Raw genomic sequence first — 57671 nt, 5'->3', positions numbered from 1 at the left:
AGTGCAGTCTGCGGTTAACCGCTTAGAGACGCGCGGCTTTTCTCAAACCTTTACCGCCGTTGACCCCATTTTTATCCTCAGTGGTGAGAAACTAGACTAAATCCAAAATACTTCTATGCCTTGGTCTCGGATTGTTAGTGGAATTGTTGCGATCGCTCTTGCTCTCTCTGTTACCCTTTTGGGTGGTTGGTATTTTACCATCATGTTTGCGATCGTCATCTTTTTGGGTCAACAGGAATATTTTAATTTGGTGCGATCCAGAGGCATCGCTCCCGCCGCTAAAACCACTATGGTTGTCAGCCTAGTTTTGCTAGTGATTTGTACCATTGATGGCAGTTTAGCTGACGCTGTGATGCCCTTGGCTGGCACATTTATTTGTTTTTACCTGTTATTTCAGCCAAAATTTGCCACGATCGCTGATGTTTCCGCTTCTATAATGGGGCTGTTTTACGTAGGTTATTTGCCAAGTTACTGGGTGCGATTACGAGCAATTGATAGTGCCGTTTTTAGCAATCTTCCTTTAGGAGGTTACTGGCCTACAACCTGGACAGATTTCTGGGAAAAAGCAAATTCTGCTTCCTTACCGCAAGGTTTTACAGCAACAATACTGACTTTTTTGTGTATCTGGGCAGCCGATATTGGCGCTTACACCATTGGCAAATTCTTTGGGAAAACCCGTCTGTCTGACATTAGCCCGAAAAAAACTGTAGAAGGTGCTGTATTTGGCATTACTTCAAGTGTTGCTGTAGCTATAGCAGGGGCCTATTTTCTCCACTTACCCAGATCCCTCTTCACTGGTTTAGCATTGGGTTTGCTCATTGGCATTGCGAGTCTTTTGGGGGATCTTACCGAGTCTATGCTGAAGCGGGATGCTGGGGTTAAAGATTCTGGACAATTAATCCCTGGTCATGGTGGTATTTTAGACCGTACTGATAGTTATATTTTCACAGCACCTTTGGTTTATTATTTTGTAACACTACTGTTGCCGCTACTCTAACGGTTTTCAGTAATACATCCCGCCTTGGAATAGAATTCCAAGGCGCGATCGCAACGAAGCGCAGGATTGTCCGCCTGCTCTCTCAGAGGGTGTTTGAAAAGTCTAATTTATTACTCAGGCGACTAGAAGTCGCGGCTACACAGTCAAAACCCACCTCCGTGGGTTAAAATCATTGATTTTCTCTTAGTCCACAGAGGTGGACTTCGTTTGTGTAGTAGCAAATTCTATTCACCTTAAACTTTTCAAATAACCTCTGATCAGCTGAGAGCCGTTATATGATTTAAAATTATTAGCATTTTTTAATTTCTAATCATCAAGGATTAACGTTAATCCGCCCCTGACACACCAGCTTACCTGGGATCAACGTTAGTTCTTGGATATCGACATCTGAGCCAAGATCCAGATTGTACTGGCGATCGCCTTCTAATATATCTCTTTGTTCGGGTTTGATTTTTATATCTGATACTTGTAACTCATGCCCACTGAGTAGCTGTAAGCTGAGACAAATCTCTAGAGGTGATATTTCACTATTGGTTAGTTTCGTACCTCGCAGTATAATTTGGTTGTTATCAAGAATAATTTCTTGCCAATTAATTTGTTGTGACTTTGAGAAATGTGTTGGTAAAACTTTAACCAGCAAATCGCTCAAAGCAGTTGATAATAAGTCAGATGAGAGAGAAGCATTCAGATCCTTCTCATCTACGATCAACTCGCCAACCACAGGTACTGTTTCTAGCAATTTTAGCGGCTTACCCCTAAGTACAGAACCAATATTTATCTGAATATTTTCTGCCGTTAATTGAAGTTGTGTAATTAGGAGACCTTGATAAACTGCATGAGTAGCAAAAATAGATACCAAGGGGATACGTCCAGAGAGAAGTTGGCGATCGCTTGTTTTAATCTCCACTTCTAATTCTGATATTTGGCTCACTTGCGCTCTTAACCAGAGCTTAAGGGCCTTTGTAAGTACCTGCGTAATTATGCGGATTTTATTGGCATTTGTTGTTTGGGAATTTTGCTCTGGCATCTAAACAATCTGTTTATGGGTATTTGTTCAACAACCGGACAGAAATTAAACAAGTCTTAAATGTAACATTTATGCCTACTCGCTACAAAATGCAAATATCATTTAATTGTTAACAGTAAATCAACAAGTCGAAATGGAGGAAAGGGTACAAAAAATTCTCGCTCAATGGGGTATCGCCTCACGTCGTGAAGCTGAAGAAATGATTAAGCACTCACGGGTGCAAATTAATGGAGTATTGGCACATTTAGGTCAAAAAGTTGATCCCCAAAAAGATGCGATCGCAATTGATGGTAAAACTGTATCTGAAAAGCAGCGTCCGGCTTTAATATATCTATTGCTGCACAAACCAGCAGGAGTGGTTTCGACTTGCGACGATCCTCACGGAAGAACAACAGTCCTGGATCTACTACCGAAAGAATTACGGGAGGGTTCAGGGATTCACCCAGTTGGGCGTTTAGATGCAGATTCTACAGGAGCATTAATCCTGACAAATGACGGAAATCTGACATTTGGACTAACCCATCCCCGCCACAGCATTTCCAAGACATATCATGTTTTGGTCAAAGGACATCCACCAGAATCGGTACTGCAAATGTGGCGCGAGGGTGTGGTGTTGGAGGGGAGGAAAACCAGAGCCGCGAAGGTACGTTTAATGGAACATCGTGCCGATCAAAGCTTTTTAGAAATTGTCTTGCAGGAGGGAAGAAATCGCCAAATTCGCCGGATAGCTCAACAGTTAGGATATCCAGTAATTAAGCTGCATCGAACTGCTATCGGCCCAATTCAATTACAAACTCCAAAACAACCCTTATTGTCAGAGGGTAAATATCGTTCCCTCAATGCTCGTGAAATTCGCTTTTTGCAAGATCAGATAACGCAACCTAATTATTGATTCAGTGGAGTTAAGGAGTGTCAGTAGGCATGAAATGGCTAAGAAAAAAGAATAATCACCAGCCATCACTTTCATTAGAGCAACAACGAACCGAAAAGTTGGCAGAATTGGGCGCTCAACTTTGGGCGTTGCGTCAAGAACAGGGTCTATCTCTAGAGCAAGTGGTTGTATTAACCAGAATTCCTCAACGATTATTGCAGGCGATCGAAGAAGGTAATTTAAACGATCTGCCAGAACCAGTTTATATTCAGGGTTTAATTAGGCAATTTGCTGATGCACTAGGCTTGAATGGAATAGAATTTTCTGGCACTTTTCCGATTAGTTCTGCACAAGTGAACCCCCAAGGAATGGGGAATACTTCACCCATTAATCAACTACGTCCGATTCATCTTTACTTTCTTTACATATTGCTAATTGTATGCTCTGTAAATGGCTTATCTCAGTTATTAAATAACGCGGTACTACAAGCAAGTAATAGCCAAAACCAACTATACCCAAAGCAAAAGTCTATTGTTAAACCAGAACCAATCCAACCAAAAAATTCGCTAAAAGTTCAACCTGTCAACCATACCCTTAGCGGCATCCAAGAGGGAAAAGTTGTACAGATTGGTGTTACTTTGAAAGCGTCATCCTGGATTCGCGTAGTAGCCGATGGCAAAACCGAGTTTGAAGGTATTCTTCCAGAAGGAACTCACCGGATTTGGAAAGCTCAAGAGCAACTGACAGTGAAAACTGATAATGCAGGCGGTGTATTGATGAGCGTCAATCAAGAGAAAGCCAAGGAAATGGGAGAGCCAGGGAAAGCAGAAGAAGTTAGGATTGCTGCCAAGCCTAAGTTTTGAAATATGGGAATTGGGAATTGGGAATTGGGAATTGGCTCAATATAATCGGTAGTTCCTCCCCTGCTCCCTGCTCCCTGCCCCCTGCTCCCTGCCCCCTGCTCCCCTCTCCCCTAATCCTTACTGGGCTTGTGGGGCGCGTCCATTAAGTCTGGTAAGAACTTTCAAGCGATCGCCTAATTCTTCTCTTAACGCTCCTGCTTGATAGCGCCACTCCCAGTTACCCTCAGCAATACTAGGAAAATTCATGCGTGCTTCGTTCCCTAATCCCAAAACATCTTGTAAGGGAATAATCGCTTGATTAGCGATGGAACTCAAAGCTAATCGAATTAAATCCCAGTGAATGCCTTCAGGACTAATACAACCTAAATAAAGCGACAGATTTTGCTTTTCGTAGTCGCTGGCTGAATTAAACCAGCCTACAGTTGTATCATTATCGTGAGTGCCAGTATAAACTACAGCATTTCGCGGGTAATTGAATGGTAAGAATGGATTACCGGGATCAGAACCAAAGGCAAACTGTAAAACCTTCATCCCCGGAAATTCATACTTATCTCGCAGCGCTTCAACTTGTGGCGTAATTACTCCCAAATCTTCCGCCAAAACAGGTAGCTTACCTAATTTTTGTCTAATCGCTTCAAAAAAAGCGTCTCCAGGCGCTTCCACCCATTTCCCATTCATGGCAGTTTCTTCGCCTTGGGATACTGACCAATATGCCTCGAAGCCCCGGAAGTGGTCAATGCGAATTATATCTACATAATCCAGCATTGCTTCAAAGCGCTGTACCCACCATTTAAAGTCTTGTTTTTGCAATTCTTCCCAGTTATAAACCGGGTTGCCCCACAATTGACCGGTGGCGCTAAAGTAGTCTGGTGGGACTCCTGCCATTTGAGCAGCAACTCCAGTCTCTTCATCTAAACAAAAGATGTCGGGATGCGCCCATACGTCAGCACTATCGTGAGATACGTAAATCGGGATATCGCCAATAATGTCAATACCGCGCATATTGGCGTAGTTTTTCAGCTCTGACCACTGCCGGAAAAACTCAAATTGGACAAACTTGTAATAGAAAATATCTTCGTTGAGGCGATCTTCTACTTCAGCTAATGCTTCGGGTTTGCGCTTGACAAATTCTGGCTCCCATGTATGCCAGCTTGCACCATCATGGGCATCTTTCAACGCCATAAATAAAGCGTAATTATTTAGCCAGTAGCCTTTACTATCACAAAAACCTGCAAACTCATTTTTTTGGATGTGTGTAGCATTGGTTTTGAAGTTTTCACAGGCTTTTTTCAGCAGCCCAATTTTAATCGGCACAACCTGGTCAAAGTCTACCTTTTCTACCGGAAATCCAGGTAAATTAGCAAAGTCTTCTTCTGTTAGTAAACCCTCATCGCGCAGTTTTTCTGGGCTGATTAGTAGAGGATTTCCCGCCATTGCCGAGTAGCACATATACGGGGAATTACCGTATCCAGTGGGGCCCAGAGGTAAAACTTGCCAATATTGTTGATGGGTATCTTTAAGAAAATCGATGAAGCGATAGGCTTCTAAGCCTAAATCTCCAACGCCAAATCGACTGGGAAAGGAAGTAGGATGCAGCAAAATACCACTGGATCTAGGAAAAGGCATAAGTAACCTGAATTATAAGAGGGAGCAATTGTCTGATGCACACGCTACGCGATTGCCCAAGGGGCAGTGGCAAAGCCAACGCATCGAATTTATCACGGAACAGTATTTGCACGGTAAATCAAGTAAACTCATTTTGATTGTCATTTGTCCTTTGTCATTTGTCCTTTGTGAATAACTAATGACTTATGACCAATGACCAATGACCAATGACCAATGACTCATAAATATGACTTACCGAAATCCTGCACCAACAGTTGATATCATCATTGAACTAGTAGATCGACCTCATCGGCCAATAGTGTTAATTGAAAGACATAATCTACCTTTAGGTTGGGCTATTCCTGGTGGGTTTGTAGATTATGGGGAAGCCGTGGAAGTGGCGGCGCGGCGGGAAGCTGAGGAAGAAACTGGTTTGCAGGTGGAGTTGGTTGAACAATTACTGGTATATTCTGATCCCAATCGCGATCCCCGTCAGCATACGATTAGCATTGTGTTTTTAGCAACAGCTACGGGAGAACCAAAAGCTGGGGATGATGCCAAAAGTGTAGGTATTTTTGAGTATTGGTGTGTGCCTGGTAATTTATGTTTTGACCACGATCGCATTTTGCGCGATTATTGGCGATATCGGCATTATGGGATACGTCCGAGGTTGGGGTAATACCAATTCGCAATTCGCAATTCGCAATTCGCAATTAAGAAACTTAGATGCAACAAAGCTTTTAGGGGTTGCACCTGTATCAGATTTTTTCTGAAATGGTATAAGAGGGACGAACCGCGAAGGCGCAAAGGACGCGAAGGAAGAAAAGAGAAGAATACCTGTGACACAAAGTTTTTGTGATTATACTGTGTCAGTGGTATTTAAAGGTGAATTATGGATGCTGAGACACTGTTAGAGAAATACGCCGAAGGACAAAGGCAATTTCACAACGAGAATCTTAGAGGAGTAGACCTGAAATATGCAAATCTAAGTGGAATAGACCTAAAAGGTGCAGATTTGACGGGTGTAGATTTAAATGATGCAAATCTGAGTAAAGCATTACTTCAAAATGCAAACTTCACTAGAGCTTCTCTAACAGGTGCAAATTTGAGTGAGTTGGGCGAAAGTTCTAGTTTAAATTTGAGTTGGGCAGACCTAAGTAGTGCTGACTTGAGTGGAGCAAAACTAAGTAGCGCTAACTTTAGTAGCGCTAATTTAGATAATGCCAACTTGAGTAAAGCAACCTTGAGTAGCGCTAACTTTAGTAATGCCAATCTAGATAACGCCAACTTGAGTGATGCGATACTCAATTCTGCAAACTTAACTGACGCATCCTTAAATGAAGCAAAAGTCGTTAGAGCTAACCTTACTAGTGCTGATTTAAGTAGAGCTAACTTGTTTGCAGCTGATTTGAGCCAAGCAAACTTAGCCCAAGTGATACTCAAAGGTGCTAATTTGCAGGGAGCTAAAATTCGGGGTGTTAATTTATCTCAAAAGGATTTGTCAGGTATGAATCTGACTCAGGCTGATCTAGGTGCAGCAAATCTCATAGGTGTAAATTTCAGAAAAGCCTGCCTTGAGGGGACAAATTTAGAGAAAGCAGAACTACAAAAAGTAGATTTGATCAACGCGAATCTGAAAGAGGCAAAGCTGAAGAAGGTAGATTTAACTGGAGCAAATATCTATGGGGCAACCTTTAAAGATGCTGACCTAACTGGTGCGATAATGCCAGATGGAGAAGTCTACAAACCGATCGCTTCTCAGCTAGAAATCGGTAAACAGGAAACATCGTTAGAGAAAGTAATATCTATGACTCGTAAAGTAATTAATACTGATAACGCACCCGCACCAGTCGGCCCTTATAATCAAGCGATCGCAGCTTCAGGTCAATTTCTATTCATCGCTGGACAAATTGCCATCGATCCCCGCCTTGGTGATGTCGTCTACACTGATGATGTCAAAAAACAAACTGAGCAGGTATTAGCTAACCTTGAAGCCATTCTCACAGCAGCCGGGGCGACTTTTCAAGATGTGGTGAAAACCACTGTATTTTTAGCTGATATGAATGATTTTGCGGCGGTGAATGCCATTTATGCTAAATATTTCCCGGAAGATACAGCCCCAGCACGAGCTTGCGTGCAGGTATCGCGCTTACCTAAAGATGTGTTGGTAGAAATTGATGCGATCGCAGTAATTAGCGGTTAGTCTCAACATACATCCTCAGATTGACAGCTTGAGGGGAAGGTTAATCTGAAAGGTGGAACCTTGACCTAATATACTATTTACAGTAATTTGCCCTCCATATCTTTGGACAATTTGTTGAGCGATCGCAAGTCCGAGTCCAAAGCCGCCTGTTTTCCGAGATCGGACAGTATCTACACGATAAAAACGATCAAATATGTGTGGCAAATCACTGGATGGAATCCCAATCCCGTTGTCTTTAATCTGAATTACCGCCCAGTGAGACTGGGTAAAAAGATGTAACTGTACCTTACCATTGGCTGGTGTGTACTTGAAGGCATTAGTCAGTAGATTAATTACAGCTTGTTTGAGCAGATTAGCATCGGCTTTTAAGATAATGGGATGCTCTGGAAGGTGAGCATTGAAAGTGAGACTTTGGGCGGGGGCAAGGGCTGCGAACTCCTGAGCAAGCGATCGCAATATCTCACACAAATCCACTGATTTTAATACAGTTTCTGCAAGCGAACCATCATGACGCGACAAAAAAAGTAAATCGTTGATTAGCGTACTCATGGACTTAGCAGTTTGAGCGATATTTTGCAACCGTAATCTTTGCTCAAGGGGATCTTCGGGGGGCATCAGGGCAACTTGGGCATTGCTCAATACTGTAGCAACAGGTGTACGTAGTTCATGAGAAGCATCGGCTGTAAATCGCTGCAATTGCTGATAAGCACGCAGGCTTGGTCGCATTGCCAATTCTCCCAAGAACCAACCTGTAATACCAATTACACCAAAGGTCACGGGAACCCCGAAAGTTAAAAACAAGCGAGCTTGGTTCAAGTTAACGTGTAGAGAGTTCATCGGCACTGCTGCTTGGAAGTAGCCAATGAGCCGTTTATCTTCAACAATAGGAATTGTGACTTGGCGAACCCAGGTTGTGATCAAATATTCAGTACCTGGTGGTAGTTGTAGCGTTTGAAATCCTGGTTCTGCTGTCAACTGGTTGTTACCCGATGAACCGATATATTGCAAAAGTTGTTTATCAGAGTTGTACCATCGCGCGTACATTAGCCCGCCGTTCAGCGATACACCGCTTTCTACAGGAGTCTGACCGCGCTGATTTTGCCATCGACTTTGATAAAGTGAGTATTGGGTTTTGGCCGCAAAAGCTTTACTTTGTGAAAAGAGTTCGTCGTCAAAAACCCGCAATTGTTCCTCTACACTCAGACAATAGCCCACCCCTGCAAAAGCAAACAAAATTCCACCCATCGACAGGGCGAACCAGTGAGCGAGATTACGACGGCTACGATCAAACATTAGTCATTGTCATTAGTCATTAGTCATTAGTCATTAGTCATTAGTCGGAAATTATTATTCTCCCCCTGCTCCCTGCTCCCTGCTCCCTGCTCCCTGCCCCCCGCCCCCTGCCCCCGATTACAAACTTGGTGGATTGATTCGATACCCCATACGATGCACAGTTTCAATCCAATCTTTGATACCAATGATCTGTAGGCGTTGGCGCAAGCGGCGAACCAAGGTAGTAACTGCATTACTTTCTGGTTCCTCTCCGCAACTCCAAAGGGCTTGCTCAATCTGGTTATGAGATAAAATCTGGCGGGGATGACGCATCAAATACTCCATCAATTGAAACTCACGGCTAGAAAGTTGAGTTGTCAAGGAACCAAGTTCGAGCGTCAAATTGGATAAATGAAGTTGCAAATCACCCAAACTCAGTATATCTCCTTGCCACATAGGCGATCGCCGTCCTAGTGCCCGGACTCGTGCCAAGAACTCTAGAACATCCACAGGCTTTACTAAGTAATCATCGGCTCCAGCATCTAAACCCATTACTTTATCTAAAACCGTATCTTTCGCTGTGAGTATCAATACAGGAGTCAGCTTACCGGCCCGTCGATATACTTGACACAATTCTACGCCGCTCACTTTAGGCAACATCCAATCTAGAATCAGCAAGTCATAATCTTTGCGAAAGGCAAACCACTGTGCTGTTTCCCCATCAGCGATCGCATCGACTGTATGCCCAACTTTTAATAAGGCTGCCCGCAGTGGCTCTAACTGCGATTGGTCATCTTCGACTAGTAAGATTAACATCCCATTTGCTCAGGTTGCCGTCATTTTTCTTTTTAATTTTAAGATTAAGATAAAAGGATGACGCAAAAGTGACAGTAAACACTTAACCCCATGCAGCAACTTCAACTTTTTCAAGTGTTGCGATCGTTAGGCTTTGTGTTTTGGTTCTCCTTGCCGTTGATTGGGTTAGTTTTTTGGCTGGGGAGCGGGTTTGTAGGAGATCGGATTTTAAGTCGCTCTAACACCACTAAAAAATATCTGCTAGCAGATACCCAATCGGCACGACAGATTATGAAAAGGATAGTCGCGATCAAAGTGGAAATTCTCCCCCAAAAAGGAATTTCACGGGTGAACGTTAGAACAAACAACTCAGTTATCACAACGATCCTATTTGAATTTCCAATAACAGATATAAGCAAACTTGAAACTGCTCTTAGTCAGGAGTTAGGCTTACCACGCGATCGGGTTAAAGAACTAATAATTGAAGAAGAATTCAGAAGTCAGAATTCAGGGGTCAGAATCAATCAATCGGGGATTCAGACCGACGCAGGATTGAAGACCACCAAATTTTCAATTTAGTGGGGGTCTTAAACCCAATTAATTCATCCGCCAGTCATGCAGAAAACATTGCTGAATTCTGACTCCTGACTTCTGAATTCTGTTCGATAAATAGGTCAAATTATTTAGTGCGAAATTAGAGGGACTTCCAGTTAGAGTGTTCCACAAAATAAATGATCCAAAACCCGTCATTGCGAGCGAAGCGAAGCAATCGCAAGGGCTGGGATTGCTTCGCTTCGCTCGCAATGACAATTGAGCATTTTTTTACTTGGAGTACTCTTAAAAAACATTCCATTGTTAGTTAGCACAGCTGTGCTAACCGACAAATGTACAAATAATTTTGGATAATTTATTTTTGTCAGTCCCAGAAGTAAAGTTTTTTATAAAAAAGGCTCAAGCATTTCTGCCTGAGCCTTTTTTATATTCAACTAAATAACTTTCGCCTATTTAGCTTAGTAGCGGCCGCCGCCGCCACCACCACGGTTGTAGCCGCCGCCACCGCCACCGCGATTACCACCACCAAAGGAACCACCTCTGTCTTCTCTGGGCTTGGCCTTATTTACTTTAAGGTCACGACCCAGCCATTCAGCACCATCAAGGGCTTCAATGGCTTTGGTTTCTTCGTCTTCTGAACTCATTTCCACAAAAGCAAAGCCGCGTAAACGGCCTGTTTCACGGTCAGTAGGTAGCTGGACACGCTTTACAGAACCATATTCTGCAAAAACAGTACTCAGCGCATCTTGTGTAACATCATAGGAGAGGTTACCAACGTAAATTGACATCAAATGTCTCCAAAATCATAAGTTTGTAGAGATTTAGATTTCGGAGAGAAGTCTGTAATACCAAAAGGGAAAAGCCTGTCAATACTAAAATCAAACACTGTCGCCGAATTAATTCTCATTTCACTCCCAATTGTTACATGGCAATTTACTTTCTGGGGGAAAGTTGGAAAAACTGTTATAAAAAGTTATATTGCCACTTGATAGCTAAATGCTGGGTAGTTCCAAAACGGGTAAGGCTATAGCCGCCAGCTACACCCACCCGATAAGCTAATCTATTCTATTTTCTAAATATTGACCAATCATCAACTGCTCACCAGCACGAGAGATAATAGTCTGCCTGGTGCGGTATTGACTGCCAATTAGCTTTAACTCTTCTTCAAACACCGAACCGTTGTATTCGGTTCGCAAACACAGTGTTTTGGGGTTGGAGAAATAATACTGGGCGGTGACTGGTTTGGATATAGCAAAACCGCGATCGCGGTACAAGGTACTTCCCTTCACTCCAAATATTGTTGAACCTTGCGATTCTTTCTTTGTCTTCAATACATCCGTACTTTCCCAAACAACTACTGCACCACAGATTAAGCTGCCTGCATCAGACAAATCGTGCATCTGAGCTAGTTTTTGCAGTTCATCACAGCCCTGCTCTAGAAAATTAATTGTAACTATACTTTCTATCTCCTTAGTTTCTCCCTTCGGTAGGGTGTAGTACCGTCGTTGCGATCGCCACTTACCGACTGATTCTTGGAAAAACTCCGAAATCTCGGATTCATCAGTAGTTTGTGCAATTTTGAACAAAGATGTCACGTCTTACCTTCCTCACCTAATGCAAGTATATTTTTGGTAAAAAAGTTCATTCTTACCTGTTGTCGCTATGGTACTTATCGCCCTGTTTCTTGCCATATTACGCAAGGGGGGTAAGAAGAAATAGTGTTTTCCACTACATTATAGACACAATAAAGTAATAAATCTTTAATATTCTTAATGAACCAGGATACACCAGCAAATACTCGCATTTATGCTAGGATGCATAAATATGTAAAAAAAATAAAAATATTGTAATTCCGCTAAAATAGTGATAAGGAGAAAAAATCATATCTTTAGAAAAAGCCAGATTTCTCCTATGGGTAGATTCTAGAAAACTGACAAAATATTTATACTAAGTTTATAATTTGTTAACTGCAAGAAGATTAATCTACCTCTGCGTCAGAAGTAGAGCGGTGAGAAGTGTTCGATTTTTGTGGGAAAACAGTAGTTTTTGATACCAAAAATTACTGTCAGACAGCTTATTCATTCTCACCGTTTTTTGTTAATTATATCTATCAAAATTGCTTGGTAAAACACGGCTTTTTAACCCCAAAAGCTCCCAAATAGGAGATAAATGAATGATTTTGGATAAAAATAAGCCGCACAAACAGGTGGAAATGGAAGATCCCGTAGTCGCTAATCAACTAATTGATATCCAGTTAGATTCAGTTGTGAAGACTGAGGTAGCGATGCCTGCGGCGGGTTGCGCCTACGCAGATTTAAAGAGTAGACTTCTTGCAAACAGTACTTGTACAACTGATGGAAGGAAAGGCGGAAATTACTTTTTTTCCTCCACTTACTTTTTTTCCTCCACTTATGTAAGAAGTTTATTAATTCCCTGTTTGGTCGGTATCGGATTGCTGATGGCAAGTTGCGGCTCCTCGCCTAAAGAATCAGCCGAGGCACAATCTCAGAGTCCTGGTAGTCGGGAAGGTAGTCGGGAAACACCTGTAGATGTGGCGATCGCTCGAACTGAGACGCTGCAAAAACAACTAGAGTACACAGGTAATACAACACCTTTTCGGATTGTATCACTGCGATCGCAAGTAGAAGGCCGCTTGTTAACCTTGAACCTTGATGTGGGCGATACAGTAAAGCAAGGGCAAAACGTTGGGCAGTTGGATGATGCTATACTTTCGACCGAATTAAAGCAAGCTGAGGCAGAACTAGCAGCCCTGAAATCAGAAGTAGCTAGGGCAACCAATCAGGTAAGCAATGCTCGCGCAGACGTTGAACGAGCGCGATTAGAGGTTGTGCAAGCTCAGGCAGATTCAGAACGGCAACAGAGGTTGTTCCAAGCCGGAGCGATCGCAGAACAAACTGCCCAACAAGCACGTACCCAGGCGCAAACAGCAGCCCAAGCATTGCGGGCAGCCCAAGAGCAAGTCCGTACAGAACAGCAAGCCGTTGCCGCCGCCCAAGGTAGAGTCTTGGCCCAGCAGGCATTGGTTGCCCAAGTCAAAGAACGTAGGTCTTACGCCCGCTTGACATCTCCCATAACTGGCATAGTTACAGAAAAGGTGACAGAACCGGGCAATCTGCTGCAAGCAGGTAATGAAGTCATCAAAATTGGCGATTTTAATCGTATAAAAGTTGTTGTGCAAGTTTCCGAATTAGAACTAGCGCAAATTCAGGTTGGACAGTCTGTACAAGTGCGCTTAGATGCCTTCCCCAACGAAACATTAATTGGGAGAGTTACGCGCATTTCTCCAGCCGCCGATGCTACTGCTCGCTTAATACCTGTAGAAGTCGTGATTCCCAACGCTCAAGGCAAAATTGGCAGTGGACTCCTGGCGCGAGTCAACTTTGAAAACCAGACTCAACAGCGCGTAGTAGTGCCACAAACAGCTATCCAGAAACAAGCACGCAGTAATAACTCCAAGACTACAGATAAGAACCAACAGTCGTCTCCTTTGCCCAACGCAGCTAATACCGCCGGGGCAGAAAACCCTGCTGGGACGTTATTTGTGGTCAAAGGCACAGAAGGCAATGCGAAAGTCTCAGCGCGTGCTGTCACATTAGGAAAAAGAGCCGATGGCAAAGTAGAAATTTTATCTGGCTTGCAATCGGGAGAACGCTATGTTGTTCGCAGTGGTCAACCATTAAAAGATGGAGACGCTGTACGTTTATCGATTCTTTCTGAAAAAGCAGAGGCAGTCCCTAAAGGAAATTGAAGAAAAAGTCAGAATTAAGATTCTCTCTACGAGACGCTGCGCTATCCGCCCAGTCACAGACAATTAAGTTCTTAATTCTGACTCCTGAATTCTGACTCCTGAATTCTGACTCCTGAATTCTGACTCCTGAATTCTGTTTGTTAAAAATTCAAAATTTTGAGAATTTTTCATTTTGCCTTTTTAATTGAAGTGAAGGGACGGTAATGCAAGAAGTAAACAAAAGTGGCGGATTTAGTATCAGTGCCACATCAATCCGCCAACACATCGGGACACTGATGCTGACGCTAGCAGTCATAGTGATGGGTGTCTTTTTTGTCGCCAAGTTACCAGTTGATTTACTACCATCAATTACTTACCCTCGGATTGGTGTGCGAATACAAGCGCCTGGAATCTCCCCGGAGGTAGCAGTTGATGAAGTCACAAGACCTCTGGAAGAAGCCTTTAGTGCTACCGAGGGCGTGATCCAGATTTTTTCTCAAACTCGTGAGGGACGGATAAATTTGGATCTGTACTTTCAACCAGGCGGCAATATTGACCAAGCTTTAAATGATGCTACGGCTGCTTTTAACAGGGCTAGAAGCACATTACCAGAAACCATCGAAGAACCGCGCTTATTTAAAGTTGATCCTTCCCAGTTACCCGTTTACGAATTGGCATTAACTTCACCTTCCCTCGAAGGCGTGGATTTGCGCGTTTTTGCCGAAGAAGAACTAGCCCGCGAACTAAGTGTTGTATCTGGAGTTGCAGGCGTAGACATATCGGGAGGAGTTCTAGAAGAAGTTAGGGTCAATATTGATTTGAATCGGTTACAAGCTTTGGGTGTAGGCTTAACCGATGTGCTAGATGAACTTAGAGATCGCAACATAGATATTTCTGGCGGTCGGATTTTAGGGCAGAATGCTGAACCGTTAACCCGTACCGTCGGGCGGTTCCAAGATGCCAATGAAATCAGCAATCTTTCTTTTGAAGTTTCTTCCCCAACTTCCTCATCTACGTCATCTACCCCTACATCCACTTCCACTACTCCCAACCGTCGCGTTTATTTGCGCGACTTCGCCGAAGTCATTGATGGCTCAGAACAGCAACGAGTGTACGTCTTACTCAACGGGAAAGAAGCTGTAAAAGTCAGCATTCAAAAGCAGCCGGATGCAAACACCATCAACGTTGTCGAGGGTGTAAAAAAACGTTTGGAAGAACTGCGAAAATCCGGTCTAATTCCTGAAGGAACAATTCTTACGCCTACCTTAGATGAGTCACGATTTATTCGTAACTCTATCTCGAATGTTACCAGTTCTGGGTTGATCGGTACTGCACTAGCAGCGATCGCAGTTCTGTTATTTCTTGGTTCTCTCCGACAAACTTTTATCATTGTCCTCGCCATCCCCTTAGCAACCCTCGCTGCTATCATCTTTATGGGATTATTTGGCTTATCTATCAACGTTTTTAGTTTGGGTGGTTTGGCGCTGGGTGTGGGTATTGTGGTAGACAACTCCATCGTCATGTTGGAGAACATCGCCGAGGGTGCTGGGATGACTCCCGGTAAGGATAATAAAAGCCGCTTAAATTCGCAACAATTAATTTCTCAAGCAGAAAAGAGTAGCCAAGAAGTAGAATCAGCTTTAATTGCTTCTACTAGTACGAACTTGGTAGCAGTATTACCATTTCTGCTGATTGGTGGTTTTATCGCACTACTATTCAATGAGTTAATTCTCACCATCACCTTTTCCGTAGCGGCTTCAATTTTAATTGCTGTTACCGTTGTACCGATGCTTGCGTCCCGCTTATTGTCATGGAAGTTTTCTAGCGGTTTAAGCAGATTTTGGCTATTACGGCAGTTTAATAACCGTTTTGATGATTCCACCAGGGCATATAGCAGTTTTCTAAGTGGGATATTACGCTGGCGGTTGGTTACAGTAGCGATCGCTATTATCTTTTTCGGTGGCGGTAGTTTGTGGATGGCTCCGCAAATTCCCCAAGAAATTCTCCCCCGCATCAACACCGGACAAGCCAATTTAAATGCCCAGTTTCCTCCCGGTACACCTTTAGAAACCAACCAAAAAGTAATGGTTGCAGTGGATGAGATTATCCGCAAGCAGCCAGAAACAGAATATGTTTTCTCTACAATTGGTGGCTCTCTCTTTGGCAACACTACCAATGCTAATGCCTTACGAGCTTCCAGCAACATTACCCTGAAAACAGGTACTAATGTGCAAGCTTATGCAGAACGAGTTACTCAAGAGTTGAACAAGTTAAATTTAGCAGGAATTCGTCTGCGCCTTAATCCTGGTCAAGTGCGGGGTTTGATTCTCAACAACTCTCCCGTCCGTGGTGCTGATGTTGACGTGATCATTCAGGGAAGTAACGTAGATAATTTAGAAGAAGCTGGCCGTCGGGTACTAACAGCCTTAGAAGAACAAGCTACCTTAGCGAGATTTCGTCCTGATGCAGACGATCGCCAGCCAGAAATTCAGATTCTTCCAGACTGGGAAAGGGTTTCAGCTTTAGGGCTAACTGCTACACAAATAGGAGAAACAATTCAAACTGCGATCGAAGGCAGTATCCCAACTCAGTTGCAACGCGGCAACCGTTTAGTCGATGTCCGAGTAAAGTTGAATGAAGCATCAGTACAAGCACCTTCTCAATTAGAAAGGTTGCCTTTATTCGTAGATAACAATCGCCAAATCCGCTTGAGCGATGTTGCTAAAATTGCCGAAGCTCAAGCGCCGGGAGAAATTCAGCGAATTAACCAGCGTCAGGTTTTATTAATTGCTGGCAACTTAACTGAGGGAGCTAGCCTTAGTGAGGCTCTAGAACAGGTGAATACGGTACTAAATAGTATAGATTTACCTGAAGGGATTACCATCTTACCCAGTGCAGCAGCTGAATCTAATCAGCAGCTGCAAAGTTCACTGCAAGTTTTAGGTGGATTAGCCGCCTTTCTAGTGTTTGTGGTGATGGCGGTGCAATACAATTCCCTCATTGATCCGCTAGTAATTATGTTTACAATTCCTTTGGCATTAGCTGGGGGAATTTTCGGGCTTTACATTACCAAAACTGCCATTGGCGCGACAGTGATTGTCGGTGCAGTTTTGCTGGTGGGTATTGTGGTCAATAACGCCATCATCATGGTGGAATTGGCGAATCAAATTCGGGAACGGGAAAAAGTTGACCGGAAAACTGCCATTTTGAAAGCTGCACCTCAACGCCTACGACCAGTGTTAATGACGACTATTACCACTGTTTTAGGTATGTTTCCCCTAGCTTTAGGAATTGGAGAAGGCTCAGAATTTCTGCAACCATTAGGCGTAGTAGTATTTTCGGGTTTGTCTTTGGCAACAGTGCTGACGCTGTTTATCATCCCCTGTTTTTACACTCTGTTACATGATTTGTTGGATGGAAATTGGGCGAAGCCAGCGTTAAGCCGTTTGCACGGATTTACCAAAAAACTTATAAGCTAATGAGCATTTAAGTTACATAAAACCAGGTATTTTAAGAGGGGCGTACAGGTGTACGCCCTTACCGTTAATTTAACCTGAGTTCGATGGGTCATTTAGTAATCACTTAAATTGTTTGTATTTAAGCTCACATAGTGTCTAATCTGTCAATTAATAAGTTCTAATTTAGATTTTTTATAAAGATTGCGTGAAATTACTCGTTATTGTGATGAAGCATTACAAGAATTGCTTTATAAATCAACATACGAGTATATGTAAACTCACTGAGTAATCACATATTAACTGCTATTTATCTAGCAAATACATAGTAGTTTAAAAGTGAGGTTTTGCTGTTTGATTTAACCGACGTGATATGACATTCTCTCAATCAATATGAATGAGGACAGAAATATGACAATAGTAACCAAAATAGCCTTATCTCTTTTAGGAGCAGCAGGAATTAGTTTTTTGTCTTTGACACCAGCGACAGCCGTTATCTTGGTAGAAACCACTGTGACGACTCAAGATGAAGACATACTCGACACGAGAGACCCAAGAATTCTTACAGATTTTCGACCAGGGCAAGTAATAGAATATGGTGTTCCAGATGTAGCTAATAACTTTCTAAATAACACTGGGTACGATATCGAAAGCTTAGTCTTTGATTTAAAAACGCTGTCATATAATAATGAGCCTGTGGAGTGGGGAGATGTTAATGGAGATGGAAGGATTGGTTACTCCAACGACCCTGATCTAAAGGATATTTTTACAGACATTACCATCAGTGGTAGCACTATTACTTTTAGTGGTGGCGTAATTCCAAACGGAAGCCTGTTTTATAATCCCTTTGCTACACTACCAAATCTAGCCCCAGGTGGTGGAATCGTTCCACCAATACCACCAGGGCAAACAGATAGAGATGGGCCTATTAGAGTGGCATCTTATTACACAGCCATTCCTGAGTCAACTAATGTTTTGGGTGTAGTGGCCCTTGGTGCTTTAGGTGTAGCTTTAAAATTAAAGCGATCGCTACACTGTTAACGCAGTTTATCATCCTCTGTAACTGGGGACTGGGGACTGGGGAGGGAGCAGGGGGCAGGGGGCAGAGGGATAAGGGGATAAGGGGACAAGGGGACAAGGGGACAAGGGGACAAGGGGACAAAAGTTTAGAACTTACAACAAGTCTTTCGCCTTGTCCCCAATTCCCAATTCCCTTCAATTACGATACACCGCCAATGTTTCCTGATGAACGCGGGCAACATTCAACCACTGGAGGTTTTGATTTGCCCGATTTTTCCACTCATGCAGCATATCAGCGTTACTCAGTAATTGCACTAAAACCCCAGCCAAAGCATTACTATCTTTTGCTGGTACTAAAATACCTGCTTGCCCATTGTCCAAAGCTTCAGGAATTCCATCTACTTCAGTACCAACGATCGCAATTCCGGCTTCCCTAGCTTCTGAAAGTACCAGAGGGCAAGGATCTCGGTGGGAAGCCAACACAAATATGTCACAAGATATCAGGTAGCGTTGAGGTTCTGCCTGGAAGCCTTCAAAATGAATCCGTTCTTTTACGGAAGTTGCTTGTGCTTGTGCCTCAAATAGCTGTTTATCAGGGCCATTCCCTACCAAATAAAGGTGCGCTTGGGGGAAATCTGGGGCAATTTTTTCAAAAGCAGCGATTAACTCAGCGATACCTTTGCGTTGATACATTCCGGCTACAGTAGCGATCGCTGGACGCTGTAACCCTAATGGTTGATAATCTTGTATTTTTCGGGTGCGGGGACTGCCTAAAGTTCCATTGCATACTACTCGCAGCTTGTTTTCTGGGATACCCCGCTTCGCCATAGAATCTCGCACCGCCTTGCTAACGGCAATCACCTTATCAGCTAAACCCATCAGCAAACTAGAACGCTGAAATTCATTGTGAACTGTGGAAACTAAAGTATATTTATTGCCTTTAAAGATGCGTGCTAAAATTACCCCCGTCATCATGTGAGCATGAACGATATCCGGCTGAAATTCAGCTGCAATCGCCCGGTAACGCACAGCCGCTTTAATAATACTTATCGGTTTTCTAGTTTGGTCTAATTGGTAGTGTTTAACACCATATATATTTAGTAATTTCTCATATTCACCACCAGCAGAAATAACCGCTACTTCATAGCCAGATTTTGCCTGTAAACAAGCCAGATCCACAGCCACATTCACAATCCCGTTACCTATTTCTTGAACGTGGTTCAAAATATGTATAATTCGCATAAATTTTGAGATATGTATAAAAAATAAAGATAAGTAACTGAGTATAAATCAACATAATTATTGAGGTCTGCAACGACAACTCAAAAGTAGTCAGTACTGCGTAAATTGACACTAGCTACTGAATAAGAGCGTTTATAATTAGCCACTTAGCTTTAAAGACTTATTCAGCAATAGCTCGATAAATCGGGGTAAAACTCCAAAATTCTGATGTCTTACCAAAAGCAGCAATGGGAGCATCCCACCTTAAAAGGGCTAATCCTACCAAGATGATGCGGCGAAATTAATGTAATGATTGTCAGGTTGCGGGGGTGGGGTTATGAATAATTTTCAGGAGGTTAGACTTGTTCCTGCTCTGGCTCTTGTTGAATGCCTACAAATTCTCTTCTTAAATCGTCGTCAGACGGTCTTGTGCGAAATTCCTCGTGGGTGTATATCCATAACAGATAAACAACGCGCTTTGCCTCGTTAACCACATACATGAAGCGACATTTCTTTGCCGCTCCATCTAACTCAGGCGCTCTAAATCGAATTTTTCTAAATTTAAAATCTGATTTATACGTTCCTTTGGGAAAACCTTCGTCGTCTGAAAATGAATTAGAGCTAGGATTCTCGCGGAGTTGACCAATATAGTCATTAACTAACTCCAAAAAAGAATTCCTAGCTCTTTCATTTTTACGGTAGTGACTTTTAATTAACTTTTCGAGGCTAATCTCAAACCTCTCTAATTGCTCTATCCGATATGCTTCGCAACCAGTCACGGGTTTCCTCCGTCTTTAACTCTTTGCCCTGGATTGTACCTGAGTACAATTGTTCTAGAGTATCAGATAAAACCGCTTGATAACTGGGATCTTGACGCTCAACAGCATCCAAAATAGTGTCAACCAGCGTATCTAAAGCTTTAATGCAAGACATAAAAGCTTCTGTCTGATTGGTTACGACTAAAAACAATAGATAAATTTTTGACCAAATTTTGCTCTTTAAACCAAACACACCTTTTGCAGATGGTTCGAGCCAATCATACGCAAACTCTTTTAGCCCTTCGCGGTCTTCAACAGAAATATTGCTCCACTCCTGCTTAACTCTATGGGTTAACTTACGAATTTTGGCTGTTAATTGCTCAAAATTCGATGATGGGCTGATTTTTCTTTGCCGAATCTGCTCAAACTCATGAGTAAAAATCACGATCGCAGTGGACACCGCTACACTCTCCCAATTTACTGCTATTCCTGGACAACAACAGAGTTAAATAACTTTCTGACTTTTACAAACTGTATTTAGAATTTTACTTACCGGGTGTAGACACCTTACATTTTTATTCTATGACAATAGATACTCGCTGTCTTCCGCAATTAGACGAAAGCAGATGTTTGATTATTTCTGTTACAGAAGCAATCTAAGCGCGATCGGCTTGTTTTACAATTGGATAGCCTAGCTATCCAATCAAGTCGGGCCTTCCAAACAAAGCGATCGCTCCACTAGCTAAAGAATTTTTCAACCACTGCACCTTGTTACATCTCACCAAAAGCATCCCTTTTAGTTTGGACACATAAATAAGTATCCAATAGACTAGGCAGAGCTAAAAAGAGTGATCGTTCTTTTTAAAAGCGTCTATCGCAGTTAATTCAGATTTGCTTTTGAGATAACAGGGGTGAAAATCTTTACAAAATCATCATGCCTATAAAATAAACGCCTAAGTTTTGACAGCAAAAACCATCACCAACGCTTAAAAATTTACGGCTCAATTAATACAAGCTTGCGAACCTCAGAATTTTGTCCTTGAGAGCGGCGTGATGAGGCAGCAGTTAGCAAAAACTTCCAAGACTGAGGAGAAAGTATAGACGGATCTATCATTGAAAGAAAACTCTTGATATTTTTTTGCTTCAGTGCTACTAAACTCCAATGGAGCTTCAGGTAATTTTTGATATCTTGAAGCAGAGGAATTTTTGAGCGATGTTGCTCATTTACCAAGGCATAAATTTTTTCTTTCATCAAAATATTTGTCGCCAACCGCCGAGACAAAGAAAACTTTTGATTATATGCACCAGGCCAAATAGTCCGGTATGCAAGAGACTGATTCAAGAAAATAGCATCGCCAAACTGAGCAATCCGAATCCAGGAATCGATATCATCACAGTTAGCATCAAGGGTAGAGTCCCAACCACCAGTTTTGAGAAAAGCATCACGTCGGCAAGCTACTTGTACAGGTGTACCAAATGGTACAAGCTCCAAAAGCATACCGTAGTGAATATCAGCTTGTGGGATATAAAAAGCTAAACCAGGGCCTACTTGTGGGGTGCGACTGAGTTCAACTTCATTACCATCCACCTGAGCAGCCACACAAGAGCAGATTACAGCATCAGGACGAAGTGCGATCGCCTTAGCCATCTCTTCTATGCAGTTGGGCGCTAAATAGTCGTCATCATCTAGAAACTTAATCCAGTCGCCGCTAGCCTTGCCAACTCCAGCATTTACCGTTGCTGCATGGCCAAGGTTAACTTCATTGCGATGGTAAACAACCTTGTCCCCTAAGCTTTTAAGATATGTTTGGGTATCATCAGAAGAACAATCATCAGCAACAACCACCTCACACTCAATAGTTTGGTTCCAAGCCGACTCAATTGCTCTTTTCAGCAAGTTCAAGCGATTATAAGTACTGATGACGACGCTAAATTTCATAAATTTCCACCTGTAATACAGTATTTTGCAATATAGCTTCGATTTACCGGGTCTTGTCTCAGTAAAATTATCAATCTCCAATAAGTAGAAGTAGACTGAAATAGGATTATCGATTTATGATTGATGATCGTGGGTTTTTTAAGCAGACACAAAGACTATGAGCGCTCAAGAGATTATCCGCTCCATTGAAGCGGAACAGCTAAAATCAAATTTGCCCGACATTTTTGTGGGCGACACCGTAAAAGTAGGAGTGAAAATTAAAGAAGGCGAAAAATACCGTGTACAACCCTACGAAGGAGTAGTGATTGCCAAACGCAATGGTGGCATTAACGAAACTATTACAGTTCGTAAGGTTTTCCAAGGTGTAGGCGTTGAGCGCGTATTTTTATTGCATTCTCCCCGAATTGACAGCATTAAGGTATTACGTCGCGGTAAAGTCCGCCGTGCTAAACTCTATTATCTCCGCGATCGCGTAGGTAAGGCAACCCGGATTAAGCAACGGTTTGACCGCCCTTTGTAATTCGTGCTTTATAAAGTATGGGAGAAATCTCAAGCGGCATCTGCCGCTAACTTGTTTTCTCAACGAAATTGAAGTATGATAGAAATCGCGTGTTGCGTTAAACTAAAATTTAGTTCAGCGCAATGAGTGAATAAAAAACAGCTTGTGCGCTCTTAGTTCAGTTGGTAGAACGCAGGTCTCCAAAACCTGATGTCGGGGGTTCAAGTCCTCCAGGGCGCGCTCAAGAGCAAAAAATAAAGCCCGAAATAATTACGCGGCTGCTAAGTTAGCAGTTAGCGATAATAATTTCGGGTATAATTATTGTATTTTGCAGTTATTTTACTTTCAGTTAAGTAAAATAGAGTCGAAACTGCAAAACTGGATGACCAAATTTTAGATTTTAGATTTTGGATTTTGGTGAAGCAGCGCGGTCTTGGGGGTTTCCCCCATGAGTGACTGCTAAACCCGAAGGGATTGAGAAAAAATCTAAAATCAACAAACCAAAATCTAAAATTGAGTGCCTTTGCCTTAAGGCATGGGATAAATTCAAAATCTAAAATTGAGTAAGAAACGGGGGTAAACGGTCGTGACCAAAAAAAGTGAAGCAGAATTGCCAGAAAACACCAATGGGTTTAGCTTAGGCAATTTCATACAGGGAACCAAAGAAGAACTTGACAAAGTAGTTTGGCCCAGTCGCAAACAAATAGTGAGCGAATCTGCTGCTGTGTTGTTAATGGTGGCACTCTCCGCATCTCTGATATACTTGGTCGATGGATTGTTTGGTTGGGCAGCAAAACAGGTGTTCTGATGACTTTTGCAACAGACGAACCTCGCAACTCCACGTTGCAGTCGGAAGAAACAGGAGAAACAGCAGAAACAGCGTCAAAAGAATCACGCTGGTATGCTGTGCAAGTAGCTTCAGGCTGTGAAAAGCGTGTAAAGACTAACTTGGAGCAACGCATTCAAACTTTTGATGTCGCTGACAAAATTATCCAAGTAGAAATTCCGCAAACGCCGGCGGTGAAAATCCGCAAGGATGGCAGTCGCCAGCATACAGAAGAAAAAGTTTTTCCTGGCTATGTGCTGGTGCGGATGATGATGGATGATGATACCTGGCAGGTGGTACGAAACACCTCTCACGTAATTAACTTTGTCGGTTCAGAACAAAAACGTGGTAGCAGCAAGGGTCGAGGCCATGTCCACCCGATACCACTGAGTGCTTCAGAAGTTGAACGGATATTCAAACAGACCAGTGAACAAGAAGCTGTTGTCAAAATTGACATGGCTACTGGTGATAAGATAATGGTGCTTTCTGGCCCATTTAAGGATTTTGAAGGCGAGGTGATTGAAGTATCTCCAGAACGGAGTAAACTTAAAGCCTTGCTCTCAATTTTCGGCAGGGATACACCAGTAGAACTGGAATTTAATCAGGTAGAGAAACAGAGTTAAATACAAATGGCGAAGAAAGTAGTGGCGGTCATTAAACTGGCCCTGAATGCTGGAAAAGCCAACCCAGCACCGCCAGTAGGGCCCGCCTTGGGTCAGCATGGCGTTAACATCATGATGTTCTGCAAAGAGTACAACGCCAAAACAGCAGACCAAGCTGGAATGGTGATACCTGTAGAAATTTCGGTTTTTGAAGACCGGAGTTTTACATTTGTACTCAAAACGCCACCAGCATCAGTGCTGATTCGGAAGGCAGCGAAGGTTGAAAAAGGCTCGAATGAACCCAACAAAAAGAAGGTTGGGTCAATTAGCAAGGCACAATTGCAAGAAATAGCCCAAACAAAACTACCCGACCTCAATGCCAACGACATCGACGCAGCAATGAAGATTGTGGCAGGAACGGCTAAGAATATGGGTATAACAGTTACGGATTAGTCATTGGTCATTGGTCATTAGTCATTGGTTAATGACAAAGGGCAAATAAAAAATTATCGGGGGAGAGGCAAAGCTTCGGAATTACCCCAGGAGAAAAAAATGGCAAAAATATCGCGTCGTTTGCAGACGCTGCAAGCAAAAGTAGAAGATAAGGATTATCATCCTTTAGAAGCTTTAGCCCTTCTCAAAGAGACAGCAACGGCTAAATTTACTGAAGCTGCCGAAGCCCATATCCGATTGGGAATTGATCCCAAGTATACAGACCAACAGTTGCGGACAACGGTAGCACTGCCTAAAGGTACAGGGCAAATTGTTCGGGTGGCGGTAATAGCCAGAGGCGAAAAGGTAAATGAAGCCAGCAACGCTGGGGCTGATATAGTTGGTTCAGAAGAACTGATTGACGAAATCCAGAAAGGTAGAATGGATTTTGACAAGCTGATTGCCACACCCGATGTAATGCCACAGGTGGCAAAGCTGGGTAAGTTGCTTGGGCCGCGTGGTTTGATGCCATCGCCCAAGGGTGGAACCGTAACATTTGATATCGGAAGTGCGATCGCAGAATTCAAAGCTGGTAAACTAGAATTCCGAGCTGACCGAACTGGTATTGTCCATGTTATGTTTGGTAAGACAACCTTCTCGCCTGAAGATTTGTTAGTCAACCTGAAGGCATTGCAGGAGACGATTGACCGTAACCGTCCTTCAGGAGCTAAAGGTCGTTATTGGCGCACATTTTATGTGTCAGCCACAATGGGGCCATCAATTAAAATTGATGTCACCGCCCTACGAGATTTAAAACTGAGCGAAGCTGGTTAATTTTTGGTCATTAGTTCTTAGTCATTTGTAAAGGCAAAGGACAAAGGACTAATGACAAATGACAAAATTAAATAGGCAAAGCCGGAGACAGCAGGTGCTAATAGCTTAAATATCCTGCCGAGGTTAAAACTCTAATTGTCAAAATTACCACCCATAAAGGTGTGATAAGTATGGCATCACGAGTCTTAATACTCAACCCCGGCTAAATTAGCCGGGGTTTGTTGTTTGGGTTCAGGTTTAAAAAAACTTACAAGTAGGGCACTTCCCCGATTATTTTAAGGAGGTGAGATTGGAATGGGTAGAACACTAGAAAATAAACAAGAGATAGTAGCTGACCTCAAAGAAACTTTGAGTGAGTCAACTCTGGCGCTGGTAATAGAGTATCAAGGGCTAACAGTTTCTGAAATCACAGACTTACGGCGGCGGCTGCGTCCCAGTGGTGCGGTTTGTAAGGTGACGAAGAACACCCTGATGGGCATTGCCATTAAAGATGATCAAAAATGGGAGCCTTTGTCAGAACTACTGAAAGGTTCTTCAGCTTTTTTGCTGGTCAAAGATGATTTTTCATCTGCAATCAAGGCTTACCAAGACTTCCAAAAAGCCACTAAGAAGACAGAACTTCGTGGCGGTGTCATGGAAGGTCGCCTACTCAAAGAACCAGATGTTAAGGCTCTAGGAGACTTGCCATCTAAGGAACAACTCATTGCACAAATCGCTGGAGCTATCAACGCTTTGGCTACCAAGATTGCTGTGGGTATCAACGAAGTTCCTGGTTCACTGGCTCGCGCTTTGCAAGCTGTAGCTGACCAAGAGCAAAGTGGTAGTAGCACCGAAACCCCTACTGAAGCTGATAGCAGCACTGAAACTGCTGCCGAATAGATGACTTTGTAGTTCATCAGTCAAAAGTCAAAAGTCTATAGTTAAAGACTAATGACTAATAAATAATCAAAATTACAGGAGTTATATCAATGTCTGCTGCAACCGATCAAATTTTAGAACAACTAAAAACCCTTTCTTTGTTGGAAGCTTCCGAACTAGTCAAGCAAATTGAAGAAGCTTTTGGCGTAAGTGCTGCTGCACCCGTTGGTGGCATGATGATGATGCCTGGCGGTGGCGGTGGTGCTGCTCCGGCTGAGGAAGCTGTTGAGCAAACCGAGTTTGAAGTAATTCTTGATTCAGTCCCAGCTGATAAGAAGATTGCCGTACTGAAGATTGTCCGCGAACTGACCGGCTTGGGTCTGAAAGAAGCTAAAGACTTGGTAGAAGCTGCACCCAAGGCAGTTAAAGAAGGTCTTGCTAAGGATGCTGCTGAAGATGCTAAGAAGCGCATCGAAGAAGCTGGCGGTAAGGTGACTATCAAGTAGTCACAATTTTATTACCAATTTTTTATTAAGGAGTCTGATTCAGGCTCCTTTTTTTCACAAAAACTTAGCTAATCATCTTCTCTAAAGCGATTTGCAAATCTTTTGTTAAATCGCTCACAGCTTGTCTAGACAACTGGCGATCGCCCTGAGATTTTGACCAACGTTCTGTAACTGATATTGGCTCTCCTATAGTAATTTGTGCCTGTCGCAAACCTAAGCGGGGTCGTCCTGGAAGTGTTGTATCCTGAATTCTAGAAAGCATATCAAATACAAGTAGAGCCGTTTCTGCAAACCGTTCCGCCGTAGGTTCTTCTTGAATATAAGTCGCTGTGACTGCAACAAAACTTTCCACCATCCGCATGTGCCGCATTCGTAAGTCTGCTTCCTCTGCAATCCAGTCTGCCAAACCACGTTTAAATGGTGGCAAAGCATTGATATCTGACAAATCTTCCCGATAAATGTAATTCCAGCCAGCCTCTTCTAAGCGGCGACATCGGTCAATAAAATTACCCTGCGCCTGGACTCCAAAATACTGCTCGGTAACTTGTAAAGCCTTATCCAGTAAACGATGAAGTCGGTTAATCAACACCTGATTAGGGCTAGCAGATTCATCACTTGAAATAGTTTTTGGAATGTCTTGATGATAGAAGCGACCATAAAACTCTTCCATCTCGGTAATGAGATATTCAGCTAATCTACAGAGGCGTTGATAGTAAATCTCTTCTTGATTGCCTGAATCAATTTCCTTAACTTCCAAGCCGCTATCAGCTTCCAACTTACTCAGCAACCAATCCAGTTTAGACCAAGGTGGCTCAACGTAGCGATACTGGATGGCGATCGGCACAATAATCACAGTCTCAGTTCGGTTAGCTTTATGCAAGTCTTCTGCACACCAGAAACCCATTTGAGCAACACCAGGTTCCAGGGGGCTAACAATCCCACTATGACCATTAGTACCTCCTTCGGGTGCGACTGCGATCGGTACTTTTCCATTAGCAAACAACTCCCGTGCTGTTTGGATTGCTTGTCGATCTAGTCGCCTTCCGCGATGAACCGGCACACCTCCCAGCCTTGAAAACAACCAACCTAGCCAACTTCCAGCCCAAACCGTCATCCCGCGATCGTAGAGAAAATAGCTATGGACAAGCGATCGCAGTGTAATACCTTTCTCACGAGCTACCCGTGGCACAATGTAAGAAAGCAAATACAACATACAGAGGGGATCTTCCACCTCCGGGTGACGAAATGCCAACAAAAAGCGAATTTTTCCAGCCTGGAATTGTTGATAAAGTTCAGCCAATACCTCGACATTCTTACCTTCAATGCTGACAATACCAGCCGGTAGCCAAGGGCGAGTGCGAAACCGTAGTGCGATCGGCAATAACCACCGAACAATCTGGAGTATTAGCAGATTAAGGCGTTGGGGAATAAATTTTAGTGGTGGTTGAGTAGAGTGAATCGTTTTAGGCAAGTCGCTCTCCAGATTGTATTTTTAGCGATTGTACAACGTGTTGGGTGGAAAGATTCATAACTATTTCTTACTTAGGAATCAGCACTATATAGCCTAATAAAAAATTAATTAGAATGTTTAGGAAAATTTTGGAATAAATAGCTAAATACTGCTAAATTCAGCAAAAAAACTAATATTTTTATAGGAGATATCCCCCTAATTAATTCATAAATTTCTGGTGGAATACTGATACCGACAAGTACCAATACTAATATATGTGCCCAACGTTTTTCGTACCACAACCCAACAGCTTCAATAATAGTAACAGTAGCATATATTCCTGCTCCAATACCGCTAAAGGCCAGAGTTCTGGGATTTAAATTAATGACTTTTTTTAAAACCCAATCAATAATCATTGATTTCCCTTCTAAAACATAATTGTCTGAAAAAGCCTCTAGGGTTTGATAATTTTTTAAAGTCAATAATAAAGCGATTGAAGTAACCATAAGCAGCAAGGCGGCAAATGATTTGTACAGAACAATTGCCACTAACCCCAATGGACGCTTTTCCAAATAACCCCCTAAATATATAAAATATATATGAGTCAGTCAGATTTTGGTTAACTGGCTTTTAATGATGTTAACTAAGATGCTTATTGTAGCAGTACCTTTTCAGGCTATGTTTCCCAGAGATTTTTCTAACTAAGTAAAGCTTTGAAGATGGGGGCGATTGGATGCGTTACCAATTTACCAACTAGTAAGGACTAAATCTCATCCCTACTAAAAAAGAGGATTTTGATTTAGGTGTGTTTCCTTTGGGATATTTCAAGCGATCGCAAATTGAGATAAATCACATCAAATGGAGGTTAGCGGACTCGAACCGCTGACATCCTGCTTGCAAAGCAGGCGCTCTACCAACTGAGCTAAACCCCCATAAAATTAAAATAGCCGGTAATTTTGGTTGCCGTTGCTATTGTAACTTATATTGTTCCATTACTAAAAGGATGAAGCCAGAAAATATCCAAGTTGTTGCAGCACTGTATAAATTCGTCAAGCTGCCAGATTTTGCCGATAAACGAGATCCTTTACTTTCTTACTGCCAAGAGCAAGGAGTCAAGGGGACAATTTTGCTAGCACAAGAAGGCATTAACGGTACAATTGCGGGTTCGCGTCAGGCAATTGATTCTGTTCTGTGGTTTCTGCGTACCGATCCCCGTTTGGCAGACCTAGAATACAAAGAGTCCCATACCGAAACCCCGCCTTTTGAGCGAATGAAGGTACGATTGAAGCAAGAAATTGTCACTTTGGGATTGCCTGAAATTGATCCAAATCAGCAAGTTGGCACTTATGTCAGTCCCCAAAAGTGGAATGATTTGATTTGCGATCCTGAAGTAACTGTGATTGACACCCGCAATGATTATGAGGTGAATATCGGTACTTTTCAAGGGGCAGAAAATCCTCAAACTGCCTCATTCCGAGAATTTCCCGATTATGTGCTACACCACTTAGATCCAACTAAACACAAAAAGGTTGCTCTGTTTTGTACTGGCGGTATTCGCTGTGAAAAAGCTTCATCCTTCATGCTTGCTCAAGGCTTTGCAGAGGTCTATCATCTAAAGGGCGGCATTCTTAAGTATTTGGAAGAAGTTCCAGCAGATAAAAGTTTATGGGAAGGAGAATGTTTTGTCTTTGACGAGCGGGTAGCTGTTAGTCATGGATTGGAAGAAGGGAATTATGAACGGTGTTTCAATTGTGGGTATCCGATTTCCGAAGAAGATAAAACATCTTTAAAATATGAAAAAGGTATCTCCTGTGCCTATTGTTTTGATAGCCTCACTGAGGAGAAAAGAGCGCGTCAGCAGGAAAAATGGCGGCATTACCAAACCCAAGTTGCTAATTCGAAAAATCGGGATATGAGCTAACCTATAGTCGCATTTTCATCCCCAAAGAAAAAATATTTACTCCTCAAAATTTTTGAGATTTTGAGGAGTAATATAGCAATCCTAAATAAGTTGTGAAAATCGAGAGCCTAAGATTCCCGACTTCTCAAAGAAGTCGGGAATCTTATTGTTCACGACTAATTTAGGACTACTATATCATCTTCGGTTAAACAATTGTCATTGCTAATGTTCCACTTCGTTGCATTCGCAATGAGATATTATAAGCAATTTGTCGGACATGCATAATATAAACTTTGGGCATTGCAGACAAGATTATTATAATTCGGAATTTAAGGGCAAAATTACTGTAAATGTAGTGCCGACTCCAACTTGACTTGTAACACTGATTTGACCCTTATGAGCATCAACGCACTTTTTAACAATTACTAACCCTAATCCAGTACCCTGAATTGATTGGACGTTGGAGGCTCGATAGAATGATTCAAAAAGTCGAGCTTGGTCTGGTTCAGGAATGCCCAAACCTTGATCTTTAACATAAAAAATTGCCACTTTCTCAATGGGATCGCATATTAAATCAAGCTGAATCTTGCCACCTTTGGGAGAATATTTAACTGCATTTGATAGGAGATTTCCGAACATATAATGTAACAGTCCTTCATCCATTACAGCGTTGTTACAACGGCTGCTACAGGTAAAAACAATTTCACATACGCTATTTTCAACCAGAGAAAAATCTTTGATTAACTCCTGACAAAATTGCTCTAAGTTAATGGGTACTGGATTATATACGAGTTTTTCTGCCTCCGCCCGACCCATAAATAGAACTTCTTCCATAAGTTTTTCTAAAGATTGCACAGCAGCTTGAATTCGCTTTAAATAAATGCCTCTTTTTGCATCTGTCAAATTTGCTCCCTGCATTTCTATAAGTTCTACTGCTGTTTGAATAACAGTTAAGGGATTGCGGAACTCATGAGATACAGTAGATATAAATAAAGACTTGAGGCGGTTAAGTTCTTGCTCTTTTTCCAATGCTTGCTCTAACAATTTTGTTTGGTGTCGTTCGCTAAGATCCCAGAAAACAACTACTACACCATTTATCTGATCAGGTCGTCCCTTTAGTGGCGAAGCACTATCGCCAATTGGAACTCTTTTTCCATCTCTTCTAATCAGGGATGTGAATTCTTCTAAATAAACAACCTGTTGTTCCCGCAGCACTCTTGTTATTGGGTTTTCTAATATAGTTTCTGTAGCTTCATTGACAAGATGAAAAATCTTTGTAGCCTCTTTTCCTAAAGCATCTTTTTGCTGCCAGCCGGTTAACATCTCAGCTGCGGGATTTATGAATGTCACCTTTCCTTGACCATTTGTAGCGATTACAGCATCACTCATTGAATTTAAAAGGGTCGCTAACTGATCTCGATTCTCCCGCAGTTCACGCTCTAACTGATGTTTTAAAAGACCGATCTCGATCGCTATTCTTAAATCTTTTATAGTAAATGGTTTAACGATGTAGCCAAAAGGTTGAGTAATTTTGGCTCTTTCTAAAGTATGATCGTCACCATAAGCAGTTAAAAATATTACAGGTATATCTAACTGCTCACGAATCTTACTGGCGGTAACAATACCGTCCATCTCACCTTTAAGAATAATATCCATTAATACTAATTCTGGGTTAGTTTCCAATGCCTTAGTAATGGCAACTTTTCCAGATGAAGCTGTTCCCGTAACAATATAACCTAGTTGACTGAGTTGGCTAGCAATAGTTCTAGCCACAATTACTTCATCTTCAACAATTAAAATCCTAGCTTGACCCATTTGATATTTACTGATGCAAAGTTAACTGCGTAAATTGAATTTTAAATACTGTTCCATGATTGCGTTCTAGAGTAATATCGCCTTCTAATTGTTCTGTAACTAAGTCATATACTAACGACAGACCTAAAGAATCAGTATTTTTCCAATCCAAATTATCTGGTAAACCAATCCCATTGTCTCGAACCGTCATCTCAATATTTTTGCCAATATTACGTAAACCAATACTTATTTTCCCTGCTTTTTGATTGGGAAAAGCGTGCTTGAGGGCATTGGAGATTAATTCGTTGATAACCAGTCCACAGGCAATTGCTTGGTCAACATTCAAGCTGACTGAATCTATATCAGTTTCTAGAGCAATTTTTTCAGGCCATATTTGATATGAAATCAGTAAGCTCGCTGCCAAATTCTGGATATAATCACCAACATCAATTTGTCCAATATTGGCGGAAGTATACAAATTTTTATGAATTAGAGATATTGATTCAATTCGGTTTTGACTTTCTCGGAGAACTTTAATTACTTCTGGATCTTTGAGGGTTTGAGACTGGAGTTGCAATAGACTAGAGACTATTTGCAAATTATTTTTAACTCGATGATGAACTTCTTTTAACAGGACTTCTTTTTCAGCTAAGGCATGTCTTAACTTTACTTCAGCTTTTTGTCTTTGAACTAGTTCAGTTTGAGCTTGTTCAAAGATGCTGGATTGTTGAATTGCGATCGCTAATTGGACTGTCAGTTGATCGAGCAAATCTAACTGATTTTCTTCCCATTCCCGAAAACTAGAGCATTGGTGAGCAATGAGTAAACCCCAAAGGTGAGAGCCTGGGTTTTGAGAACTGACTTCTAGTAAAATGGGCACGACTAAATTCGCTTTGACTTCAAAGTGTTCTAACAAGCGAATATGGCAATCACTTAGCCCAGCCTCATAAATATTAGCGATCGCTCGTTTCCGCCTCTGATAATACTCCACTCCTGCGCCTGTTTGAAAGCATGTATCATGAATTTCTACACCTAAAGAAACTGTCCATCCAGCTTCCACCGACTCCGCCATAATTGTGCCGATCATCTCTGAGTCAAACTGATAAACTATTACTCGATCAACTCCAAGTAAATGTCGCACTTCTTGAACTGTTGCATTCAAAATATCTTGGAGATTTAGAGATTGACGAATCCGTTGAGCCACAGTTCGCATCAATTGCTCCCGTTCGGCTTGAGCTTTTAAAGCTAGTTCAGTTCGCTTACGTTCTGTGATATCTTGCCCGATACCAATAATTTGACCATTTGAAAGTTTAACATTAGTCCAAGATGTATCTAGGAAATCACCATTCCGAACCTGAATTTTAAAGTCACCCCAATTGCGTTGTGCATCCTGCATATAATTAATCACATACTGCCGATATTCAGCATTAGGATATAAGGCTTCTAGAACATCGCCAGCTTGGAAGTCTTTAAATTTCCAGCCTAAAACACTTTCCCATTCTTGATTTACCCACTGAAGTTTGCCATTGGCATCAATGAGTGCAATCATCAACGGTATATTCTCAAAAATTTGTCGTAAAAACTCATTTTGTTCTTGGAGCTTGGTTTCTAGTTTTTTACGGTTTGTGATATCATGAAATGCTGTTAAAATCGCGGCTTCTCCATTAAAATTTAAATATTGTAAAGAAGCGATCGCCCAAAAATCAGTTCCATCTGATCTCTTCAATTTCAGTTCATAATCTTGAAGAGAATCATGTTGATTGAGAGCTTCTAACATAAATTCTAAATCGGTTGAGTTATGGTACAAATATAAAATTTTGCGATTCACCAAATCTTCAGGTGAAAATCGAAATGTTTGCATCAACTCCGAATTAGCATATAAAATTAAGCCGTCAGACAGACGCGAGATAATTAATGGGATAGGAATGGCTTCAGAAATTACTCTAAATCTCGATTCACTTTCTTGAAGAATTTTTTTTATTCGTTTATATTCTGTAATGTCTCTAATATTTACCAACCGAGCATTGTAACAGCTATAGTCTATTATATGCGCGACAATTTCAACATCAATAATCTGCCCATTTTTTCGCTGATGTTGACATTTGTCATAAAAGTGTAACCTAGTGTATTTTTGTCTTAAATCTTCTATAAAAATAGGCGCATTTTCTAAACAGTAAATATCATTTATTCCCATTTGCAAAAATTCTTCTTTTGAGTAACCATAATGAGCAATAGCAGCTTTATTAACATCTAAAAATCGCAGATTATCCTGGTTATACACCCACATGGGATTAGGATTTGTATAAAAAAGAAGATCAAAACTCTTGTGGCTATTATTAATTACTTTTTGCCGATGTAATTCTAAATACCTGATTACTTGTCTGGCCAACTGTTGTAAAATAGTTTGTTCTTTAACAGTCAAGTTCCGCGATACAAAATCAATCACACAAAGACTACCTAATGCAAAACCGCTTGAGTTTATTAAGGGAACTCCTGCATAAAAGCGGAAATAATGATTTGATATTACAAGAGGGTTTTTCGCAAACCTTTCATCTTGTAAAGTGTCTGGGATAATTAATATTTTATTTTGCAAGATAGTATAACTACCGAAAGAAATGCTTCGAGGAATCGCTGATGTAGTTAGCCCAATTTTTGACTTAAACCATTCCCGTTCTGCATCAACTAAGCTAATCAGAGCAATTGGTGTTTCACAAAAGTTAGCAGCTAGTTGAGCTAGCTCATCAAAAAGTTCTTCTGGTAGTGTATCTAAAATTTTATACTGATTAAGTACCTCTAGCCGTTGGCTTTCATTTTCAGGAAGTAGCATTATTGGTTGTTTTGAAATTTTTGTAAAGTACCGTGTTTAATTTGCTTTATTCTCAAAAGATGATTAATTGTTTTATAAAATTTGCGAAATCAAAATCAGTATTTTTCCTAATAAAATAGAAGAATTTCTTTCTGGGAAATACCTTAAGCAAAGTTTTTACTCAACAACATTGTTAAGATATTTATTTTTTGTGGAAAGAATTTACTTCATGTGAATAGATACTTGAGCTTGCTTAAGGGTGGGTTTAAAAAACCAATATTCCCCATCAGTATTTTTATCAAACTATGGGCAGTTTTTGCAACATAATCGATATATGAGTTGAGTGAGGTCACTTACTCTGGATTGTTGTTAGCATGGATGAATTGTAAGCTAGCCGCTCATCCTGCCCACCCTGCAAGGGTTATATTTAATTCAGTTATGTTAGATTAGGGATTTTTTGGCTCACTAGACAATACTTTCGATAGAGGAGCGAATCAGTGATAACTAGATTCTAGATAGATGCACTCACACTTATAATTTTTTTAAGATAATCCCAACAATCAAAGACTTAGGAATCTAGTTATGACTGAAGAACAAAAAGCTAATAATCAAGAAAGCAAGCCTAGCTCTTACAGTGATGAGCAAACCCCCGTCGACGAAAATATTCGCAAAACCGGCGAGACTGGTGACACTGATGCAAAATCTACCGCTACACCAGAAGCACCAGGAGAGGATTTTGTCGCAGGCAGCCCCAATCAGGGAACTGAGTCACGCTAATCGGTTTGAACTTTTCCCAGTTCCAATAATCTAATTGAGTTTTTTCTAGTAACGCGCATTTAGTAAACTTTGAGTGGATAGTTGTGGTTTAAATCATGATTATTCACTCATTTTTACTGTGTGAAAATTTTTTCTCGGCAGAATGGAGGTTGATGGAGTAAGTAGACATCGCTTTAGTATTATATTTTTGTATTAAATTATACTTTTATAAGTCTTGCTTGTATTTGCAGGTATTTTCACGTAAACAGACCATGCGCTAAGGGCACAGCATTGCTGCGCCCTTAAGATAGATGTGGTTCAAATACATGAAAACTGCTGCAATGATGGATATAGTGGCTGAATTTTGTCATGTACAGTCTAGAGGAGAAATCAACTATCGCTGAAATCTGCTAAAGTTCATGATTCTTAATCATGTTAGCTTCCTTTTGTGGCTGACAGAAGTACCACAATCCAATAGGCTGATCTTAAAGTGATAATTTTTCACTTAGTCGTTAATAACTATTCATACAGAAAATGTCTCTGAAAATCGTTCAAAACTTTGATGGTAGTTTCACCCTTGAAACACAAGCTCAAGAAACTCTATTCAATTTATTGACAAGCGTTGCTTTTCTAAATCAAGTTTGTCAACAGTTGCGGTGTGAGCAAGTTAAATTTACAGAATTACTTTTTCAACCAGTTCCTTACAGCTTGACTACCACTAAAGGAATGCCGACAGAATTTGAAAAATATCATGAATCTGAGGAATACGCCATTATTAACGTACCGCCAAATTTTATGTTTAGTGCTAAAATTTTCAAACCTAGTCGCCTTTGTGCAATTTACCAAAAGCTTGGCAATAGTTAATTCCTAAGATTATTTTTCTCTAATAGGTAAATAGTAAACTTGATATTTGATATATGGTTGAAACTAATCTTTCTTCTTTGGCAACCCTAGAATATTTTCCTTACATTGATGATTCTGGCCAATTACCCGAACAATTTCAAGGTAAAATCGGCGTATATGCTATCTTTGATCAAGAAAAAATTCTGCAATTCGTAGGCTATTCTCGTGATGTTTATCTCAGCCTAAAACAGCATTTAGTCCGTCAGCCACAACATTGCTACTGGGTGAAAGTTCAAACTATTGAACGCCCTAGTCGCACAATTTTAGAAAATACTGAAACTGCTTGGATTGCTGAAAATGGCAGTGTTCCTTGGGGAAATGGAGAGCAAAAAGAAAAATGGACGCATCCCATTGATGTCAAAGTGATAATGACACCTGAAGAACAGGCAAAATATCAAAATCCAGCTAATGATGAATTAGCAGAAATAAAAATTATTAAGAATGTGGCACGGAGAGTAGAAGCAGAAATTTTAACACAATTGTTAGAAGGGCGTGGTTTGCAAATGCAAATTCGTTTCAATCCTAAATTGAAAGAAGAAGGTTTACTAGATTTGAAATGAAGGTTGTTTTGGGAAAACTATCTTATGAATATCGCTTATAATCTCCCATGACAATACATCTGCTGAACGATCGCTATCAAGTTATTCGCACACTAGGGGCTGGTGGGTTTGGTGAAACTTATCTAGCAGAAGATACCTATATGCCTTCAAAGCGCCGTTGTGTAGTTAAACAGCTAAGAGCGATTCACAACAATCCCCAAATTTACCAGTTAGTGCAAGAGAGGTTTCAACGGGAAGCAGCAATTTTAGAAGAACTCGGTGGCGCAAATGACCAAATTCCAGCATTATATGCATATTTCTCCTCTGGCGGACAATTTTACTTAGTTCAGGAGTGGATTGAAGGCGATACCCTAACTGGAAAAGTCCAAAAGCAAGGGCTATTTAGTGAAGGCGCTGTCCTGGAAATATTTCTGAATTTATTACCCGTCCTAGATTACGTTCACTCTAAGCATATCGTTCACCGCGATATTAAGCCGGATAACATCATTTTGCGCGATCGCGATGGTAAACCAATACTAATTGATTTTGGCGCTATCCGGGAATCAATGGGTACGGTGGTGAATTCTCAAGGCAATCCTACCAGTTCGATTGTGATTGGTACACCTGGTTATATGCCGAGTGAACAAGCCGCAGGTAGACCAGTTTTTTCTAGTGATTTATATAGTTTAGGAATGACGGTAATTTATTTGCTGACTGGTAAACAGGCGCAACAACTAGAAACAGATTCCCAGACTGGTGAAATTGTCTGGCGACAGTACGCACATCATGTTAGTCCAATTATGGCAGGAGCGATTGATAGAGCGATCGCATATCATCCGCGCGATCGCTATCCCACAGCTAGAGCAATGCTGGATGCTTTGCAGAGCATAGCAAATCCAATTCCACCAACACAACCCTTCTTGACCCAACAAACTGTTGTCTCTGCACCGCCAAATCAGGCAATGCCTGTCAAACCACAGCCGAGTCCTCAAAGTCAGAGTCAGAATAATATCCTAATCGGCAGTTTAATCGCAGGTGGGTTAGTTGGTGCGTCTGTCATTATTAGCCAAATGTTACCAAAATCTACTCAATCTACAGCAGACAAAACGGTGTTACCTTCAGAAACACCATCAACTATCACAAGCCCTGTCATAGAAACTCCCAAAGTTATACCAACTACGCCATTTCCTCCTGCTCAAGTTACATCTGCCCCAACTAAATCAATAGCACCAGCTGCCACCACAGATGTCAACACTTATTTCTGGCTTTCCCAAAGACTTGTAACTGATGCAGATTTGGATGGGAAAAATGGTTTTGAACTAGATATTATGCGAAATTCAATTTTTGCCAGTCATGGCCGCCGTTTTGATACGCCTGAAATACAAGATTACTTTAATAACCAACCTTGGTATCGCCCTATATATTCACCAAAAGCATTTCCACCTAAATTGTTATCGAAATTCGAGCAACAGAATGTAGACTATATCAGCAAATATCAAGATCGTTACGGTTTGAGATATTTTAAAAAATAAAATTTTCATAATTATACCATTTTAAAAATACCTTATATAAATCCAAGCAGATTTATATAAGGTATTTGTATAGGTAGGAAAGAAGTAAGGGGCAAGGGAAAAGAAGGCTTTTTGGGTTGTACTGAGTTTTATCAAAAATCAAATATGAATCCTATATGTTGGTAAAGGTGTACTTATGTAAACCCTTATACAATTTGTATTTGAAAATGTGCTTACCTGTAGGGTCAATTCATGAATTACCCCTACAGCCAAGCGGAATTAAGATGTAATCGGTATTACGACCTATGGATGTATTGCAAATCTTCTTGTAAATGCTATCAGTCGTAAGTGTATTAGCTTAGACTTATCAAACAATTTATTTTTACTTATTAGATAATCTTGAGGTCTATTAGTGTAATATATCAGACAGATTACTAAATATTTAATAGCCTAAAATCATCAGATATTAGAGGCTAATCCTAGCGAAGTCTGTATACAGTCAGAGCTAATCTGTTTTTTTATCCCCTAAATTCCATCTCTAGATACTAGGCCGTTTCCGAACCAGGCATTTATATTTAATATATAAAATTACTATCTACCAGATTAGTAATTGATAAGTTAAAGAAATGCCATTTTTATATTTTCTTTGTTATTTTGTATTTAACGGGACAGTTCTTCCTCATTTGGTGGGTTTAAATAACAATTAGTTAAACCATTTACCTCCAAGGATGCATGTAAATTCTTTCAATTGTGCTCATTTTGCTTCTTTTTTTACAAACAAGCAAACTGCAAATTGATTAGAGAAATCAAATGGTAATATCCTAATCGGCAAATAGTTCATCTATACAAGGAAAACCTTGCCTAAAATTATGCTTAAAACAAACAATCGGCGTATTTTTCTATCTGCTTTCATTCAACCTTTAGGACAAAATCATCAAACAGATAGTAAAAATCAATTAGCTCAACCTAAATTAGATTTACTGCAACCATTACGTCAATGGCTGGACAAAATTGAAATTCATAATCGGAAATTAGCTAAATTTATTGCTAAACTGATTCCCGCCCAGTGTCCATTCGAGCGCGATATCATGCTTTTTGGTCGTAAAATAGCCCACATCCCGCCAATGTGCAAACTAAATCCGCTTTACAACGAACTTGTATACTTGCGTTTTCGCGCTTTGTGTTATTTAGTAGATCAGTGTGGAGAGGATATTCAGTCCTACTGCTAAATATAGCTAGAAAAAGCACGATATGGAAATTAAAATTGAGCATCAACTTAACACTTGAACGCCTCAATCAATTGGGTGTCTCTAAATGGGAAATTTGGAATAAGGAAGTCTCAAAATTCACTTGGACTTATGATTCTCAAGAAACTTGCTACTTTTTGGAAGGAAATGTAATTGTTACTCCTGATGGTGGACAGCCAGTGCAAATGGGTAAAGGCGATTTGGTGATTTTTCCTGCTGGCATGTCCTGCGTTTGGGAAATTACAAGGGACGTGAAAAAACATTATTACTTTGATTAACCAATAGACAAGAGTGATCCCCGTTGATTTGACAACTTTTCTATTGGTTTGTTTGGTTAAGATAACTACTAAAATAGCGCTCAATTTGTTGACGCATTTGATTAAAAATAGAGTTTTTCGCCACAGCAGAAAGAATATATAGCAATCGTAAATCATTCGTGAAAAGTTAGATCCCCGACTTCTTTGAGAAGTCGGGGATCTGGACACTGAGAATTTTCACAAATCAGATAGGATTGTAGCAATTAAAGGTGCGATCGCTTCCAGAGGTTATTTTTATGGTTATTGAAAAATCTTTTTAGTTTAATTGAGCGTAATATTCTTCGCAACACCGTTGCTATGTTCAGGCTTGTTTTTACTTAGCGGTAAAGACTCTTGAGAAAGGGATTCTAAAAATTTAACTGCTTTTAGTAAAGATTCTCCCGATAATTCTTCCAGCAGTGTTATTGCTCTTGAGCGAATTTCTTCAGGTGGAGTCATGGGCAAGTTGACCTCATTTACATCTAGGTTCAACTGTAATCCAAGTTTTTTGTCTTCCTCTCTGCCTAAAGTCTTATCCTTGCAGGTTTTTCTATGTTGTAACTCTGAGCTATTTATGAGCAGGGGAATGGTGGCGACATCATAATCATCCGGCTCTAATAATATTTTGAATGCCTGAAAACATCGAATGAGAGAGTATCGATCAACTTTGTTGCTACAGCTTAAAATCTTACACAGGGTATGAGAGTCTAAACCTGTCTTAACACTCAGATTGATGAGTGTAAATCGCTTGTTGCCGTTTTCATTAAATTCTGTTTGTTGTTTTGCTAACTCAAGTTTATGTAATCCTTTAGGCGTAAGGATTACACCACGTATGCGTTGTTTTGGAAGCATAAAGAAACAGTTGGATTTTATTTCCGCAACACTTTAAGCAAAAAAGAGAGTCAGCCGAGAGGGAAATCACAACTTTTAATGAGCATCCGGTTTTGGCAGATAGTTTTTTATACAACCCATATAGGGGTGCTTATTATATTTCTTCCAAAAGTGGATGCGCTCAAACAAGAAAAATCCATTTAGCTTATCGCTATTACAATTAGCGTGGTGGACAGCTATAATTATTTTGTCTTATTTAGGTGTTTTTTTGGTCACAGAAAAATTCACAAATATCTTCAGTAGTTCAGCAAGTATCTTATTAGGAATTAATGCTGGAACACCATTTATTAATTCACTCATTGATGAGAGTAAGCCTGAGATTAAACAAAAAGGATCAGCAAGAACTAGTGAAGGTCTGTTTTACGATATTCTATCGGATGGTAATGGATTTGATCTTCATAGGATTCAGGTAGCTCTATGGACATTGGCACTAGGACTTGTCTTTATTTATGAAGTCATAAATCATGGTAAAATGCCAGAGTTTGATTCATCACTTCTAGCATTACAAGGAATCAGTTCAGCTACTTTTATTGGTCTTAGAACGACAGAAAAGCAACAGGACAAGAAGGAAAAAGTAGCTGAAAGTAACAACAAATTTTTGATTTCAAAAGACCAAACTAACAATCAAATTAACATAACTGGATTTCAAATTGGAGAAAAAATTGTTAAGATAGATGAAAATAAAAAATTCACTGAAGAAGAATTTAATTTAATTAGTAATGAAAATATAACTTCATTTAAAGTAGAGCTAGAAAAATAAATTATTAGTAAAATAAACTTAAAAATAGCTCTTGCTTACCGCAGGGTGTCTACAAAGAGTAAGTCAGACATAAATCACTCTTTTGATTTTTAGTAAATGCGATGCCTGCGGCGGGCGTAGCCATCGCACTTTCGGGAAACTTTCGAGGCGATCGCTTTGGGAGGTTATTTTTATATAGCGATCTGATTTGATTTATGAAATTATTTGCGTGGTAAGGCAATAGGCAACATTGAATTCTTGATGATGCGTGGCAACATATTCTATATTTAAATTTCTTAACATAGCTTAAAATATTAAATTACTGTCGAATTACTTGACTTTAAGTTGTGATCCCCGATGAAAAAATTGACTTGCTAAACAAACCCCACTTCTAAGAGGGAGTATCTAAGCCTTAATGTGTAACAACAAGTAATAAAACAGCACTAAACTTCTGTAGAATTTGTCCAAATTCCCGGTAATTATATCGGGATAGTAGGCTTATAAATTCGGATTAAAAACTACCATTGACTCTTTAAAAGGATAGGATTAATGTTATTAGTAGTCCTTTTAAGGACACTCGTTATACATCAACAAATCATGAGGTATTTCAAATGATGATGATGATGATGAATGAAACCATGACTGCCGAAATGCAAGCCTGCATGGAAGTTTGTATGGACTGTCATAAAATGTGCATGGAAACCATGACTTACTGCATGGCCAAAGGTGGTATGCAGATGGACAAGGACATGATGAGCATGATGAGCATGATGCGCGATTGCTCTGAAATGTGCATGATGTGTATGAATATGATGATGAGCGGTTCTGAGTTCATGGGACGCACTTGTATGCTTTGCGCCGAAATGTGCGATCGCACTGCAATGGCATGTGAGATGATGAACGATGACGCGAAAATGATGGAATGTGCTGCTGCTTGCCGCAAGTGTGCAGAGTCTTGCAGAAGTATGCACATGATGCCTGCTTAATTCGCCCAACTAGCAGAAGTTTCTCTGCAACCTAATATTCAAGCGCTCAGACTCTTCGGAATCTGGGCGCTTGAAGTAAGATTATTTAGAATAATTTCCCGCTTTCCGTCTATTTCTGCGTTCACTCCATCAAAATCAACCGCAGAGGATCTAAACGCACATACCAAGGAAAAGGTTGATCTTTCATAGTCGCCCATTTTTCTTTGAAGACTTCAGCTTGCAGATGATAATCTTGAGAGTTTTTGCCAGCCGAATGTAATTTGAGAAACAACGTCATTCTATGAGGCGTTTCACTTGTTCTTACTAACCAACAGGGAGAGGTATTTTCCTGTGATGAGTCGTTCGTAAAAATGAACTGATGGGCACGAATGCCGACGTGAGATAATTCGTTCGTGACTGGTTCAACTACTTGAAGAGTACAACCCCAATCAATCGCTTCTATCTGTTGTGATGACTGTAGAACAGCACGGGAAAAGTTTTTACATCCGGTAAGTTGAGCAACACTAACGGTAGTAGGATGCTGAAAAATATCATGTTTGCTGCCATGATGAACGGCTCTACCATGCTCTAATACCAACAGATTCGGGCAAATTCTATAAGCTTCTTCCATATTATGGGTGACAAATAAAGTCACACCTTGATAGTCAGCAAGAGTTTCTGTCATTTGCTGCTCTAATTGACTACGCAAATGGGTGTCAAGTGCCGAGAACGGTTCATCTAAAAGCAATGCTTCCGGTTGACTTGCTAATGCTCTTGCTAAGGCTACCCGTTGTTGTTGTCCCCCAGAAAGTTGGTGCGGATAGCGATCGCCTAATCCCTGCAACTGCATCGCTATTAGTTGCTGTTCTACTTGCACTTTTATACTCCCAGCCGATAGTCCTTTAGGCAAACCAAAAGCGATGTTTTGCGCCACACTCATGTGCGGAAATAGCGCGTAATTCTGCACTAAAAAACCGATGCGGCGATCGCGGCTGGGTAAATTAATTCCTTGTTCAGAGTCAAACAGAACTCTGCCATTTAAAACTATGCGTCCACTAGAGGGCGTTTCTATCCCCGCAAGGCAGCGCAAAATCATGCTCTTACCTGCTCCAGAACCCCCCAACAATCCCAAAGGTTGCTCATCAGTAGTAAAAGCAACTTTTAAATGAAAGCTAGCAAGTATTTTCTCAATATTGACAAACAATCCCCCAGATTCAAAACTAGATTGCGGAGTGTAGAGAATTTTTCCCCCTGCCCCCTGCCCCCTGCCCCCTGCCTTCTTCTCCCTCAATTCTTGCCAGAAGTTAACTGCAATAATTCCAGATAGAGAAATCACCATAATTGCGATCGCCCAAAACCACGCTTCGTCCATTGCTCCCGCTTCCACAGCAAAATAAATTGCCATTGGGATTGTCTGCGTTTGTCCGGGAATGTTACCAGCCAGCATTAAGGTTGCGCCGAATTCTCCCAAAGCACGGGCAAAAGCGAGCATTGTGGCGGCGACAATGCCAGGTAGTGCTAGGGGTAAACTAATGCGCCAAAAGATTGTAGTTTCGGTTGCGCCAAGAGTTCTGGCTACTCGCAGCAAATTGCCATCTATTTGTCCAAAGGCTCCCAGTGCAGTTTTATACATTAAAGGGAAAGCAACTACCGTGGCTGCGATCGCCGCACCATACCAAGTAAAGACGATGCTGAAGTTAAAAGTCTGCATGAGTTTCCCTACAGGGCCATTTTTGCCAAAAAATAGCAGCAACAAGAAACCAACAACAGTGGGTGGTAAAATCAGTGGCGCAATAAAGATACCCTCAATCAACGATTTACCTTTGCCACGATATCCCAGCATCCAGTAGGCAGCAGCGATACCCAAAAAGAATGTGATAAATGTGGCAAGTAATGAAGTTTTCAATGATATCCAAAGGGGCGATAAATCCAATGGCATAGTTGCGTAAGGGAGAATTAGCTTAACTAATTACTAATTTACCAACTTTAGTTTAAATATGTCGGTAAAAGTTGGTAAGTCACATAGTAACTCCTAAAAAACAAGATCCCCGACTTCTCTAAGAAGTCAGGGATCTGATTGTTTGCGAATTATTTAAGATTGCTATAGTTGACTACTGTAAGCACTAAAACCATAAGCCAAGGTTTCTTTTAAAGCATCTGATGGTTTAAGGCTTCTGTTAATAGCATTAGCAAAAGGTACTGGAATTCCCTTAATAGTTTCCGGCAAAATTGCATATTCTGCCGTTGGTTCCACAATGTATTCTGGACACTTAGTTTGTATGCCAGCAGTCGCCAACATTTCATTTATTTCAGCAGCAGAATATTGCTTGAGATAAACTGGATTTCTCACAAATGGGTTCAGCCTCCTGATAAAATTATGGATAATATGAGAAGGACAAGCTTTATTGTGAAAGGAATGATTGAAAACAAAAATTCCGCCAGGTTTTAATACGCGAGATATATCAGCCAACAAATTCCTTAATTGTGCATCTGGTATATGCATAAAAACACAGTTAGAAATCACCAAATCTATAGAATTATCTTCTAAAGGCAAAATTTCCGCAGAAGTGCAAATCAAGTTAAATTCCGCTTCTGGGAAAAAATTATATTCTTGTTTAACCTTGATTAACCGCCGCAATAAAGGTTCAGAAATATCAACACCATAATATTTTTCGCATCTCAGATTTTTGGCTTTAGAAAGATGCAAAGGGGCGCGACCATAACCAGAACCAATCTCTAGAATAGAGCCAACAGATTTATTCAATGGAAATTTATTCCAAGTCCCTCCAGGTGTGCCAGTTAAGAGAGTGTAATCTTGTTTGATGGGCGATGTCTCTGCAAGTTTTTCAACTTTTTGGGAACCATAATATGTTTTACCAATTGCATCCCATGTTTTTTTATGTTGAGTATTATTCAACTGTTCATAGTCACTAGGAAAATAAATACCATCTCGTAATTCAAAGTCATTTAGACTGAATTTTGTATTTGCTAATTGAGTCATTATGATTATTCCTCATCAATAGTTAAGTCTGTTTTCTGTTATACTCGTAACTCAGCATTAACCGCAAGGGATTTTTACTGAACTGCATCCCCAGGAAAACCGCTATAGTAACAAGCTGTCATCCGATCGCAACACAAGTTCGTATACATTAGTTGATGGACTGCAACAATCGGAGGCTGCTATGGTAGAAGGATCGCAACAAAAACGAGTGGTAGTTGTAGGCGCTGGTTGGGCTGGTTTGGGAGCAACCTACCATTTAGCTAAACAAGGCTATGATGTCACCCTTCTAGAAGCAGGCTCTTATCCCGGTGGATTGGTAGCAGGTTGGCAAACAGCCGCAGGAAAATCTGTTGAAGCTGGCATTCATGGCTTTTGGTATCCTTACAAAAATATTTTTTCCCTCATCAATCAATTAGAAATTAATCCTTTTACTACTTGGACTCGTTCCTCCCAATATTCGCCAGCAGGCTTGGAAGTTGAATCACCGATTTTTCAAGACTTACCGAGGCTCCCCTCCCCACTAGGAACTTTTCTATATACTCAGTTTAAACGATTACCACTAATTGACCGTCTAAGCGCCCTGCCTTTACTGTATACTGTTGTTGATTTTGATAATTCTGATGATGCTTGGCGGCGCTATGACTTTGTAACTGCCCGTGAATTGTTCAAAGACTTTAATGTTTCTGCGCGACTTTACCGCGACGCTTTTGAACCGATGTTATTAGTGGGCTTATTTGCCCCTGGTGAACAATGTTCAGCCGCAGCAACTTTAGGAATGCTTTACTTTTTTATTCTGGCTCATCAACCTGATTTTGATGTAGTTTGGTGTCGGGGAACTGTTGGAGAAAAGATATTTCGTCCTTGGGTGGAACGGATTGAAAAAGCTGGTGCGCGAGTGCTACCCAAGCGACGGGTTACAGATTTAATTGTTGATAGTAATCATTGTGCCAAAGGTGTAGTTTGCGGTGATGAAATTTTTGATGCAGATGCCGTAATTTTTGCAGTTGGCATCACGGGGATGAAGAAAATTGTCTCAAATAGCCCTAGTTTACAAAGCCATGAAGAATTCCGTAATTTGAGCAATTTAGGAGCAATTGATGTTTTAGCAACGCGGCTATGGTTTGACCGCAAAATTGATATTCCCCGTCCTTCTAACGCTTGTTTTGGATTCGACGCAAGTACAGGTTGGACGTTTTTTGATTTGAATGCTCTACATGATGAATATCGGGATGAGCCAGGAACGGTAATTGAAGCTGATTTTTATCATGCAAATCAGTTTCTTAGTTTGAGTGATGAGGAGATTTTACCAATAGTTCAGGGTTATTTAGCAACTTGTGTTCCAGCCTTTCGGGAGGCAAAAATAATTGATAGCAGTGTAATTCGGCTACCTCAAGCGGTGACTCACTTTGCACCTGGCAGCTATCGTTATATGTTGCCCGCTAAGACAAGTTTTAAGAATGTGTTTATGAGTGGGGATTGGATTGTAAACCGTCATGGTTCCTGGTCACAGGAAAAGGCTTATGTTACTGGTTTGGAAGCGGCGAATTTGGTGGTGTCTTATTTGGGAGAAGGTCAGCCAGCCGAGATTTTAACTGTAGAAGAGGATGAAGCACATATCCAAGTGGCGCGATCGCTCAACCAAACTCTCCGTGACTTCGGCAAATCTATCTTACCTAACTTTTGGTTGCCGTAATCCGTAGAAGCGCAAAGAGTTAATCATTAATTGTAATCTAAATTCGGTAAGCTAAAGAAAGCTATGCTATACCATCCTTCTAAATGTAAATCAAATCACATAAGCTTATGGAGCCAGACTCTTTACAAACCGAGGTGATTCTGACGCATCCGCGTGAGTCACTCGGTAAAGTGCAACTTGATTGGACACCCCAACCCGGAAACTATCTCGATTTCGAGGGTAAAACCTACGCGGTTTTAGAACGCCGTCATCGCTACCAACTTAAAGCTGGGCGCTACCGCTTACATAATATTGCTATTTACGTACAGTCGGCTAAACGACCATCTGAGAAAAGTTTGGTAGGTGGACGTTGGGTAATTGGTGATGCTACCTGTTGCTACAATGCCCATTCAGAACTCATTCGCTGTGCAGTCAACCCAGATGGCCCTTGCGAATCTTGCCGCTTTTATGAAAAGCCCGAAGCCATTTGATTTTAGATTTTAGATTTTTTCTTTAATCCAAAATTCAAGTTGCGCTGGTAGCACACCAAAGGTGCGACCCAAAATCTAAAATTGCCAACTCCTCAACTACCCGCACCAAAAACTTCTCCCACAGTTAAGCGGGTTCCATTAACAAAATCCCATCCTGACTGGGGACGTTTCCCAGCTAGCTGAACCTCTCGTAACAGCAACAAACCTTCCCCAGTTTGGACAATCGCTCCAATTCCTTTGGCAATGCTCACTACAACTCCCGGTTTGTCTAAAATATTTGACAAATCAGGCAATTTATGAATTAATTCTTGTAATTCTGGTGGTAGATTGCGATTGCCTACAGAACCAAGGGGAGCAGAAGCGGTGATTTTCAAAAGGTTGTCACGAAAGGTAGCGGTGCAGTTAGGGTAAAAGCCTCTGATTTGATTGTGTAATTGGATCGCGCTTTTTGACCAATCCAAACCATAATCTTCTTTTTTAATTAAAGGTGCATAGGTAGCTGACAAATTATCTTGGGGAATTGGTTGAATTTCTTGGCGTTCCAACTTCAACAGAGTTTCTACCAACAAATCCCCACCGATCCCAGCCAATCTTTCGGCTAAATCTTGAGTATTATCCAGTAATCCGATCGGTGTAGTGGCTATTTGCAACATTGGCCCGGTATCCATCCCCACATCCATCAGCATGGTTGTGATCCCCGTTTCTTCTTCACCGTTATACAAACACCATTGAATCGGCGCTGCACCCCGATATTTAGGCAAAATCGAGCCATGCACATTAATGCAGCCCAACTTTGGCATCTTTAAGATTTTTGACGATAAAATCTGTCCATAAGCGACAACAACAAACACATCTGCGTCTAATTGTTTGAGGTTGGTTAAAGTTTCAGTGTCTTTTTTAACCCGTTCGGGTTGCCATACTGGTAAATTGTGAGCAGTAGCGATCGCTTTTACGGGTGTTGGTGTCAGTTTATTTCCCCGTTCCCGGCGTTTATCTGGTTGGGTGACAACTGCTAATACCTCAAATTTTGGATGATTCAATAGCTTTTCAAATGTGGGTACAGCAAACTGTGGTGTACCAAAGAATACAATTTTCATTAATAATTAGTTGGTAAATAATATTGGCTGTTTGGTGGTACAATATTTTCGTGTTGGTGAAACCAAAGGCTGCTTCGATTAACTTAATAGTTAACTTAACAAGTGTAACAGCTAGTATGAGCCGCATCTGCCCTTAGTGAACCTTATCGTTTAGTGGTGTCTCGTCACGAGCCGCTAGAGCATCTACCAAGTAAATTTTGTTGTGTTCCCGATTGTCTAAATGCAGTTGGGTTTAAAAAAAATATTGCGTCCTTTAGCTATTTTTGTAGTTGAGATTGCAATTTATAACTTTGGGTTGCTGACAGCAGTATTTTCTGAGTATGATTTATTATGCTTTCCCAGCTTCCCACCTAACGCCTCAACTTTACCATTCTGAGGGTTTGCGCTGTTATATTTAGTGTTTAATCTGGCTTATTTATTGTGTACTAGTTATTTCTAGTACGATCCCCAATAACTAAGTAAGTTGCCTCACTTTTGGTTGCCAGCGTCATCGCCTCAACTCTAACTAGCACGTTCTTGACTAATACCTATTTTTGGTGTGGTCAGGTATAGCAATAGCAGGATTAAATATCGTGTAGTAATTACTGAGTTATCAGCATATTTACTATACTCGCATATTTTTGTCAAAAAATACTCAGTACCTTAGTAACAAAAGGTGTAGACAACGATACTTAATTTTTGTAAACCTCTGCAAACTTTGAAAGAAATATCTCGTCAAAGTTTTTAGTTTCTTGTTATACATATAATTACTGCCTGCCCCATTGCTGCTGATGTATTGCTTCTCACACAGCAACCGCCCCCTCTAGAGAGTCTACAAATGCTTAAACCCCTTTTGCTGTCAGGATGGTTCCGCGCACAACCATTTCTCAATTACGTTGTCGTTGTGATACTGATCGCACCCTTGCTAGGGGCATCGGCTCACTCGTTCCCTGTAAAATCCGAAGTATCTAAACAAACTTCGATGGCTGGAGATTCTGATGTATCAAAGGAGATAGCTGTAGTTGGGGAACCTGAGATAGCTGAAATATTAAAAACAAATCAAATCGCCTCTTTAACAGAAGAATTTGATTCTGTGCCAACACAAAATGCTGCTGTCCAGGAACCGCAAGTATTACCACCGGATCAAATTGAGTCTTTTGCTCAAGCAGATAGTTTTCTCTCAAACAGTGATTTAACTGTTCCTGATACTTTGGCGGCAGTTGAACTTGCACCATTAACAGATGTTCCTATTAGTCAGCTTAATCTAGTACAAAAACTCAAAGCCGCTAATATCAAGTCTTTGAAAGGGGAAAAAAATTCTCTCTCTAGAGAAAAATCTTTTACCGGCTCGTTGATAGCAACTCAAGTAGCACCAACTCATAAAGAATCGCAACCAACCACAATAACAGAAATACCTGTTTCTGAACCACGTGATGAGTCCCAAGCAGAACAAATAGATCCTATCGGTAGTCCTCATCCTATTCCTTGGAAATGGATCACAGCGACTCAAGAAGCAATTGGTTCCAAGGGTGGTTCGGGAGTTCGTCACTACCGCAGCGTACCAGTGGTTTCTCCAGATGGTAAGTATGCTGTTTATAGCCGGGTGCAATTAGAAGTAAAACCCGAAATGTACAACAGCCGTGTTACCAGCGTTCTGTTTGTTCAAGATATGCACACCAAGAAGTTGTGGGTAATGGCTTCAACGACTCCTGTTAGCGATCCCTTATTAAAGGTAAAGGCTTTAAAGGCGGCGGCGGCATCAGAAGAAACTGATACGAGTGGTAAAATTGGGGTATTGGTTCCAGTTAGTTGGTCGGAAAAAGGCGATCGCTTTTTGGCACGCAAGTTTGAAGGTATATTTAATGCAGGGGATTCTACAGATAGTGCAGTGATTTGGGATCGGCAAAAAAATCACGCTAATACAGTTGCTCCCATTAGTCACGAAGATGAGCATGAGAAAATTGCCGTCTTGTTAGGTTGGAGCAAAAGCCAACCCGATCATGTACTTTTCCGTGCAGGTGAATTGGGCGAGGAAGACTGGCCACTAATGAAAGTTGCTAATGATGGTAAAACTATCACTCCAACAGACGACGATCAGCCCATTACTTTTGGCAAAAAGGTTACAGAAATTTGGGCAGGGCCACAAGTTGCTTATCGATAGTTTATAAAAAATTTTATATTCTCCCGTTGTCATCAATGCTGACAACGGGAGATTTTTTATCAAAACAGTATTCAGGAGTCAGGAGTCAGAATTCAGCATGAATTCTGTATGAGTGGCGGATGAATAAACGGGTTTAAAACTCCTACTGATTTATTCTGACTCCTGAATTCTGACTTCTGATATCATGTCCGGTTAAATAATTGTCATTGCAAACGAAGAGGAGCAATCCCGAAAGCCTTGCGATTGCTTCATTCCACTTCGTTGCACTCGCAATGACATATTACAAGTCATTTGCCGGACATGATATGAATTCTTCTTCAATAGCGATTTTCATTTGAAATTAGGTATACGTGTAAGGTAGCACAGCTAGCTGTACTACCTTACAAATTATCTGTATTCCACTGTATTAAGTATTGTGAGGAATTAAAATAATTGAAAATGTTATTCCCATACTCAAAACTGTTATATTGACACTCACTCGAAAATGTCAATTTTGCTGCATCCAATTGCTTTAAATAAAAATACTTAAGATTAAAACCATAAAGACTTATTTATCACCCCTTTCCCATTCAGGTATGGCTCCTTTGACTCGGCGGATGGGCAAATTCGCAATTAAAGCTGTCGTTCGTTGGTTGCTTTCTAAGGAGAACTCCAAGCCCTCCGTCTCAATTTCGACATAGCGACAGACTACATCTAAGATTTCTTTCCGCATTTTTTCCAACGTTTGAGGATCTAAATCAGCGCGATCGTGAGCAATCACCAATTGCAGGCGACGTTTAACTTGAGTTCGACTGCTATCAGGGCCGCGAGAAAAAAGTCGTTCTAGAAGTTCAATCATTACGAATAGGTCTGGCGCGGAGACTGGAAAATAAATTAAACAATCTTTGTCCTAAACAACCTTCGTATCCGGGCGAAGATGCTGTCTTGGGACGAGTCGATCTCCAGAAATTCGACACTTTCCCCTTCTAATCTACGAGCAATGTTCTCAAAGGCTGTGGCAGCTAAAGAGGGATTTTCCGCTAACACTAAGGGTTCGCCGCGATTGGTAGATACAATAACACGCTCGTCGTCAGGGATTACCCCGATCAGGGGAATGGCGAGAAGTTCCTGAACATCTTGCACTGACATCATATCATTTGCCTGCACCATTGAGGGTCTGATGCGGTTAATTATTAAATGAACACGTTTGATACCTTGTGCTTCTAGTAACCCAACTACGCGATCGGCATCACGAACTGAAGAAATTTCTGGCGTGCTGATAACTAGTGCCTCTTTTGCTGGGCCGATCGCATTTTTAAACCCATTTTCAATCCCGGCGGGGCTATCGATGATCACGTACTGATACTTTTGCGCTAAGGCATTCACCAGTAACTTCATTTGTTCTGGTGTGACTGCATCTTTAGAGCGATTTTGGGCCGCCGGTAGGAGTACGAGATTTGGTTGGCGCTTATCTTTCACCAAGGCTTGTTCTAAGCGGCACTCTCTAGCTAAGACTTCCACCGCAGTATAGACGATGCGGTTCTCCAGCCCTAGCAGCAAATCCAAATTTCTCAGACCAAAATCCGCATCAACCAAGGCAACTTGACGACCCATTTTGGCTAAAGCCATGCCCAGATTTGCCGAAACTGTGGTTTTACCCACTCCTCCTTTACCGGAGGTAATCACTATAATGCGAGTCATGATAGAAATGCGGTCAATGAGGGTTCAGGAAATATAAAACAGTAAATTGCAGTATAAAGTATGAAGTATCGTATCAAGTATGAAGAAATATCTGATCTCCCTGATTCGGGAGAGAGATGAATATTTTTTTATTGAGATGTCTGGCGACAAGCCGCTTTGCATCTAAGCTCGGTCGGGTGAAATACACAACGCTTGGGGAAAGGGATTAAAGTAGTGTATTCCATCTACATGAAAACCGCTAGATTGAATCCTTCATATTCTTCATATTTTAGGTAAATATTCAGGGCTACTAATTGCTCTTAGTCAATTGGTTTCTGGAAAAATCACTAGCCCTAGCAATACGAATTCCTTGGGGCATAATATGTGCCACTTCTGGAGAAAATTGCATCGGTAATTTTTCTGGTGCCCTAGCGACAGCATCTGCGATCCGTAATTGGGTAGGTTCCATTTGCAAAGCCATAATTAGACACTCACGATTGCCTCCGGCTCCAGCATGAGCAATTCCACGTAGACGACCCCAGATGATGATATCTCCATCTGCAATTACAATACCACCTGGGTTTACATCTCCCAAGATAATTACTGTACCAGGATGACGAATTTCTACTCCAGAGCGGACTGTTGTTTCTAGATAGAGGGCATCTGCCTGGGGTGTAGCTGTAGCTTCTGGCTCTGTACTTAGGGAAGTTACAGGCTGTAATTGGTCTACAGAATACCCAGATGTGACGGCTGCGATCGCAGTTTGTCGGCGGCTTGTTGAGACAGATATGAGCCGCAATTGAACTTCGCTTAAAGCCTCGGCGAGTTCTTGCAGTTGTCTGGCATCTACTAGGCGGTCTTGTGCCATGAGATGCACAGGGGTATTAGCTACCCGGAAGCGATCGCCTGCATTCAGACGTTGCCTGATTTGTTGCCAAATGCCAGACCAACTCAGTTCTGAGGCAGATACTTGAGATTCTGAGGGCAAAATTAATAATAATCGTCCCTCTTTACTTTTTAACTGGACTTGAGTATTGTCATTTACGCGATACCCTGATACTGCTAACTCATTGGGATTTGAATCAGTCAAGATAAAATCTGATCCGACATCAGAATTTGGCTCTATATCTGGGTTAACAGGATTTGACTCTACATCTGGGTTAGCAGGATTTGACTCTGCATCCCCAAGGACAGTATTTGATTTTAAATAAAGGAGAACGGATTTTAACTCCGCATCAGGGGGGATAGGATCTGACTCTACATCAGAAATAGTAGAATTTACCTCTACCTCTGAAAGGATAGAGTTGGATTCTGCATTAGGAAGTGCAGAATTTGACTTTAGATTGGGAATTGCAGAATCAGAACTCATGCATTACTAGCCAAAAGACAACAAATTTTGGATTTTGGGTCGCACCTTTGGTGCGCTTCCAGCGCAACTTAGATTTTGGATTGGTATCACTCACAAGGGTTGAAAGCGCGTAGCGGGACGTTAGTCTACATGAACCAAAAGATTCTTTAATCTAAAATCTAAAATCTTAAATTGGCACGGTTAACCTTTGATAAATAGTCCCCAAGGCATCAGCATCACCAACGTTACCTGGAAACAGCACCACAGGCAAATCAGGAAACTGAGGATGATCGGATGGGGTTAACACCATTGAACAACCAGCTAAAATTTGGCCGAGTAAGCGGGCTGAAGTTAAAGCTAGCCCAGTACTCAAAACATCATTTGAAGTAATGCCACCCTTGCTGATTAAGAATCCTATATCAGATGGTAAACCGTGTACAACATCCATCAATAAACTTGAAACTTTTGCCCCAAACTCCAATCGGGTGTCGACATCTTTAAAATTCAGTTCCTGACGGCTAGTATAAACCACCGGTGTTTTGCCCGCTTCGGATGCCGCCCGTGTACTTTCTTTGATTTCAGTTAGCAGTGCCGTAAACTGATTTTCTCCATCATCAAGCAATCGCGCCACGTTTACTTCGATTCCTACGGTTCCTTCTACTTGCAATAGCGCCTCTAACTGCTGAGTAGTCTTTTTCACATGGGAGCCAACGATTACCACACCTGGTTTGCCTTGCCGCACGTACTGCGCCATGTTTTCGGCAGCAATGGGTTGGGGTGGTAAAGCGGCTAAAGCCGTTAAAATACTTGCAGCGCTGCGAAACAGAAAGCGTTTCCCCTGACTTGCTGCTGCTAATATGTCTACTGCAAAGCGGTTGAGATCATCTTGAGTTTCACCATCTACAACAGCGCACTGATTACCATTAAGTTTTAACAAGCGTTCTAGGCTACCAGCGCGAATATCGGCTAAGAGAAACCTTTCTACAACTTCGGCACTAATTTGTCCTTGAGTCTTTTCTTCGACATACTTGGGTAAGTAGCTGTGATGGTAGCTGAAGACTGAATCACGGGCAAATTCAGTTTCATGGACTGGGGTCGGTACACCGCCGATAATTAAGTAATGCACACTGTCACGGGTGATGCGTCCACCCTCAAAAAAAGCTGGGACGAGAAAATGAGCATCAAAAGGGCCGAGTTCTTGTGCGATCGCATCAGTTTCAATGGGATAATGTCCCCGCAAGGTAGAATCAGAACGGCTGACAATCAGAAAATCTTTAATTCCTTCGGCATTCAAGGCGATTTTTAAGTTCTGGCAAACTTCTTTGGTGACAGATGCAGCTGACTCTGGCGTTAGCGATCTAGTATTAGTCAGCACAAAGAAAATCGGCGAATCATCCTGCAATCCAATCCGTAAAGTATCCACATCCCAGTGCATTAGCAGCAAGCAGCTGTGGACTGTTTGAGAACCTGTAGGATCATCATCCAGGACAATTATTTTCGGTTTGTTGCTCATTTAAGTAATCTCTACTCAGAGGATGTTTTAAAAGTATTAGGCTAGAAGTTGCCACTACACAAGCAAAGTCCACCTCCGTGGACTAATACAAAATTGTTTTTTAACCTGCGGAGGCAGGTTTTGTTTGTATAGCTGCGGCTTCTAGTCGCCCAAGCTTGACAAACATCCATTCAGCCTTTGTGTAATTTTCTGATTTCTGCTTGCACATCGATCGCAATTTGCAACGATTGATTTAGCAGTTGAGCATATTCGCCTGCTTGACTACTAACTTGTAAAGCTTGCAGACTAGCTAAATTATTCACAAATAACTCTTGGTTATTAGCAAGCAATTTTTTATTATCTCGCAAAATTCGTTCCGTTTTCAGAGCGCGAACTAAATCTTCTCTAATCAGTTGCAGGGCCGCGGTTACTTGATCTCGATCATGGAAACTGCTTTCTACGTTTCCTGATGCTGCCAATTGGTCATTAATATCTATAGCAGTAACCAGGTCATGATATTTATCAACTTCATCTAAAAGTATTGTCAGTCCTTCAGGACAGCTTAATTGTCGCCACAGCCATCGCCCCACTAATATCGGCATTGGCACTAAAATTAGTAAAAGAATTCCTAGTCGAATTGAAGAACCAATAGTTGGCAGAATAATAAACGCGTAAACAAAGCCCACAATTATTGGCGTTAGCGCCAGCGTCACCAGCATTTCACTGATAAAAAACCCTAATCGCTTTTTGCTATCTCGCAAAACAGAGGGGCGAAAAACGTCTTCTGGATCGAACCCAGTCAAACGTCTTAGTTCCCCCTTACTAATTTCCAAGCCTATTAAATCCGGCTGCACGGCTGCATACTCCTATGGAAACCCAAGTTGCGTATTCATTTTAATCGGGTTTACCGTGATGATTGTGGTTATATTCAGGAAACCAGTTTTCATCTAAGATTTGTTCTAAAGAGCCAATGGGTATAGCAGGAAATATGTCAATGGCAAGTTGAGAGCGTAGTTTACCGCCGTAGGCATCGCTTGCTTCTATCCTTGCATCTTGATAACATTCATCAAATGTTTCTAAAATGTAAGGTTTAAGACTAGGACTCTCTTTAAGTCGCTCCTTAATCTCTCTACGGAATGTCCTGATTTCTCCTTTCCAATGCCCTTCATTTCGCTCCCGTTCCCTATCCCAATATATGAGCTTAAGCAGATGTTCCAAAAGTCGAATCAACAGACTTTTGACCGCTCACTTTTCGCTCCTACCCATAGTTTCTAATTCTTCTAACAAATTATCTAAATCAACGGCAGAAAACTGTCTAGCACGAAGTTGATTGATAGTTGCCCTCAGCCACAGGTAATAATCTTGGTCGTATAAGGTTTGAGTTATTGATTGGATTATAGCGGTTCCCAACCTAGTGAGGTACGTTTTCAAAGCTACTAACCTTGGTAAACAAGATTTGGGTGTACCTCAGTAGACTAGGAAACGCTATATTGGTTTTACCATACACTAGCCGCATTCCTAATATTTTTTTAATTTATCTCAATAAAACTATTTTCAAATAAATGAGTTTAATAATTTTTTTATTCAAGGAAATCTTGTACAACTTGTGTACTTGCAGAGTCTAGTTCCATTATCAAAGCATTCTCAAGGAATGATATCAATTTCTCTCGTTGTAAAGGAATATTCAGATAATTAAATGTTTCTGCTATACGTAATAAATTAACTGACATAATTGATGCTACCGAGCGAACTTTAATCCTATCATCTTGAATCAAGAATAAAAGCTTATTGACAAATGCATCAAGATTACCATGATATCTCATCATGTATAAAAGTCTCAGTAAATTGATAACTTGATAATCAGTAAGTGTCGGATTATCTATTGTAGTAAAAAGGTAATCATACGCTGGCTTACCAAGTTTGAAGATTTGAATAGCGATCTCATCAGGTAAACTTCTGCTATGAAGGTTTTTAATTTGCTTTTCAATAATTTTACTTTTATCCAACATTACTAAAGTCTAATTTTAAGACGCTGAGTTGTTATTTTTTTGTGCTTTGATACGCTCCAACAGCATCGCCCATTCTAGTGTA

52 protein-coding genes, 2 tRNA genes, 2 pseudogenes and 1 other annotated feature (1 of these 57 running past the window's edge) are annotated in these 57671 nt (G+C 41.1%); of the genes and pseudogenes, 30 read left to right on the top strand and 26 right to left on the bottom strand.

Annotated features, from left to right (window positions below; all coding sequences use genetic code 11):
- A protein-coding gene (gene cbiT, locus VB732_RS10415; protein WP_322643776.1) for a precorrin-6Y C5,15-methyltransferase subunit CbiT crosses the window boundary here: on the top strand, nucleotides 1-100 show its final stretch. 503 nt of this gene lie to the left of the window's left edge; only the last 100 of its 603 coding nucleotides appear in the window; the start codon falls outside the window, past its left edge; its stop codon occupies nucleotides 98-100.
- Between the two features lie 15 nt (nucleotides 101-115).
- Nucleotides 116-997: a phosphatidate cytidylyltransferase gene (locus tag VB732_RS10410; RefSeq protein ID WP_323230755.1), complete on the top strand. Its 882-nt coding sequence runs from the start codon at nucleotides 116-118 to the stop codon at nucleotides 995-997.
- Between the two features lie 313 nt (nucleotides 998-1310).
- Here VB732_RS10410 and VB732_RS10405 read toward each other — a convergent pair whose 3' ends face one another.
- Nucleotides 1311-2024, bottom strand: coding sequence for a DUF2993 domain-containing protein (locus tag VB732_RS10405; protein ID WP_323230754.1), 714 nt, complete (start codon nucleotides 2022-2024; stop codon nucleotides 1311-1313).
- 133 nt (nucleotides 2025-2157) lie between these two features.
- Between VB732_RS10405 and VB732_RS10400 the strand changes: the two genes are divergently transcribed.
- Complete coding sequence (locus VB732_RS10400) at nucleotides 2158-2916, top strand: pseudouridine synthase (protein ID WP_323230825.1); 759 nt, start codon at nucleotides 2158-2160, stop codon at nucleotides 2914-2916.
- A 29-nt stretch (nucleotides 2917-2945) separates the two neighbouring features.
- Nucleotides 2946-3758, top strand: a complete 813-nt coding sequence (locus VB732_RS10395; protein ID WP_323230753.1) for a RodZ family helix-turn-helix domain-containing protein — start codon at nucleotides 2946-2948, stop codon at nucleotides 3756-3758.
- A 117-nt stretch (nucleotides 3759-3875) separates the two neighbouring features.
- On the opposite strand, the gene malQ is transcribed toward VB732_RS10395, so the two are convergent.
- Nucleotides 3876-5384: a 4-alpha-glucanotransferase gene (gene malQ, locus VB732_RS10390; protein ID WP_323230752.1), complete on the bottom strand. Its 1509-nt coding sequence runs from the start codon at nucleotides 5382-5384 to the stop codon at nucleotides 3876-3878.
- Between the two features lie 226 nt (nucleotides 5385-5610).
- On the opposite strand from malQ, the gene VB732_RS10385 reads away from it, so the two are divergent.
- Complete coding sequence (locus VB732_RS10385) at nucleotides 5611-6042, top strand: NUDIX hydrolase (protein ID WP_323230751.1); 432 nt, start codon at nucleotides 5611-5613, stop codon at nucleotides 6040-6042.
- A 213-nt stretch (nucleotides 6043-6255) separates the two neighbouring features.
- Nucleotides 6256-7566 carry a Rid family detoxifying hydrolase gene (locus VB732_RS10380; protein WP_323230750.1) on the top strand — a complete coding sequence of 437 codons (1311 nt, stop codon included), beginning with the start codon at nucleotides 6256-6258 and terminating at the stop codon, nucleotides 7564-7566.
- 15 nt (nucleotides 7567-7581) lie between these two features.
- On the opposite strand, the gene VB732_RS10375 is transcribed toward VB732_RS10380, so the two are convergent.
- Nucleotides 7582-8859, bottom strand: coding sequence for a sensor histidine kinase (locus VB732_RS10375; RefSeq protein ID WP_323230749.1), 1278 nt, complete (start codon nucleotides 8857-8859; stop codon nucleotides 7582-7584).
- A gap of 117 nt (nucleotides 8860-8976) precedes the next feature.
- Nucleotides 8977-9654, bottom strand: coding sequence for a response regulator transcription factor (locus VB732_RS10370; RefSeq protein ID WP_323230748.1), 678 nt, complete (start codon nucleotides 9652-9654; stop codon nucleotides 8977-8979).
- Between the two features lie 90 nt (nucleotides 9655-9744).
- Here VB732_RS10370 and VB732_RS10365 point away from each other — a divergent pair, with 90 nt between their 5' ends.
- Nucleotides 9745-10212 (top strand): hypothetical protein, encoded by a 468-nt coding sequence (locus VB732_RS10365; RefSeq protein ID WP_323230747.1) that lies wholly within the window; start codon nucleotides 9745-9747, stop codon nucleotides 10210-10212.
- A 431-nt stretch (nucleotides 10213-10643) separates the two neighbouring features.
- Here VB732_RS10365 and VB732_RS10360 read toward each other — a convergent pair whose 3' ends face one another.
- Both VB732_RS10360 and VB732_RS10355 read right to left on the bottom strand, forming a co-directional pair.
- Nucleotides 10644-10973, bottom strand: a complete 330-nt coding sequence (locus VB732_RS10360; RefSeq protein WP_323230746.1) for an RNA-binding protein — start codon at nucleotides 10971-10973, stop codon at nucleotides 10644-10646.
- Nucleotides 10974-11240: 267 nt separating this feature from the next.
- Nucleotides 11241-11780, bottom strand: coding sequence for a phycobiliprotein lyase (locus VB732_RS10355; RefSeq protein WP_323230745.1), 540 nt, complete (start codon nucleotides 11778-11780; stop codon nucleotides 11241-11243).
- Nucleotides 11781-12358: 578 nt separating this feature from the next.
- Here VB732_RS10355 and VB732_RS10350 point away from each other — a divergent pair.
- The 3 genes from VB732_RS10350 (at nucleotide 12359) to VB732_RS10340 (ending at nucleotide 18429) form a co-directional block, all read left to right on the top strand.
- Nucleotides 12359-13954 carry an efflux RND transporter periplasmic adaptor subunit gene (locus VB732_RS10350; protein ID WP_323230743.1) on the top strand — a complete coding sequence of 532 codons (1596 nt, stop codon included), beginning with the start codon at nucleotides 12359-12361 and terminating at the stop codon, nucleotides 13952-13954.
- A gap of 203 nt (nucleotides 13955-14157) precedes the next feature.
- The gene (locus VB732_RS10345; protein ID WP_323230742.1) at nucleotides 14158-17412 is read left to right on the top strand and encodes an efflux RND transporter permease subunit; all 3255 of its coding nucleotides are present in this window, start codon (nucleotides 14158-14160) and stop codon (nucleotides 17410-17412) included.
- A gap of 387 nt (nucleotides 17413-17799) precedes the next feature.
- Entirely contained in the window at nucleotides 17800-18429 is a 630-nt protein-coding gene (locus VB732_RS10340; RefSeq protein ID WP_323230741.1) for a hypothetical protein, read from the top strand.
- A 174-nt stretch (nucleotides 18430-18603) separates the two neighbouring features.
- On the opposite strand, the gene VB732_RS10335 is transcribed toward VB732_RS10340, so the two are convergent.
- From VB732_RS10335 to VB732_RS10320, 4 genes are all read right to left on the bottom strand, one after another.
- Nucleotides 18604-19650, bottom strand: coding sequence for a glycosyltransferase (locus tag VB732_RS10335; RefSeq protein WP_323230740.1), 1047 nt, complete (start codon nucleotides 19648-19650; stop codon nucleotides 18604-18606).
- A gap of 335 nt (nucleotides 19651-19985) precedes the next feature.
- A complete protein-coding gene (locus tag VB732_RS10330; RefSeq protein ID WP_323230739.1) occupies nucleotides 19986-20408 on the bottom strand; it encodes a hypothetical protein in 423 nt (140 codons plus the stop codon).
- On the bottom strand, nucleotides 20362-20847 hold the full coding sequence (locus VB732_RS10325) for a hypothetical protein (RefSeq protein ID WP_323230738.1): 486 nt from the start codon (nucleotides 20845-20847) through the stop codon (nucleotides 20362-20364). The genes VB732_RS10330 and VB732_RS10325 overlap by 47 nt, the downstream gene beginning before the upstream one ends.
- A 534-nt stretch (nucleotides 20848-21381) precedes the next feature.
- Entirely contained in the window at nucleotides 21382-22326 is a 945-nt protein-coding gene (locus VB732_RS10320) for a glycosyltransferase family 2 protein (RefSeq protein WP_323230737.1), read from the bottom strand.
- 157 nt (nucleotides 22327-22483) lie between these two features.
- Between VB732_RS10320 and rplS the strand changes: the two genes are divergently transcribed.
- The 8 genes from rplS (at nucleotide 22484) to rplL (ending at nucleotide 26883) form a co-directional block, all read left to right on the top strand.
- Nucleotides 22484-22846 carry a 50S ribosomal protein L19 gene (gene rplS / locus VB732_RS10315; protein WP_114081431.1) on the top strand — a complete coding sequence of 121 codons (363 nt, stop codon included), beginning with the start codon at nucleotides 22484-22486 and terminating at the stop codon, nucleotides 22844-22846.
- 146 nt (nucleotides 22847-22992) lie between these two features.
- Nucleotides 22993-23065: transfer RNA gene (locus tag VB732_RS10310), tRNA-Trp, on the top strand.
- A 346-nt stretch (nucleotides 23066-23411) separates the two neighbouring features.
- The gene (gene secE / locus VB732_RS10305) at nucleotides 23412-23633 is read left to right on the top strand and encodes a preprotein translocase subunit SecE (protein WP_323230735.1); all 222 of its coding nucleotides are present in this window, start codon (nucleotides 23412-23414) and stop codon (nucleotides 23631-23633) included.
- On the top strand, nucleotides 23633-24274 hold the full coding sequence (gene nusG, locus VB732_RS10300) for a transcription termination/antitermination protein NusG (protein WP_323230734.1): 642 nt from the start codon (nucleotides 23633-23635) through the stop codon (nucleotides 24272-24274). The genes secE and nusG overlap by 1 nt, the downstream gene beginning before the upstream one ends.
- A gap of 6 nt (nucleotides 24275-24280) precedes the next feature.
- Nucleotides 24281-24706, top strand: coding sequence for a 50S ribosomal protein L11 (rplK, locus tag VB732_RS10295; protein WP_094331821.1), 426 nt, complete (start codon nucleotides 24281-24283; stop codon nucleotides 24704-24706).
- Nucleotides 24707-24805: 99 nt separating this feature from the next.
- Nucleotides 24806-25519 carry a 50S ribosomal protein L1 gene (rplA, locus tag VB732_RS10290; protein ID WP_323230733.1) on the top strand — a complete coding sequence of 238 codons (714 nt, stop codon included), beginning with the start codon at nucleotides 24806-24808 and terminating at the stop codon, nucleotides 25517-25519.
- A gap of 63 nt (nucleotides 25520-25582) precedes the next feature.
- Nucleotides 25583-25751 (top strand) — a sequence feature (ribosomal protein L10 leader region).
- Between the two features lie 62 nt (nucleotides 25752-25813).
- Nucleotides 25814-26398: a 50S ribosomal protein L10 gene (gene rplJ / locus VB732_RS10285; RefSeq protein WP_323230732.1), complete on the top strand. Its 585-nt coding sequence runs from the start codon at nucleotides 25814-25816 to the stop codon at nucleotides 26396-26398.
- Between the two features lie 89 nt (nucleotides 26399-26487).
- On the top strand, nucleotides 26488-26883 hold the full coding sequence (rplL, locus tag VB732_RS10280; protein ID WP_323230731.1) for a 50S ribosomal protein L7/L12: 396 nt from the start codon (nucleotides 26488-26490) through the stop codon (nucleotides 26881-26883).
- 64 nt (nucleotides 26884-26947) lie between these two features.
- Here the strand turns inward: rplL and VB732_RS10275 are convergent, their stop codons facing one another.
- From VB732_RS10275 to VB732_RS10265, 3 genes are all read right to left on the bottom strand, one after another.
- Nucleotides 26948-28354, bottom strand: a complete 1407-nt coding sequence (locus tag VB732_RS10275; RefSeq protein WP_323230730.1) for a 1-acyl-sn-glycerol-3-phosphate acyltransferase — start codon at nucleotides 28352-28354, stop codon at nucleotides 26948-26950.
- Between the two features lie 104 nt (nucleotides 28355-28458).
- Nucleotides 28459-28905 (bottom strand): DUF2127 domain-containing protein, encoded by a 447-nt coding sequence (locus VB732_RS10270; protein ID WP_323230729.1) that lies wholly within the window; start codon nucleotides 28903-28905, stop codon nucleotides 28459-28461.
- A 287-nt stretch (nucleotides 28906-29192) separates the two neighbouring features.
- Nucleotides 29193-29265, bottom strand: a tRNA-Ala gene (locus VB732_RS10265).
- A gap of 71 nt (nucleotides 29266-29336) precedes the next feature.
- Between VB732_RS10265 and VB732_RS10260 the strand changes: the two genes are divergently transcribed.
- Nucleotides 29337-30254, top strand: coding sequence for a rhodanese-related sulfurtransferase (locus tag VB732_RS10260; RefSeq protein ID WP_323230728.1), 918 nt, complete (start codon nucleotides 29337-29339; stop codon nucleotides 30252-30254).
- Between the two features lie 294 nt (nucleotides 30255-30548).
- Here VB732_RS10260 and VB732_RS10255 read toward each other — a convergent pair whose 3' ends face one another.
- On the bottom strand, nucleotides 30549-32048 hold the full coding sequence (locus VB732_RS10255) for an ATP-binding protein (protein ID WP_323230726.1): 1500 nt from the start codon (nucleotides 32046-32048) through the stop codon (nucleotides 30549-30551).
- Nucleotides 32049-32055: 7 nt separating this feature from the next.
- Nucleotides 32056-34854, bottom strand: a complete 2799-nt coding sequence (locus VB732_RS10250; protein ID WP_323230725.1) for a PAS domain S-box protein — start codon at nucleotides 34852-34854, stop codon at nucleotides 32056-32058.
- Nucleotides 34855-35415: 561 nt separating this feature from the next.
- On the opposite strand from VB732_RS10250, the gene VB732_RS10245 reads away from it, so the two are divergent.
- The 6 genes and pseudogenes from VB732_RS10245 to VB732_RS10220 all read left to right on the top strand — a co-directional run bounded on the left by VB732_RS10245 (nucleotide 35416) and on the right by VB732_RS10220 (nucleotide 40067).
- Nucleotides 35416-35610 carry a hypothetical protein gene (locus VB732_RS10245; protein ID WP_323230724.1) on the top strand — a complete coding sequence of 65 codons (195 nt, stop codon included), beginning with the start codon at nucleotides 35416-35418 and terminating at the stop codon, nucleotides 35608-35610.
- Between the two features lie 513 nt (nucleotides 35611-36123).
- Nucleotides 36124-36453: a hypothetical protein gene (locus tag VB732_RS10240; RefSeq protein ID WP_323230723.1), complete on the top strand. Its 330-nt coding sequence runs from the start codon at nucleotides 36124-36126 to the stop codon at nucleotides 36451-36453.
- A gap of 53 nt (nucleotides 36454-36506) precedes the next feature.
- Nucleotides 36507-37052, top strand: a complete 546-nt coding sequence (locus tag VB732_RS10235) for a GIY-YIG nuclease family protein (protein WP_323230722.1) — start codon at nucleotides 36507-36509, stop codon at nucleotides 37050-37052.
- 47 nt (nucleotides 37053-37099) lie between these two features.
- A complete protein-coding gene (locus VB732_RS10230) occupies nucleotides 37100-38563 on the top strand; it encodes a protein kinase domain-containing protein (protein ID WP_323230720.1) in 1464 nt (487 codons plus the stop codon).
- An 848-nt stretch (nucleotides 38564-39411) separates the two neighbouring features.
- A complete protein-coding gene (locus VB732_RS10225) occupies nucleotides 39412-39771 on the top strand; it encodes a Mo-dependent nitrogenase C-terminal domain-containing protein (protein WP_323230719.1) in 360 nt (119 codons plus the stop codon).
- A 22-nt stretch (nucleotides 39772-39793) separates the two neighbouring features.
- Nucleotides 39794-40067 (top strand): annotated as a pseudogene (locus VB732_RS10220) (cupin domain-containing protein).
- 300 nt (nucleotides 40068-40367) lie between these two features.
- On the opposite strand, the gene VB732_RS10215 reads toward VB732_RS10220, so the two are convergent.
- Entirely contained in the window at nucleotides 40368-40937 is a 570-nt protein-coding gene (locus VB732_RS10215; RefSeq protein WP_323230717.1) for a hypothetical protein, read from the bottom strand.
- 154 nt (nucleotides 40938-41091) lie between these two features.
- Between VB732_RS10215 and VB732_RS10210 the strand changes: the two genes are divergently transcribed.
- Both VB732_RS10210 and VB732_RS10205 read left to right on the top strand, forming a co-directional pair.
- The gene (locus VB732_RS10210) at nucleotides 41092-41736 is read left to right on the top strand and encodes a hypothetical protein (RefSeq protein WP_323230716.1); all 645 of its coding nucleotides are present in this window, start codon (nucleotides 41092-41094) and stop codon (nucleotides 41734-41736) included.
- A 593-nt stretch (nucleotides 41737-42329) separates the two neighbouring features.
- Entirely contained in the window at nucleotides 42330-42701 is a 372-nt protein-coding gene (locus tag VB732_RS10205; RefSeq protein WP_323230824.1) for a four-helix bundle copper-binding protein, read from the top strand.
- Nucleotides 42702-42822: 121 nt separating this feature from the next.
- Here VB732_RS10205 and modB read toward each other — a convergent pair whose 3' ends face one another.
- Both modB and VB732_RS10195 read right to left on the bottom strand, forming a co-directional pair.
- Complete coding sequence (gene modB, locus VB732_RS10200) at nucleotides 42823-44619, bottom strand: molybdate ABC transporter permease subunit (RefSeq protein ID WP_323230715.1); 1797 nt, start codon at nucleotides 44617-44619, stop codon at nucleotides 42823-42825.
- Nucleotides 44620-44781: 162 nt separating this feature from the next.
- Nucleotides 44782-45681: a class I SAM-dependent methyltransferase gene (locus VB732_RS10195; RefSeq protein WP_323230714.1), complete on the bottom strand. Its 900-nt coding sequence runs from the start codon at nucleotides 45679-45681 to the stop codon at nucleotides 44782-44784.
- Between the two features lie 181 nt (nucleotides 45682-45862).
- On the opposite strand from VB732_RS10195, the gene VB732_RS10190 reads away from it, so the two are divergent.
- Nucleotides 45863-47374 carry a hydroxysqualene dehydroxylase gene (locus tag VB732_RS10190; RefSeq protein WP_323230713.1) on the top strand — a complete coding sequence of 504 codons (1512 nt, stop codon included), beginning with the start codon at nucleotides 45863-45865 and terminating at the stop codon, nucleotides 47372-47374.
- 107 nt (nucleotides 47375-47481) lie between these two features.
- Complete coding sequence (locus VB732_RS10185; protein ID WP_323230712.1) at nucleotides 47482-47844, top strand: DUF6464 family protein; 363 nt, start codon at nucleotides 47482-47484, stop codon at nucleotides 47842-47844.
- 92 nt (nucleotides 47845-47936) lie between these two features.
- On the opposite strand, the gene fmt is transcribed toward VB732_RS10185, so the two are convergent.
- Nucleotides 47937-48941 (bottom strand): methionyl-tRNA formyltransferase, encoded by a 1005-nt coding sequence (gene fmt / locus VB732_RS10180; protein WP_323230711.1) that lies wholly within the window; start codon nucleotides 48939-48941, stop codon nucleotides 47937-47939.
- 817 nt (nucleotides 48942-49758) lie between these two features.
- On the opposite strand from fmt, the gene VB732_RS10175 reads away from it, so the two are divergent.
- The gene (locus tag VB732_RS10175) at nucleotides 49759-51081 is read left to right on the top strand and encodes a hypothetical protein (protein ID WP_323230710.1); all 1323 of its coding nucleotides are present in this window, start codon (nucleotides 49759-49761) and stop codon (nucleotides 51079-51081) included.
- Nucleotides 51082-51628: 547 nt separating this feature from the next.
- Here the strand turns inward: VB732_RS10175 and minE are convergent.
- From minE to VB732_RS10140, 7 genes and pseudogenes are all read right to left on the bottom strand, one after another.
- The gene (minE, locus tag VB732_RS10170) at nucleotides 51629-51919 is read right to left on the bottom strand and encodes a cell division topological specificity factor MinE (RefSeq protein WP_323199038.1); all 291 of its coding nucleotides are present in this window, start codon (nucleotides 51917-51919) and stop codon (nucleotides 51629-51631) included.
- Between the two features lie 35 nt (nucleotides 51920-51954).
- Nucleotides 51955-52761, bottom strand: a complete 807-nt coding sequence (gene minD / locus VB732_RS10165) for a septum site-determining protein MinD (protein WP_190731998.1) — start codon at nucleotides 52759-52761, stop codon at nucleotides 51955-51957.
- 289 nt (nucleotides 52762-53050) lie between these two features.
- On the bottom strand, nucleotides 53051-54109 hold the full coding sequence (minC, locus tag VB732_RS10160; protein WP_323230709.1) for a septum site-determining protein MinC: 1059 nt from the start codon (nucleotides 54107-54109) through the stop codon (nucleotides 53051-53053).
- 166 nt (nucleotides 54110-54275) lie between these two features.
- A complete protein-coding gene (locus tag VB732_RS10155; RefSeq protein WP_323230708.1) occupies nucleotides 54276-55601 on the bottom strand; it encodes a four-carbon acid sugar kinase family protein in 1326 nt (441 codons plus the stop codon).
- A gap of 170 nt (nucleotides 55602-55771) precedes the next feature.
- Entirely contained in the window at nucleotides 55772-56434 is a 663-nt protein-coding gene (locus tag VB732_RS10150; RefSeq protein ID WP_323230707.1) for a hypothetical protein, read from the bottom strand.
- 40 nt (nucleotides 56435-56474) lie between these two features.
- A pseudogene (locus VB732_RS10145) lies at nucleotides 56475-56990 on the bottom strand (DUF29 domain-containing protein).
- 170 nt (nucleotides 56991-57160) lie between these two features.
- Entirely contained in the window at nucleotides 57161-57589 is a 429-nt protein-coding gene (locus tag VB732_RS10140) for a hypothetical protein (protein WP_323230706.1), read from the bottom strand.
- Between the last annotated feature and the right edge of the window lie 82 nt (nucleotides 57590-57671).

The sequence above is a fragment of the Nostoc sp. UHCC 0252 genome (assembly GCF_034931145.1).
Classification (GTDB): domain Bacteria; phylum Cyanobacteriota; class Cyanobacteriia; order Cyanobacteriales; family Nostocaceae; genus Nostoc.
Note: the sequence above shows the minus strand (reverse complement) of the source record. Positions and strands in the feature narration are given on the sequence as shown.

What these genes read in the sequence shown, in the direction of transcription:
- VB732_RS10210 (WP_323230716.1), top strand. Translation starts at nt 41,092, where the DNA reads ATGCGCTCAAACAAGAAAAATCCATTTAGCTTATCGCTATTACAATTA.
- VB732_RS10260 (WP_323230728.1), top strand. Translation starts at nt 29,337, where the DNA reads ATGAAGCCAGAAAATATCCAAGTTGTTGCAGCACTGTATAAATTCGTC.
- VB732_RS10335 (WP_323230740.1), bottom strand. Translation starts at nt 19,650, where the DNA reads ATGCGAATTATACATATTTTGAACCACGTTCAAGAAATAGGTAACGGG.
- VB732_RS10250 (WP_323230725.1), bottom strand. Translation starts at nt 34,854, where the DNA reads ATGCTACTTCCTGAAAATGAAAGCCAACGGCTAGAGGTACTTAATCAG.
- VB732_RS10240 (WP_323230723.1), top strand. Translation starts at nt 36,124, where the DNA reads ATGTCTCTGAAAATCGTTCAAAACTTTGATGGTAGTTTCACCCTTGAA.
- VB732_RS10320 (WP_323230737.1), bottom strand. Translation starts at nt 22,326, where the DNA reads ATGAAATTTAGCGTCGTCATCAGTACTTATAATCGCTTGAACTTGCTG.
- VB732_RS10380 (WP_323230750.1), top strand. Translation starts at nt 6,256, where the DNA reads ATGGATGCTGAGACACTGTTAGAGAAATACGCCGAAGGACAAAGGCAA.
- minD (WP_190731998.1), bottom strand. Translation starts at nt 52,761, where the DNA reads ATGACTCGCATTATAGTGATTACCTCCGGTAAAGGAGGAGTGGGTAAA.
- VB732_RS10230 (WP_323230720.1), top strand. Translation starts at nt 37,100, where the DNA reads ATGACAATACATCTGCTGAACGATCGCTATCAAGTTATTCGCACACTA.
- rplJ (WP_323230732.1), top strand. Translation starts at nt 25,814, where the DNA reads ATGGGTAGAACACTAGAAAATAAACAAGAGATAGTAGCTGACCTCAAA.
- VB732_RS10255 (WP_323230726.1), bottom strand. Translation starts at nt 32,048, where the DNA reads ATGGGTCAAGCTAGGATTTTAATTGTTGAAGATGAAGTAATTGTGGCT.
- VB732_RS10350 (WP_323230743.1), top strand. Translation starts at nt 12,359, where the DNA reads ATGATTTTGGATAAAAATAAGCCGCACAAACAGGTGGAAATGGAAGAT.
- rplS (WP_114081431.1), top strand. Translation starts at nt 22,484, where the DNA reads ATGAGCGCTCAAGAGATTATCCGCTCCATTGAAGCGGAACAGCTAAAA.
- VB732_RS10175 (WP_323230710.1), top strand. Translation starts at nt 49,759, where the DNA reads ATGCTTAAACCCCTTTTGCTGTCAGGATGGTTCCGCGCACAACCATTT.
- VB732_RS10225 (WP_323230719.1), top strand. Translation starts at nt 39,412, where the DNA reads ATGCTTAAAACAAACAATCGGCGTATTTTTCTATCTGCTTTCATTCAA.
- VB732_RS10190 (WP_323230713.1), top strand. Translation starts at nt 45,863, where the DNA reads ATGGTAGAAGGATCGCAACAAAAACGAGTGGTAGTTGTAGGCGCTGGT.
- fmt (WP_323230711.1), bottom strand. Translation starts at nt 48,941, where the DNA reads ATGAAAATTGTATTCTTTGGTACACCACAGTTTGCTGTACCCACATTT.
- VB732_RS10140 (WP_323230706.1), bottom strand. Translation starts at nt 57,589, where the DNA reads ATGTTGGATAAAAGTAAAATTATTGAAAAGCAAATTAAAAACCTTCAT.
- VB732_RS10365 (WP_323230747.1), top strand. Translation starts at nt 9,745, where the DNA reads ATGCAGCAACTTCAACTTTTTCAAGTGTTGCGATCGTTAGGCTTTGTG.
- VB732_RS10245 (WP_323230724.1), top strand. Translation starts at nt 35,416, where the DNA reads ATGACTGAAGAACAAAAAGCTAATAATCAAGAAAGCAAGCCTAGCTCT.
- VB732_RS10400 (WP_323230825.1), top strand. Translation starts at nt 2,158, where the DNA reads ATGGAGGAAAGGGTACAAAAAATTCTCGCTCAATGGGGTATCGCCTCA.
- VB732_RS10345 (WP_323230742.1), top strand. Translation starts at nt 14,158, where the DNA reads ATGCAAGAAGTAAACAAAAGTGGCGGATTTAGTATCAGTGCCACATCA.
- VB732_RS10155 (WP_323230708.1), bottom strand. Translation starts at nt 55,601, where the DNA reads ATGAGCAACAAACCGAAAATAATTGTCCTGGATGATGATCCTACAGGT.
- VB732_RS10385 (WP_323230751.1), top strand. Translation starts at nt 5,611, where the DNA reads ATGACTTACCGAAATCCTGCACCAACAGTTGATATCATCATTGAACTA.
- rplL (WP_323230731.1), top strand. Translation starts at nt 26,488, where the DNA reads ATGTCTGCTGCAACCGATCAAATTTTAGAACAACTAAAAACCCTTTCT.
- minC (WP_323230709.1), bottom strand. Translation starts at nt 54,109, where the DNA reads ATGAGTTCTGATTCTGCAATTCCCAATCTAAAGTCAAATTCTGCACTT.
- modB (WP_323230715.1), bottom strand. Translation starts at nt 44,619, where the DNA reads ATGCCATTGGATTTATCGCCCCTTTGGATATCATTGAAAACTTCATTA.
- VB732_RS10405 (WP_323230754.1), bottom strand. Translation starts at nt 2,024, where the DNA reads ATGCCAGAGCAAAATTCCCAAACAACAAATGCCAATAAAATCCGCATA.
- rplA (WP_323230733.1), top strand. Translation starts at nt 24,806, where the DNA reads ATGGCAAAAATATCGCGTCGTTTGCAGACGCTGCAAGCAAAAGTAGAA.
- minE (WP_323199038.1), bottom strand. Translation starts at nt 51,919, where the DNA reads ATGATTGAACTTCTAGAACGACTTTTTTCTCGCGGCCCTGATAGCAGT.
- VB732_RS10215 (WP_323230717.1), bottom strand. Translation starts at nt 40,937, where the DNA reads ATGCTTCCAAAACAACGCATACGTGGTGTAATCCTTACGCCTAAAGGA.
- VB732_RS10235 (WP_323230722.1), top strand. Translation starts at nt 36,507, where the DNA reads ATGGTTGAAACTAATCTTTCTTCTTTGGCAACCCTAGAATATTTTCCT.
- rplK (WP_094331821.1), top strand. Translation starts at nt 24,281, where the DNA reads ATGGCGAAGAAAGTAGTGGCGGTCATTAAACTGGCCCTGAATGCTGGA.
- VB732_RS10195 (WP_323230714.1), bottom strand. Translation starts at nt 45,681, where the DNA reads ATGACTCAATTAGCAAATACAAAATTCAGTCTAAATGACTTTGAATTA.
- VB732_RS10375 (WP_323230749.1), bottom strand. Translation starts at nt 8,859, where the DNA reads ATGTTTGATCGTAGCCGTCGTAATCTCGCTCACTGGTTCGCCCTGTCG.
- VB732_RS10205 (WP_323230824.1), top strand. Translation starts at nt 42,330, where the DNA reads ATGATGATGATGATGAATGAAACCATGACTGCCGAAATGCAAGCCTGC.
- VB732_RS10340 (WP_323230741.1), top strand. Translation starts at nt 17,800, where the DNA reads ATGACAATAGTAACCAAAATAGCCTTATCTCTTTTAGGAGCAGCAGGA.
- VB732_RS10395 (WP_323230753.1), top strand. Translation starts at nt 2,946, where the DNA reads ATGAAATGGCTAAGAAAAAAGAATAATCACCAGCCATCACTTTCATTA.
- nusG (WP_323230734.1), top strand. Translation starts at nt 23,633, where the DNA reads ATGACTTTTGCAACAGACGAACCTCGCAACTCCACGTTGCAGTCGGAA.
- VB732_RS10410 (WP_323230755.1), top strand. Translation starts at nt 116, where the DNA reads ATGCCTTGGTCTCGGATTGTTAGTGGAATTGTTGCGATCGCTCTTGCT.
- VB732_RS10360 (WP_323230746.1), bottom strand. Translation starts at nt 10,973, where the DNA reads ATGTCAATTTACGTTGGTAACCTCTCCTATGATGTTACACAAGATGCG.
- VB732_RS10370 (WP_323230748.1), bottom strand. Translation starts at nt 9,654, where the DNA reads ATGTTAATCTTACTAGTCGAAGATGACCAATCGCAGTTAGAGCCACTG.
- VB732_RS10185 (WP_323230712.1), top strand. Translation starts at nt 47,482, where the DNA reads ATGGAGCCAGACTCTTTACAAACCGAGGTGATTCTGACGCATCCGCGT.
- malQ (WP_323230752.1), bottom strand. Translation starts at nt 5,384, where the DNA reads ATGCCTTTTCCTAGATCCAGTGGTATTTTGCTGCATCCTACTTCCTTT.